Below are 56,129 nucleotides of genomic sequence, written 5' to 3'. Positions count from 1 at the left end.
CGCCGTCGTCCTCACCGGCACCGGCGGCCCCTTCGCCGCCGGCGTCGCCCCGGGCGCGCTGCTGGTCCTGGCCGACGGTCCCGACGGACCGTGCGTGGCACTCGTACGCCTGCCCACCGAGGGCGTCCAGGTCCGCCCGCTGCGCGACCACGGCGGGGGAGCCGTCGCCGGCGCCGTCTTCGACGAGGTACGGCTGCCCGCCGAGGCGGTGCTACTGAGCGGCCTGGCCGCCGAACAGGCCCTCGCCCGCGTGGGCCTGCGCGCGGCCGTCCACCAGGCCTCGCTGCTGGCCGGGATCACGGCGGCCGCCCTGACCGCGGTCGTCTCCCGGATCCGCGGCCGGCAGCAGTTCGGCCAGGCCCTGGTCAAACACCAAGGTCCCCGGCTGCGCGTGGCAGGGCTGTTGGCCCGCCTCGACGCCGTGCGCTGGGCCGTGGGGGACGCGGCCCGGGACCTCGACGAGGATCGGCTCAGCGCGGGGGAGGCCGCCGGGCTGATCGCCCTCACGGCGGAGACCACCCTCGACGTGACCCGTGACGCGGTCCACCTGCACGGCGCCTCGGGCCTGGTCCGGGACGGCCTGGTGGCGGGCTGTTACCGGCGCGCGGCCTGGGAGGCCATGCGCTGCGGGCGTCCCGCCCACCTCTGGGACATCGCGGCGCACACGCCCTGACCGGCGCCCGCACGAGGGAAGGGGCCCCCGCACCGCGGGAGCCCCTTCCCCGTACCGCGAGGACCGTCAGACCAGGTCGCGGCGCATGACCCAGCGGTGCCGCTTGTCGCTCTTGGCCTCGGTGCGGTGGACCCGGCGGAAGCCCGCCCGCTCGAACATGTCCATCGTCCCGACATAGGCGAGGGTCGGATTCACCCGACCGCCCTCCGGGTCCACCGGATACCCCTCGACGGCGGGCGCACCGTGGGCGCGCGCGTGCTCGACGGCCCCCTCCAGCAGGCCCGAGGCGACCCCCTTGCCGCGGAAGTCCTTGCGTACGACGAAGCAGGTCACCGACCACACGGGCAGGTCGTCCACCGGTGTGATCGTCTTCGAGGAGGTCAGCCGGTCGAGCTGCCGGCGCGGCGCCACGTTGCACCAGCCGGCCACCTCGCCGTCCAGGAACCCGAGGACCCCGGGCGGCGGATCGGCCTTCTCCATGAGGCCGCGCAGGTGCTCGCCCCGCTCGTCCGCCGTGAGCCGCCCGTAGTCGCCGGTGGACAGCCGCCACGCCATGCACCAGCACGTGTGCGCGCTCTTCTTCGGCTGGAGCACCTGGCGGATGTCGTCCCACAGATCCGCCGTGGCGGGCCGTACTTCTAAACTCATGCTGCTACTTCGCTCTCTTCCGCTACTTACGAGCGTCCCGCGGCCGCGGTGTCCCGCGTCCCGGTGACGACATCGGTCATCACGGCGGTCAGCACCCCGAGGGCCCGCCGACACGCCTGTCGTCCTGCGTCCAGATGAGTGACCAGCCGGACCGTCTCCGGGCCGGGCGCGGTCACCAGTACTCCTTCCTTGGCGGCCCGTGCGACGACCTCGTCGGCGCCGGGAACCTCGATGAGGACGATGTTGGTCTCCGGCGGGCGCACGGTGAAGCCCGCGTCCCGCAGCCCCGCCGCCAGCAGCGCGGCATTGGCGTGGTCCTCGGCGATCCGCTCCACGTGGTGGTCCAGGGCGTACAGACCCGCAGCCGCCAGGATGCCCGACTGGCGCATGCCGCCGCCCAGACCGTGCCGCAACTTCCGGGCCCGCGGCAGCTGTTCGGCTGCCAGCAGGAGCACCGAGCCGACGGGGGCGCCCAGCCCCTTCGACAGGCACACGGCCAGCGAGTCGGCCGTTCGCCCGTACGCGTGCGCCGAGGTGCCCGTCGCGGCCATCGCGTTCCAGATCCGGGCCCCGTCCATGTGGACCGCCAGGCCCGCGCCGGACGTCAGTTCGCGTACGGCGCGCAGCGTGTCCAGGGGGTGGACCGTACCGCCGGCCCGGGTGTGGGTCTGCTCGACCTCCACCGCCCGGGTGCCGAGCGTGTACGGGTTCCCCCGCCGGACCACCCCGGCCAGCAGGGCCGCGGTGACCACTCCCCGCTCCGCCGTCACCGTACGCGTCTGGATCCCGCCGTAGCGGGCCGGGGAGGCCTCCTCGTGCGCCAGGATGTGCGCCTCCGCGTCGCACACCAGCTCCTCGCCGGGACCGACGAGGAGCTGGAGGGCGATCTGGTTGGCCATCACCCCGGACGGGGTGAACAGCGCCCCGGAGAAGCCGAAGAGCCCGGCGAGCCGGTCCTCCAGCGCGCGGACGGTCGGGTCCTCCCCGAACAGGTCGTCGCCGACCTCGGCCGCGGCCATCGCGGCCCGCATCCCGGCACCCGGCGCCGTCACCGTGTCGCTGCGCAGATCGACGGTCTCGAAACTCCCGATGTTCATGACGGTACGTCAACTCCTCGCTCGCGGGGCTGTGGGGTGAGTTCGCGGGCCGCCACCCAGTCCAACAGCGGGCGCACCAGCTGCCAGGTCTCCCGCACCAGCTCCCCGGCGCGCGCCGTGTGCAGCCCGGCGTCGGGACCGAAACGCCGGCCCGCGTCGATCTTGCGGTGGCGCAGCAGCCCCAGCCGCGGGTGGTCCGCCGGGACCCCCCGCGGCCGGGACTTGAGCCGATCGCCGCCCAGGGTGAACCCCTGGGCCTCCAGCCGGCCCGCGATCGCGGCCAGCTCCGCGCCGCCGTCCTCCTCCTCGACGGCAGCGCGGTACCGGGCGACCTCGGCCCCGGCATAGGGGTACCAGCGCCCGGAGGCGTAGAGGCCGTGCCGGTCCAGGTGCACCCACAGGCCCAGGCAGGGCAGCAGATCCAGATAGGCGCCCTGGTAGGTTTTGTACGGGGACTTGTCGTGGGACATCCGGGTGTCCCGGACCGGGCCGAGCACCGTCACCTCGCCCGCTCCGGTCGACTCCCGGAAGGCCGACTCCGCGAAATACGTGCTCAGTTCAGCGGCCAGCTCGTCCATCGGCGCACGTACGTCACGCTCGTACCGCTCGCGGTGGCGCAGCCGCCACGCCTCCTTGTCGTTGTCGGCCGCGAGGTCCTCGTAGAGGCGCAGTGCCGAGGGCGGGAAGCCGCTGAAGGTCACGGCAGATATCCCGGCAGGGGGTGGGCGGCGCACAGCTCGGAGACCCGGGTACGCACCCGGTCGCGCAGCGCGTCCGGCAGTACGCCGCCCTGCGCGCGCAGCGCCACCAGGACATCGGCGACCAGGTCGGCGCACTCGGCGGCCACCGCGTGGTCCATCCCGCGCGCGGCCAGCGTGTTGGTGCCGAGCCGCAGTCCACCGGTCACCCGGACCGGTGTGGTGTCGCCGGGGACCCGGTTGCGGTTGACGACGATCCCGCAGGACTCCAGGGCCTGCTCGGCGACATCCCCGGTGACCCCGGTGCCGCGCAGGTCCAGCAGCACCATATGGGTGTCCGTACCGCCGGTGACCAGCCGGAACCCCCGGTCCGAGAGGCGCCCGGCGATCGCCTGCGCACCGTCGGCGAGCCGCTTGGCGAGCTCGGCGAAGTCGGGGCTCGCCACGAAGTCCAGGGCGCGCGCCTTGGCCGCCACCGACGCCAGGTCGGGCGTGCCCTGGGTGAAGGGGAACACGGCGCGGCGCAGGGTGGCGGCCAGCGTGCCGCGCTCCGGCCCGGCCTTGCGGGCCTCCCGGCCGAGCAGGATCAGCCCGCCGCGCGGGCCGTACAGCTGCTTGTAGGTGCTGGTGGTGGTCACGTGGGCGTGGTCGACGGGGCTCTGGTGGAGGCCGGCCGCGACCAGTCCCGCGATGTGCGAGATGTCCGCCAGGAGATAGGCGTTGGCCTCGTCCGCGATCTCCCGGAAGCGGGCGAAGTCGATGCTGCGCGGGTAGGCGCTCGCCCCGCACACGATCAGCTTCGGGCGGTGCTCCAGGGCCAGTTCACGGATCTGGTCGTAGTCGAGCAGCCCGTCCGGGGTCACCCGGTAGCCGTGGGCGCGGTAGTAGCGGCCGGTCACCGAGGCGGGGGAGCCGTGGGTGAGGTGCCCGCCGCAGTCCAGGTCCAGTCCGAGCAGGGAGTCACCGGGGTTCAGCAGCGCCGTGATCACGGCGAGGTTGGCGGAGGAGCCGGAGTGCGGCTGCACGATCGCGTCCTGCGCCCCGAACGCCGCGCACGCCCGGTCGATCGCGAGGCGCTCGATCTCGTCGGCGACCCCGCATCCGGCGTGGTAACGGTTCCCCGGGAAGCCCTCGGCGGTCAGATTGCCGAGCGCGCTGCCCTCGCAGGCCAGGACGGAGGGATCCGCGACGCTGGACGCCGCGACCATCATCAGGGTGTCGCGCTGGCGTGCCGACTCCCGGGCGAGCAGCGCGTACAACTCGGCATCGCGCTCTCTGAGCCGCGTCGTGGCGTGCGCGGCGAAATCGACCAGGTCGGGATCGGGCTCGGGGCCGACGCCGGGTGCCGCGGGCAGCTCCGGCTCGGTGACGGGCGCGGGCAGGGTGAGACTCATGACTGTCCCCTCTCGGAATCGTCCGTGATGACCGTGCTGTGCCGAACCGCGTCCTGGTCCGACGCGCCGGGCTCGTCCGCCTCCAGCTCTCCGAAGGCCTCCGCGGCGGCGACCGCCTCCGCGCCGTGCTGCTCGTCCGCGGCGATCTTCTCGGCCAGCTCGCAGATCAGCGGGTTCTGGAACACGGTCTTCACCGGCACCGGCACCCCCAGCAACTCCTTGAGCAGACCGGCCAGGCGGGTACCGCTGAGCGAATCGCCGCCCAGGCTGAAGAAGTTGTCACCGGGCGCCACCCCGTCCAGGCCGAGGATGTCGGCGACCGCCGCGCACAGCACGAGCTCCAGCGCACCGCCCGGCCCGTCCCCGGCGTCCCGTACGGCCGCCTCGTCGGCGGACTGCTGCCGCCCGGCGGAGGAGGCCAGCAGCAGCCGGTCGACCTTGCCGTTGCGGGTCAGCGGCAGCTCCGGCAGCACGGTGAGCGCGGCCGGCACCATGTAGCCGGGGAGCTGCGCGGCGAGGCGTTCCAGCACCGGCCCGGCCGCGTCCTCGGCGGCCACGACGAAGGCGTGCAGCCGCCGCACCCCGTGGGCGCTGGCCGGGGCCACCACCACGGCCGCCTCGACCTCGGCGTCCTGGCGCAGCACGGCCTCGATCTCGCCGAGCTCGATCCGGTGGCCCTGGATCTTCACCTGGAAGTCGTCCCGGCCCAGGATCTCGATGCTGCCGTCCGGCAGGTACCGGCCCAGGTCGCCGGTCAGATAGGCGCGTTCGCCGCTCTCCGGAAGGTGCACGAAGCGGTTCGCGGTGCGTGCGGCGTCGTTCCAGTAGCCGAGCGCGAGCCCGACGTCACTGGCCACGGCCATCTCGCCGACCACCCCGAGCGGGCGCTCGTAGGCGGCCGCGTCGACGATGTAGTAGCGCTGGTTGGTGATCGGCTTGCCGTACGGGATGCTCGTCCAGGACGGGTCGACCTCGCCGATCGGCTGGAACAGCGACCAGCAGATCGTCTCGGTCGGACCGCCCGAACCCACCACCTCGATCCGGGAGCTCTGCGCCCGCAGCCGGTCCGGCAGCGTCAGCGGGATCCAGTCGCCGGAGAGCACGGACAGCCGCAGGGACTCCAACGGCCGGTCGCCGCCGCGCCGCTCGCGCACCTCGGCCTCGCCGACGAGCAGCTCCATCAGGACGGGCACGGAGTTCCACAGGGTGACCCGCTCCGCCCGCACCAGATCGGCCCACACATCGGGCTCGGCGTGCTCGAACGGCGGCGGCAGCACCACGGTCCCGCCCTGCGTCAGCACCCCGAACACGTCGTAGATCGAGGCGTCGAAGTGCAGCCCGGAGATGGCCAGCAGCCGGTCCCGCGCACCGACCTCGAAGCGGTTCGCGACATCGCGGATCAGGTTGACCACTCCGATGTGGTCGACCATCACGCCCTTCGGCTCACCCGTGGAGCCCGAGGTGAAGATGGTGTACGCGAGGTCCGCCGGGGTCTGCGCGGTCTCGGGCCGGGTCGCGTTCCCGGACTCGAAGTCCTTGTCGACCCGGTAGCGGCGGGCCGTGGGCGGCCAGCTGATCCGGGAGTCCAGCCAGGACTGGGTGAGGATCCGGTCGACCTTGGCCTCGGTGAGCAGGCGGCGCAGCCGCTCCGGCGGCACGGACGGGTCCAGCGGCAGATAGGCGGCGCCGGAGGCGAGGATCCCGTACACCGCGGCGTACTGCTCCCAGCCCTTCTCCATCACCACGGCGACCAGCTCGCCCGGAGCCGCCCCGTGGTCCCGCAGCGTGTGCCCGATCCGCCAGGCGTACGCGGCCAGTTCGGCGTAGCTCAGGCGCCGCCCGGAGGCGTCCACCACGGCCTCGGCGTCGGGCGTGAGCTCCGCCTGCCGGGCGAACAGCTCGTGCAAGGTGGTGTACGGGATCTGCCCGGCGGTGTCGTTGACCTGGCGGCGCAGCGTCCGCTCGGCCGCCGGGACCAGATCGAAGCGCCCGGTGTGCAGGGCCTCCGGATCCCGCGTGAGCCGCTCCAGCAGGTCCACGTACACGCCGAAGGCGGCGTCGACGAAGCCGGGCGCGAACGCCCCGTCGACGAAGTCCCAGATGACGCGCAGCTCACCGGCCAGCTCGCGCAGCTGTACGTCGAGCGAGACCTGCGGGGTCTGCGAGATCGAGTACACCTCCCGGCCCAGGTCCGTGACGGGCCTGCGCACCGGGTAGTCGAGCAGACTGGTCACCACCACCGGCATGCCGGCCTGCGCGCCCACCCCGTGCAGCCGGGTCAGCTCGCGCAGCACCCGGACGCCGTTGAAGGAGCCGTGCTCCGCGTCGCGGGCGAGCTGGTCGCGCAGCGCGTGCGCGCGGTCCAGGAAGGTCGCGCCCGAGCCGTCGGCGGCGAGCATCACGGCGTTGGTGAAGTCGCCGAGGACGCCGGTGATGTCCGGGTGCACCGCCGGGCGCTGGAAGATCGGGTAGTTGATGGTGAAGTCCGACTCCTCCGCCCAGCACCGGACCACCTCGGCGAAGGCGGCGGTGAGCAGGACCGACGGTGTCAGTCCCGCCTCGTGCGCCCGCGCCGAGAAGCGCTGCCATTCGGTGGGGGACAGCCGGTGCTCGCGCCGGTCGAAGCGCACCTCGCGCCCGGTGTCGGCGGGGCCGCCCGTGGGCAGCGAGGGGGCCGGCGGCAGGGTGGGGACGCGCTCCACCCAGTAGTCGCGGGCGGCCCGGAAGGCCTCGGTGTGCGGCAGGGCGTCGGCGCGCCAGCGGGCGTACTCGGCGAAGCTGATCCCGGGTTCCGGGAGTTCGGCGTCCGGGTCCTCGTACAGGTCGACGAGCTCGGGGAAGAGCACCTGGAAGGCGCTGGAGGCGTCCAGCACCTGCAGATCGATCCCGAGGTGGACGCGGCTCAGGTTCCCGGGACCGCCCAACCGGATGATCCGCAGGTCGAACAGCGGCCAGCTGCCCACCGGGAAGACCACGTGGCTCATCTCGTCCCGCAGCGCGGCGAGCCGCTCCCGCGAGGCCTCGGCGGACAGCTCGCCGAGGTCCACGACCGGTATGTCGAAGGGCAGCGGGTCGGCCGGCACCCACTGGGTGCCGTCGGTGCGGCCGATCGCGCGGAGCATGTCGTGACGGGCGACCACCTTGCGCCAGGCGGCGGCGAAGCGCTCGGGATCGAGGTCCGCGCGCTCCCACTCGAAGTATCCGTAGCAGCCGATACCGCCCAGCTCGACTGCTTCACCTCGCCCGATCATCAGTGCCTGCTGCGTCTCGGTCATCGGGAAGGACGCGGCACTGTCCGCGCGAGCGGGCAGGAGCTCGGTCATGGTCCAACTCCATTCGGTGTTACGGGCCGTCGGCCGGTGCGTGCCCGGGGTGGGTACGGGCCGGAGCGCCCTGCTGCGGGGCAGGGCGAGGCTAGGGGCGGTGAGTTAGCCGCCGGTTATGTTCCGTGCGGGCGGCGGCCTTACGGTCGGGCGTGGTCCCCTCGCCCAGGGAGAGCGCGAAGAGCCGTACGAGCGGGTGGAACAGGTAGCAGGGCTGGCCCCGCTCGTCCGCGCCGCTGACCTCCAGCAGGGCCGCGTCGGCCAGCGCCTCCAGCAGCCGCTCCGCCTCGACCTCCGGCAGGCTCAGCGACATCGCCGCGTCCGCGGCCGGGAACGGCTGCGGACCCAGCGCGGCCAGCGCCGGGAACACGGAGCGCACCTCCGCGTCCAGCGCCCGCCAGGACGGCAGCAGCGAGCTGTGCACGTCCAGATCGCCCGAGTGCAGCTCCCGTAGCCGGGTCACGGGATCCGCCAGCCGGCGGGCCAGCCGGTCCGGGGTGGAGTGCGGCCGGGCGGCGATCCGGGTCCCGACGATCCGCAGGGCCAGCGGCAGACCGGCGCAGTGCTCGACGATCGAGGACGCCGCACCGGGTGCCGAGGCCACCCGGGCGGGGCCGGCCGCGGCCGAGAGCAGCTCCAGCGAGTCCCGGGGTGCCAGGGGAGCGAGGGCCACGGTGTGTGCCCCGGCCACGGTGGGCAGGGCCGTCCGCCCGGTGACCAGGACCGCGGGCTCCGGGGTGTTGGGCAGCAGCGGACCCAACTGGGCGGCCCCGGACGCGTTGTCCAGCACGATCAGCAGCTGCTTGCCCCGCGTCCGTTCCCGGTAGAGCCGGACCAACTGGTCCTGGTCCTCGGCGGCCGGTACGTCGTCCATCGGGCCCAGCGCGCGCAGCAGCCCGCGCAGCACCCGGGTGGGGTGCCGGGGAGTGCCGTCGGGCGCGCGCAGGTCGGCGTACAACTGCCCGTCGGGGAAGTGCCGCCGGCAGCGGTGGGCCGCGTGGACGGCCAGGGCGGTCTTGCCGAGCCCGGCCATCCCGGTGACCAGGACCCGGCGGGGCCGCCCGGTGCCCTGCGCGTCGGGGGCCAGGGCACGGCACAGCAGCTCCAGTTCGGGCTCCCGGCCGGTGAAGTCGACGGTGTCGGGCGGCAGCATGGCCGGGGCGCCGTCCGGGCGGCCTGCCGCGTCCCGGCGGGGACCGGCCGGCGCGGCCGGGGCGGTGTGCGGCCGGCGGTCCAGCGTGCCCTCCAGCAGCGCCCGGTAGGTGGCCTGGAGCTCCTCGCCCGGATTCACCCCCAGCTCGTCGGCCAGCACCGCGCGACCGTGGTGGTAGAGGTGGATGGCGTCCGCCTGCCGCCCCGACCGGCACAGCGCCGTCATCAGCTGGCACCGGATGCGCTCGCGCAACGGGAACTCGGCGACCAGGCCGGTCAGCTCACCGGTGATCTGCTCGTGCCGGCCCAGCGCGAGATCCGCCGCGATGCGGTGCTCCAGCGTGACGGCCCGGGCCTCGGTGAGCCGCGGAGCCTCGGCGTCGGCCAGGTATTCCGTGGCGTTGGCGAAGGGCAACCCGTTCCACCGGGCCAGGGCGCCGCGCAGCAGCTCACCTGCCTTTTCGAAGTCCTCGGCGAGCAGTGCCTCGCGGCCGCCGAGCGCCAGCTTCTCGAATTCGTTCAGGTCGAGCGTCGCATTACCGATGCTCATGGCATATCCCGGCGGTCGACGATCGATCAGAACATCGTCGCCGAGAATCTTGCGCAAGCGGGAAACATAGGTGTAGAGCTGTGCGCTGACGGTGGCCGGTGGAGCCCAGCCCCACAGCAGCCGGCACAGCCGTTCGTCGGAGATCACCTCTTCACGGGCCACGAGGAGCGCCGCGAGCACGGTATGCAGCTTCGCCCCGGACAACGCGACCCGCCGACCGTCCCGCCGTACCTCGACCGGCCCGAGCACTCGGAATTCCATGTACCGCCCCATCCGTGATTCATGGAGAAGAATCTCTGAACGAAGCTAGTGGAGTGCGTTGTCTCCTCGATATCGTGTCGATTTCGAGGGCGGTCCGGGTCACGAAATCGATGGAACACAGAAGAAAAAGGAGGCGTCCCTACTGTTCCATTCATGCCGCAGCGAGCGGCAGTGATGCTCCACCGAGAGGGGATTCCCAGATGCGCAGCACGCGGACGGCGAAGACGGCGAACATGACGGCGGCGGCCTGCCTGGTCGTTCTTGCGGGGATGTTCGTCGGCACGGGGGCAGCGTCGGCCGTCCTGGCGGACACGCACACCACCACCCAGGCGGACGGCGACATGCCCTGGGGCGTCGTCAAGCCGCTGGACCCCCCGCGTCACGGCTCCGCCGGCAAGCACGGCGACATGCCCTGGGGCTGACCCGCCCCTCCTGATCCGCCGCGCTCCCGACCCGCCCCGCTTCCTCCCTGCACCGCGCCGCCGGCCGCTAGTGCTCCGGATGCGTCAGCAGCTCCGTCAGTTCCGCCGCGGTGAAGGAACGATGCGGCAGTGCGCCGGCGCCCGCACCGCCCGGCTCGCCCGCCGATCGCGACGCGCCCTGGACCGCCGCCAGCAGCCGGTCCGCCTGCGCCCGCCAGGGCTGCGCGCCGACCTCGCCGAAGGCGGCCCGCGCCCGCCGGAAACGCTCCGCCGCCTCCGCCGGGCGGCCGCCGATCGCCTCCACACACCCGAGATCGGTCTCCACCCGGGCGTACAGGAAACGGTCCGCCAGCTCATCGGTGATCTCCAGGGCCTGCTGCAGCGTTCCCCCCGCCGCCGGCAGCAGGCCCTGGCTCCACTGCGTCTGCCCCAGCCCCCGCAGCGCGTGCGCCTCCCCGACCCGGTCGCCCTCGCCCCGGGTCAGCCGCAGTACCGCACCGAAGGCCTCCGCGGCCTCGTCCAGATCTCCCGCGCGCAGCCGCACCTCGGCCAGCCGGTACACGCTCTGCGCCTCCGCCCGTACCGATCCGGTTCGCCGGCTCAGCGCCACCGCCTGCTCCGCGAGCGGGAGCGCGCCGCCCACGTTGCCCCGGTCCAGCTCGATCTGTGCCTGGAAGCCGAGCAGGTGGGCCTCGTTGCCGATGTCACCCGACGCGTGGAAACCGCTGAGGGCCGCCTCGCAGTACTCCAGGGCCCGCTCCCAGTCCCCCTGGAACCGCGCGCACATCGCCAGGTTCCGCTGGGCGAGCGCCGCCCCGCCCATGTCACCCGCGTTGCGCAGCAGCCGTAGCGCGGCCATGTTCCAGCCCTCGGCCTGCTCGTACCGCCGCTGGTAGATCGCCAGCGACCCCAGCAGCCGCAGCATCGTCGCCTCGCCCGGCTCGTCGCCGGTACGCCGGGCCACGGCCAGCGCCTGCTCGGCGCAGCGCTGCCAGTCCTCCAGGTAGTTCTTCGTCTCGAAGTGCGGTACCGCGCTCTCGGTCAGCGTCCACGCGTACCGGGCCCGGCCCGTCTCCGCCGCGTGCGCCACCAGGTCGGCGACGGCCGTGCGCTCCGACTCGAACCAGTCCATCGGCGTGGCCAGCAACTCGTCGGCCAGCTCCGGCAGGAAGCGCGGAGCCGGTGCGGGCGTCCGACCCACCGGGAACTCCCGGCCGTCGATCCGCCGGTGCGCCTCCTCCGCCAGCCAGAGCCAGGACGCGAAGGCCCGCTCCAGCGCGGCGTCGGTCTCCCCCTCCGGCTCGTCGGACTCCGCCCGCTCACGGGCGAACAACCGCAGCAGGTCCTGGAACCGGTAGCGGGCGGCCCGCCCCGGCTCGGCGTCGGCCACCTCCAGCAGTTGCGCGTCGACCAGGTGGTCGATCAGTTCCTCCGCGTGCCACACGTCCGTGTCCAGTACGGCCGCCCCCGCCCAGGCGGCGAAGTCCGCCGTGCGCAGCAGCCCGAGCCTGCGGTACATCCGGGCCGCCTCGGGCGCCAGGTCCCGGTAGGTGAGCCGGAAGCCGGCCCGCACCCCGCCCTCGCCCGGGCTCAGCACGTCGAGCCGGGACCGGTGGTCGCGCAGCCGCGTCACCAGGCTCCGTACGCTCAGACCGGGTTTGGCCGCCAGCCGCGCCCCGGCGATCCGCAGCGCGAGCGGGAGGCAGTCGCACAGCGCGCCGAGCTGCTCCACCGCCACCGGGTCGCTGCCGAACCGGTCGGCTCCGGCCAGTTTGATCAGCAGTGCCGTCGCCTCGGTCGGCTCCAGCATCCGCAGCCGCAGGGTCAGCGCGGTGTAGTCCCCGGTGAGGTCGCCCAGGCTCTCCCGGCTGGTGGCCAGCACCACGCTGCGCCCGCCGCCCGGGAGCAGGGGTCTGAGCTGGTCGAAGGACCGTACGTTGTCCAGGACGATCAGTGTCTTGCGGGTGCTGAGCAGGCTCCGGAACAGCGAGGCCCGCTCGTCGGGATCCGCCGGTATCTGGGGCGCGCCGATCCCGAGGGCCCGCAGGAACCGGTCGAGCACGGCGGCGGGGGACACCGGCGCGTGCTCCTCGTCGTACCCGCGCAGATCGGCGAAGAGCTGGCCGTCCGGGAACTGGTCGGCGACCTGGCTCGCCCAGTGCACCGCGAGGGCGGTCTTGCCCACGCCGCCCACGCCGACGATGGTCGCCAGCGCCGGGGTGTGGGGGTTGTAGGGCTCCTTCAGGAGCCGGTCCAGCGAGGCCATCTCCCGCTGCCGGCCGGTGAACGCCATGACGTCGGCGGGCAGTTGGGCCGGGATGGTGCTCAGGGCCGCCGGCGCGGGCGCCGCCGTGGCGGGGGGCCGGGTCAGTTCGGGGGAGTCGCGCAGGATCAGTTCGTGCAACTGACGCAGTCCGGGACCCGGTTCGATCCCGAGCTGCTCGGTGAGTAACCGGCGGCCGTGCAGGAACACCTCCAGGGCCTCGGCCCGCTGCCCGGACCGGTACAGCGCCAGCATGAGGTGTTCGCGGCACTGCTCGCGCAGGGGGTGCCGGGCCACCAGGTCGGTGAGCTCTCCGGTGAGCGCGCGGTGCCGGCCCAGCTGGAGCATCAGCCCGGCGCGTTCCTCCACCAGCGCGAGCCGCATCTGCTCCAGCCTGGTGGTCTCCGCCTCCAGCCGGGAGCCGGACGGCTCGTCGAGCGCGGAGCCCCGCCAGATGCTGAGCGCCTCCTCGAACTGCGTGCACGCCTCCTCGGTGCGTCCGTGCCGGGCGGCGTCCCGCCCCTGCTCGGCCCGCTCCAGGAACTCCTGGACGTCGATCCGGTGCTCGCCCTTGGCCAGCAGGTAGCCCGGGGGAGAGGTGATCAGCAGATCGGTCACCCCGGCCTGTTTGAAGGTCTTGCGGAGGGTGGCCACGCAGATGGCGATCTGGTTGCGGGCCGTCGCCGGGGGAGAATCCGGCCAGACGGCGTCCACGAGGGTGTCCACCGACACGATCCGGTCGGCGTAGAGGACCAGCATCGCGAGGACCGTGGCCTGGCGCCGGCCATGGATGCGCAGCGGACCGTCATCGGTCTGGACGAGCAGCGGTCCCAGCACTCTGAAGACAAACCGATTCAAAAGGTCCCCCGGCCTTGAAACCCCGCGTCAGGCGCGAACGGTACCGCAAAGAGCGTTCCTCGGTGCAGTCAACTCTTTGGAAAAACACGGGCACTTTCAGGCCGGCTTGTCCGTATAGCGGCGGACACGTGCGCGGGCTTCACGCAGAGTCGTCGGATCCGATCGACGACAACGCGCCGGACAGGCCCCGCAGCACCTCGGCCGTGCGGTGCACCTCGTCCTCGCCTCCGAGGCCCTCGCACAACTGCCGGGCCAGCTCGGCGAGACAGGAGTCGATCTCCCGCTTCGCGGCCACGCCCTGCTCGGTGGCGGTGAGCAGCTTGGCCCGCCGGTGGGCCGGATTGTCCAGGTAGATCGCGAGCCCCTGCCGCACCAGCAGATCCGCTATGCGCTGCACGCTCTGCCGGGTGGTCCCCACCCGCCGGGCCACGGCGGACACGGACAGTGACTCGTCGGTGACCGTGGTGAGTATCTGCCAGCGCGCGGCACTGAGCCCCGAGGCGAGCGCGAGCCGGTCGAGGGCCGCGGTGAACCGTCCGTTCAGCCGGAAGACCGCCACAGCGGCCCGGCTGAACGCCTCGGCCGCCCCGAACTCCGCCGTACGCGTCAACGTCGGTCCCCTTCCGTACGCCCCGCGGGTCGCTGCACGATAACAGCGCGTGGTCACGTGGACGAGAGTCGGCCACGGCGGCGCGACCCGGCCGGTGCGCGGTCACCGCCGACAGTGGTCCAGTGGCAGGCTCATGGCCGACATCCTGGCCCGCTGGCTGTACCAATGGCCCAGCAGCGGAGGGTCCGTTTGAGCCGGTGGGCCCCCGGATGCTTATCTGTGTCGTATCCATGTACTTACGGCGCCGCGCAGCGCCGGACGGCAACGAGGCCGGTTCCGGAGCGCGGCGCCTTCGCCGTGCCCGTCCGCCGCCCACCACCCCCGGGCGGCGCCGGGCCGGCGCGCAGCACTGCAAGGGGGGCGGCACACCGCCGTGAAGAGGATGTTCGTGGCTCCGGATCCGGGGCGTATGAGACTGCGGAACTCGGCCCGCGCCGTGATCGGCGTCGCCGCCGCCGTCGCCCTCGCCGAAGTGTGCGGTCTCTCCCTGACCGCCTCCATCACCGGGGGACTGGCGGCCCTGCTCGCCCTCTTCACCGTGCTCGACGGACACGTCCGCGCCCAGCGCCTCACCACCGCCCTGCTGCCCGTCGCCGGATTCCCCGTCCTGACCCTCGCCACCACCCTGCACGGGGTGCCGCTCGCCCGGGACGCCGCCTTCCTCGCCGTCGTGTTCGCCGGGGTCTACGCCCGCCGCTTCGGCCCGCGCGGACACGCCCTCGGGATCTTCGGCTTCATGATGTTCTTCGTCACGCAGTTCCTGCACGCCCGGCCCGGGCAGCTGCCCGAGCTCTACGCCGCCGTGGGCCTGGCGCTCCTCGCTGCCGGAGCCGTGCGCTTCCTGCTCTGGCCCATCGAGCGGCGCACCCCGCCCCCCGCCGCCCCGCCCGGCCTGCCCGGGACCGGGCTCGCGCGCCCGACCACCCGACAGGCCTTCCAGGCCACCGCCGCCTGCGCCTTCGCGCTCGGCATCGGCCAGGCGCTCTCCGACGACCGCTGGTACTGGGCCGTCGGCACCGCCTGGTGGATCTTCGTGAACACCACCTCCCGGGGCGAGACCCTCGTACGGGGCTTCCGCCGCGTCCTCGGCACCGTCGTCGGCATCGCCGCCGGCCTGCTGATCGCCGTACCCCTGCACGGCGCGCCGGTGCCCACCGCCGCACTGGTCGCCGTGTGCGTCTTCGGGATCTTCTACACGGCCGCGCCCTCGTACTCCTGGATGATGTTCTTCGTCACCGTCATGGCCGGACTGCTCTACGGCCTCCTCGGCGTCCTGCACCCCGGACTGCTGCTCCTGCGCTTCCAGGAGACCGCCATCGGAGCGCTCGGCGCCGCCCTCGCCGTCGTGATCATCCTCCCGGTCACCACCCACGCCGCCAACGACGCCTGGATCCAGCGCGCCCTGCACTGCGTGCGCGCCGCCACCGCGGCCGCCCTGGACCGCCTCGCGGGAGACCCGGACGCCGACCCCGCCCCGCACGCCGCCGAACTGGAGCTGCTGCTGGGCCGGGTCCGGATGGCCCTCGCGCCGCTCGTCCACCCGCTGAGCCCGCTGCGCGCCCGCAAGGCCCGCGCCCGGCAGGTGCTCGCGCTGCTCGACGACTGCGCCCGGGACGTCCGCGGACTGGTCGCCGTCGCCGCCGATCCGCAGGCCTCGCACGACGCCCGGCCGGCCGCCGCCTGCCGGCGCGTCGAGGCCGCGCTGGAAGCCCTGACCGCCCCGCACGGCACGCCCGGGCCCGCCACCGTTCCGCAGCCCCGGCCCGCCGCCGCGGAACCGGCGCTCGCCCACCTCCACGGCCTGGAACACACGCTCGTGGCACTGGCGACCCCGCTGCGCACCGACCCCCGGGCGCCGCTCGTCATCAGCGCCTGAGCAGCCCCTGCGGGGTGTCCGCCAGCCCCGCCGGCAGCCGGCCGGCGGTGTGCACCACCCCGAGGGTCTGGGTGGCCCGCGTCAGCGCCACGTACAGATCGCTCGGCCGCAGCTCGGCCGGCTCCACCACGATCACCGTGTCGAACTCCAGCCCCTTGGCCTGGCGCGGGTCCAGCAGGACCACCTCACCGGTCAGATCCGGCTCGGCGCCCTCCCGCACCCCCGGCAGTACGGCGGCCAGCGCCGCGTGCCGCGCCCGCGGCGCGATCACCGCGAGCCGCCCCTCGGCCGGCAGCTCCCGCGCCACGGCCTCCCGGGTCGCCGCCGCCAGGTCACCCGTCGCGTGCGCCCACGGCCGCACTCCGGTGGCCCGTACGGACCGCGGCGGCTCGAAGCCGGGATCGCGGGTCCGCAGCACGGCCGCCGCCACCTCCATGATCTCGGCCGGCGTGCGGTAGTTGACCCCCAGCCGGACCAGCTCCCAGCGCTCGCCCACGTACGGCGAGAGGATCCGCTCCCACGAGCCGCACCCGGCCTCGTCGGCCGTCTGCGCCGGGTCGCCGACCAGCGTCATCGACCGGGTCGGGCAGCGCCGCATCAGCAGCCGCCACGCCATCGCCGACAGCTCCTGCGCCTCGTCCACGATGACGTGCCCGAAGGCCCAGGTACGGTCGGCCGCGGCCCGCTCGGCGGTGCTGCGGTGGTCGGCCTCCTCGTGACGCTCGGCCATCCGCTCCGCGTCGATGATGTCGTGGGCCGCGAGGAACTCGTTCTCCTCGTCCTCGAACTCGTACGACTGCGAGCCCTCCGACAGGTCCAGCACCCCCTGCGCGTAGGCGATGCGCCGCTGCCGGTCCCGCTCCTCGGCGGCCCGCCGGGCGCTGTCGTCCTCGCCGAGCAGCTCGGCCGCCTCGTCCAGCAGTGGCACGTCCGCCGGGGTCCAGTCGGGCCGGGCCGAGGGCGCGCGCCGGATCAGGTCGGCCTCGTGCGCGGGCAGGTGCGTCGGGTCCGCGAGGAAGTCGGAGATCAGCCGCTGCGGGGTGAGGGAGGGCCACAGCGAGTCGATCGCCGCGTGCACGGTGGCGCTCGTCGCGATCTCCTTGCCGAGCTGGGCGATGTCGTCCGAGCCGAGCAGGTTCGGACCGCCGTACGGATCGGCGCCCAACCGGTCGGCGAGCTGCGCGGTGAGCGCGTCGATGATCGGGAAGGCGAAGGAGGGCCGCGCCTGGTTGTGCGGCAGCCCGGTGGCCCGGGCCCGGTCCCGCGCCTCGTACGCCATGGTGCGGTCCAGCAGCAGTGTCCCGTACTCCTCGTGGTCGATCTCCAGCGCCGGCTCGGGGACGGTGTCGTACTCCTCGCCGGTGTCCGCCGGCACGGTCTCCGGCAGGCACTGCCGGTCGGCCACCACCCGGGCGAGGACCTCCGCCATCGCGGCCCGCCCCTTCACCGCGGCGGCCTCCGGACGGTCGGTACCGGTGGCGTGCACACCGGGGAAGAGCTCGCCCGGGGTGGCCAGCAGCACGCCCGTCTCGCCGAGGGCCGGGAGCACCCCGCCGATGTAGCCGAGGAAGGCCGGGCCCGGTCCGACGATCAGCACACCGCGTTTGGCGAGCAGCTCCCGGTGGGCGTACAGCAGGTAGGCGGCGCGGTGCAGCGCGACCGCGGTCTTGCCGGTGCCGGGGCCGCCCTCGACGACCAGCACCCCGCGGTGCGGGGAGCGGATGATCCGGTCCTGCTCGGCCTGGATGGTGCGCACGATGTCGTGCATCCGGCCGGTCCGGGCGGCGTCGAGCGCGGCGAGGAGCACGGCGTCCGCGTCGGCGCCCTCGTGTCCGGTGCGCTCCGCGTCGGTCAGGTCGAGGATCTCGTCGTGCAGGGCGGTGACCACGCGCCCCCGGCTGCTGATGTGCCGGCGGCGGCGCAGCCCCATGGGGGTGTGACCGGTGGCGAGGTAGAAGGGGCGGGCCACGTCCGCGCGCCAGTCCAGGACCAGCGGGGTGCGTTCCGCGTCGTCGGCCCGGATTCCGAGCCGGCCGATGTGGTGGTCCCGGCCGTCGGAGAACTCCAGACGGCCGAAACAGAGGCCGTTCTCGCCCGCATTCAGGGCGGAAAGCAGACCGGACTGCTCGGCGACCAGGACGTCCCGCTCCAGCCGCGCCTGAAAGCCGGTTCCGACATCGCGCAGCGCCCCTTCGACCGCCTGTTCGGCCTGGTCACGCAGACCGTCGAGGCGCCGATAGAGGTCGGTGACGAATTGCTGCTCTTTCCGGAATTCCTCGGTTGACAATTGCACTCCTGCCGCGATACAGTGTCCTCGTAACCTTCACCACGACTTCGTTCAAGGCCAAGTCGTGAACCATTGAATATACGCTCTTCTTTCCCTCGGTAGCCAATTCGGCCGGGGGATTTTTTGCGTACGGTGGATCTCATGACCACCGCACATGGCTCGGCCGACTCGATCGTGTACCGCCCCGCCCGTCCCGAGGACGCGGGTGCCATCGAGGCCCTGGACAGCTCCTTCACCACCGCCACGGTCTTCGAGGTGAGCGAGCCCGGTCCCGGCGACGGAAACGGCGACGGAAACGGCGACGGCGTCGGCTTCGGCTTCCTGCTCCGCGAGGTCACCGTGAACCCGCCCGTGCGCAAGGCGTTCCCGCCCGAGGAGCACGACGAGCAGGTCTTCGGCGGCGGGAAGGACTCGGACGCCGACGCCCGGACCTTCGTGGCTCTCGACGGCGAGCTGCTGTGCGGGTACGCCGCCGTCGGGTACGCGCCCTGGAACCGGCGGCTGACCATCGAGGACATCGAGGTCGCACCCGGCCACCGGGGCCGCGGCATCGGCCGCGGTCTGATGGAGTGCGCCGAGCGGTTCGCGCGTGAACGGGGCGCGCGGCACCTGTGGTTGGAGGTCAGCTCGGTCAACGCCCCGGCGGTGCACGCCTATCGGCGGATGGGGTTCACCTTCTGCGGTCTCGACACCGTGCTGTACGAGGGCACTCCGGCGGCCGGCGAGCGGGCGCTCTACATGAGCCGCCCCTGCCGCTGACCCGGCGCACGGCCAACTCCCGGAACGCGCCGGATCATACGCCCCCGCGTGCCTCGCCGCAGCCCGATCCACGAGGGATCACCCGGAAGGGTGTTCCCTCACTGCCAATCACCTCACGCTGACCTGCGACATGTACAACGGGTAATTGTTTATTGCACATTCATCCGGCATGTACAGGGTGGATCTGGTCGGACAGGGGGTAACCGCCCGGAATGGAAATTCTTCAACAGCGCTCCACCACCGCCCAGGTGTGGGAAGCGGCCGAGGAGTTCATCCGACTCTTCCACCGGGAGAACGTGGACGCCGGCGATCCGCGCGCCCGGCTCGCCGCCGTGCGGGCCGAACTCGCCGAGACCGGCAGTTACGCGCACACCCCCGAGGAACTGGTCCACGGTGCCCGGGTCGCCTGGCGCAACAGTAACCGCTGCATAGGCCGGCTCTACTGGAACTCGCTGCGGGTCCGCGACCGCCGCGGGCTCACCGACGCCGACGACATCGCCGCCGAGTGCTTCGACCACCTGCGCGAGGCGACCAACCGGGGCCGGGTCAGGCCCACGATCACCGTCTTCGCCCCGGACGCCCCGGACCGCCCCGGCCCGCTGATCTGGAGCGAGCAACTGATCAGATACGCGGGCTACGGCGACCACCCGTCCATAACCGTCGGCGACGCCCGCAACGCACCGCTCACCGAGGCCCTGCTCCAGCTCGGCTGGCCCGGCGGCCCCGGCACCCCCTTCGACCTCCTGCCGCTGGTGGTCCAGGGTGTCGACGACAAGCCCCGCTGGTTCGAGACTCCCGCGGACGCCGTCCTCGAGGTACCGATCGACCATCCCGACGGCGACGGCGACGGCGGCGGCTGGGCGGACTGGGGACTGCGCTGGCACGCCGTACCCGCCATCTCCAACATGTGCCTGGAGATCGGCGGCATCCACTACCCGGCCGCGCCGTTCAACGGCTGGTACATGGGCACCGAGATCGGTGCCCGCAACCTCGCCGACACCGACCGGTACAACCTCCTCCCCGCCGTCGCCCGCCGACTGGGCCTGGACACCTCCAGCGACCGCTCCCTCTGGAAGGACCGCGCGCTCGTCGAGCTCAACCGGGCCGTCCTGCACTCCTTCGACCGCGCCGGGGTCACCATCGCCGACCACCACACCGAGTCCCGGCGCTTCCTGTCCCACATGGAACGGGAGGAACGCAAGGGGCGCGAGGTGGGCGCGGACTGGTCCTGGATCGTGCCGCCGATCTCCGGCTCCGCCACCCCGGTCTTCCACCGCACCTACGAGGACCGCAGCAGCAGTACCGCCTACGTCCACCACCCCGGCGCGCAGGAGCGGGCCCGGGGGCGGGATTTGGTCTAGACCTTCTGTTACCGTCGGCTCCGGACGGATCCGGCGGCGGTGAAAGGGGCTCGACGTGGGCGGCACGGACATCAGGGACCACAGCGGTGAACCCCGGGCCTACATCGGCTCGTTCACCTCGACGGGTGGCCGCGGTGTCACCACCGCCGCCGTGGACCCGAAGACCGGGGCGCTGACCCCGCTCTCGGTCACTCCCGCCGAGGACCCCTCGTACCTCGCCCTCTCCCGCTCCACCGGTGTGCTCTACGCGGTCAACGAGACCGAGCGGGGCGCGGTCGCCGCCTTCCGGGCCACCGTCGCGGGCCTCGCCCCCCTCGGCGCGCCCGTCCGCGTCGGTGGCTCCGGGCCCACCCACCTCAGCCTGGCGGGGCGCAGACTGCTCACCGCCAACTACACCTCCGGCAGCGTCAGCAGTCTCCCGCTCGCCGCCGACGGTCGCCCCGGCGGGCCCTCCCATGTCCTGTCGCACCAGGGCTCCGGCCCCGACGCCGACCGGCAGGAAGGCCCGCACGCCCATCAGGTGCTGCCCGACCCGACCGGCCGCTGGGTGCTCAGCGTGGACCTCGGCACGGACTCGGTACGGGTCTGCGCGCTCGACCCGACCACCGGGGCGCCGCGGCCGCACACCGAGACCGCGCTGCGTGCCGGGACCGGCCCCCGCCACCTCGCCTTCCATCCGGCGGGCGAGGTGGCGTACGTACTGCACGAGCTGGAGCCGCAGGTGACCGTCTGCCGCTGGAACGGGGAGTCCGGACGGCTGGAACCGGTCGGCGAGGTTCCGGTGGCCTCCAGGGGCGCCTCAGGGGCCGTACGGGCCTATCCCTCGGCGATCGTCGCCTCGCCCGACGGTCGGTTCGTCTGGGCGGCCGTCCGCGGGGCCGACACGATCGTCACTCTCTCCCTGGCTGACGGGCCCGGGAGGCCGCGGCTCACCGGTGCCGTGGCCTGCGGCGGGGCGTGGCCGCGCGATCTTGCCGTCGATCCCTCGGGGAGCCGGCTCTACGCGGCCAACGAGCGCTCGGGGGACGTCACCTGGTTCGAGGTGGACCCGCTGACCGGGCAGCCGCGCCGGGCCGGCTCGGTGGCCGTACCCGCGGCCACCTGCGTGGTCCTCGGCTGAGGCGCGTGGGCCCGCGCGGGACACGCGAAAGGGCCCCCGCCGACCACGGGTGACCATGGTCGGCGGGGGCCCTGCGCGTCGTACGGGTGGGTCAGTGTGCGGCGGCGTCCTGGGTGATCCCGAGGGCGGCGGCGTACTGCGCGACGGCCAGCTTGCCGAGCGCACCGTAGGCGCCGAGCACCTCGGCCGTGGCGCAGTCGGCCTCCTTGCAGGCGGTGTCGAGCAGACCGTCGGCGGCCTCCGGGCCGATCAGGTACGGGGCGAGCGCGAGCAGCGTGGAGCCCTCGCGGCGCAGCTGCTCGGCGACCGCGGCCACCGAGCCCTCCTGGTCGAGCGCGGCGGCCTTGACGGGCACGGCGAGCCGGGCGGCCAGCAGCATGCCGGTGATCCCGGCGGCCTGTACGGCCTCTTCGCCACCGGTGGTGGCCAGGACGATGCCGTCGGCGGCGGTGGTCACGGTGAAGAGGCGGGCGCGGTCGGCGCGGGCCAGGCCCGCCTCGGACAGGCGCACGTGCAGGCCCTCGGCGAGCAGCGGGTGCGGGCCGAGCACGTCGGCCAGCTCGGCGGCGGCGGAGGAGTCCATCAGCGCCTGGCGGATCCGGCGGAGCAGACCGTTGTCGGGGCCGGCGAGCAGCGGTACGACCACGGCGTCCGGGCCGATCGGCGCGGGCACCTCGTGGCCGGCGGCGCGGGCGAAGTCCGCGCGCGCGACACGCTCGGTCGCGACGGCGGTCAGCACGCCGGACAGCGACGGGAACTCGGTGTCGTCGTCACCTTCGAGGAAGCCGATGCGGGCGTCGAGGCCCGGCAGCTCGGAGCGGCCGATGCTGATGATCTCTTCCGCGAGCCCTCGCGAGGCGGCCGAGGGGGCACCGGGCACGGCGAGCACCAGCGCGGGCGCGCCCTCGGGCGCCACCGCGGGCTCGGGCCGGCGGTGCCGTCCGGTCTGGCGGGGTCGCGGCATTCGTACGGGCAGGCCATTTGCGGGCCCAGTGGGGGAGCTCATGGCGCCGCATGCTACTGGCTTATCGGAACAAGGTGTTCGGGCAGGGCCTTCCCGCGGGGCATCTGTCCGTATTTATCCGGTGAATATCAGATACGTTCAACTGACTGACGGCAAGCGCCAGTCCACGGGCTGTGAACCCTGGCCCACCAGCAGCTCGTTCGTCCGGCTGAACGGCCGGGAGCCGAAGAACCCGTAGTCGGCGGACTTGGGGGAGGGGTGCGAGGACTCCACGACGGGCAGTTCGCCGAGCAGCGGCCGCAGGTTGCGGGCCGCCCGTCCCCAGAGGATGGAGACCAGCGGCTTGCCGCGCGCGGCCAGGGCTCGGATGGCCTGGTCGGTGACGGCCTCCCAGCCCTTGCCCTGGTGCGCGTTGGAGCGTCGGGGCGCGGTCGTGAGCGATCTGTTGAGCAGCAGGACGCCCTGCCGGGTCCACGGGGTCAGGTCGCCGTTCGCCGGGCGGCCGGTGCCGATGTCCCGGTGCATCTCCAGGAAGATGTTGTCGAGGCTCGGCGGTACCGGCCGTACGTCGGGGGCGACCGAGAAGGACAGGCCCACCGCGTGTCCCGGCGTGGGATAGGGGTCCTGCCCGACGATCAGCACCTTGACCTCGTCGAAGGGCTGTTGGAAGGCGCGCAGCACATTGGCCCCGGCCGGTACGTAGGTCCTCCCCGCCGCGATCTCGGCGCGCAGGAAGTCGCCCATGGCGGCGATCTGCCCCGCCACCGGCTCCAGAGCACGGGCCCAGCCCGGCTCGACGATCTCGTTCAACGGTCGTGCTGCCACGGTGGATCACTCTACTGGCCGAACGTGGCCGCCCGTACACACAGGACGTCGGGCAGGTGCTCGGCGAGGAGTTGCCAGCTCTCGCCGTCGTCGTGGCTGGCGTACACCTCGCCGTTGCGGTTGCCGAAGTAGATGCCCGCCGGGTCCGCGTCGTCCGTGCACAGCGCGTCGCGCAGCACCGTGCCGTAGTGGTCCCCGGCCGGGAGGCCGCGGGCCAGCGGCTCCCATGTGGCGCCCGCGTCCCGGGTGCGGAAGACCCGGCACCGGTGCTCGGCGGGGACCCGGTCGGAGTCGGCGTTGAGCGGGAAGACGTAGGCGGTGTCCGGCCGGTGCGGATGGGCCGCGACCGCGAAGCCGAAGTCGGAGGGCAGGCCGCCGCCGATGTCGGTCCACCGGCTGCCCGCGTCGTCGCTGCGGTAGACGCCCCAGTGGTTCTGCAGGTAGAGCCGGTCCGTGTCCCCGGCGTCCTGGGCGATCTTGTGCACGCACTGGCCGAACTCGGGGTTCGGGTCCGGCAGGAACACCGCCGAGACCCCTTGGTTGGAGGGGTTCCAGCTGGCCCCGCCGTCGGTGGTCCGGAACACCCCGGCGGTGGAGACGGCCACGGTCACCGCGTCCGGGTCGCGGGGGTCGGTGATCACCGTGTGCAGGCCCTCGCCCCCGCCGCCCGGTACCCACTTCCCGCGGCTCGGGTGCTCCCACAGCGGGCGGACCAGCTCGAAGGAGTCGCCCCGGTCGGTCGAGCGGAACAGCGCGGCCGGTTCCGTCCCCGCGTACACCACGTCGGGGGCCTCGGGGCCGGCCGGCTGCAGCTGCCAGACCCGCTCCAGGGAGGCCCCGGTGTCCTTCGGGAACTTCACGGCGGGCGCGGCGGGCTCCCGCCAGGTCGCGCCGAGGTCGTCGGAGCTGAAGACGGACGGGCCCCAGTGGGCGCTGTCCCCGCCGACCAGCAGCCGGGGTACCGGGCCCCGCCGGTCCACGGCGACCGCGTAGACGGCCTGGGCGTTGAAATGGGGTCCGTCGAACTCCCAGGGCGCCTCGCCCCGGCGGCGTGCGATGAAGAGTCCTTTGCGGGTTCCCACGAGCAGCACTGCGTCGGTCATGGCCGGCACCTCCGGGCCTCGTCGCCCTCCGCGGGCGTTCCTCGCGGAGTATGTTTTCGGCCAGTCTGCACCCGCCCGGTGACAGTGACCCGGCGGACGGTGCGGGGATCCTGATGAGCAGATCAATACCGATCGTTTACCGCCCCGAAATGATTGTTGCTTGCATGCAGGTGTCCGTAATGGATTGACTTCGGGTCACTGCCGCCGCACGCGAGAGGACGTAAGTGGTCACCGAGCACCTGTCCCCGCTCGACCTCGCCTTCTGGCGGATCGAATCCGCCGACCATCCCATGCACCTGGGTGCCCTCGCCGTCTTCCGCGCCACCGGACCCGGCGCCGCGGAGCGGGCCGTCCGCCTGCTCACCGCCCGTTGCGTGGCCGTCCCCCGCCTGCGCCGCCGGATCCGCGACGTGCTGCTGCCCGTCGGGGCGGCCGCCTGGTCGCCCGACCCCGGCTTCGACCCGGCCCGGCACGTGTTCCTCGTCCGTACCGACGAGGCCGTCCCGCACGCCGCCGCCGGACCGCTGATGGCCCGGCCGCTGGACCGGACGCTGCCTCCGTGGGAGGCGCACGTACTGGCCGGACCCGATCCGGACTCCTTCGCGGTCCTCTTCAAGTTCCACCACGCCCTCGCCGACGGCCTGGGCGCGCTGGCCCTGGCGGCCACCCTGTTCGACGAGGCGACGGTCCCGCGGCCGCCCGTGCGCCCGGTCCCCGAGCAGCGGGGCGGCTCCGTCCTGCGCCGGCTCCCCGGGGTCCTGGCGGCCCGGGTCCAGGACGTCGGCCAGGCCCTGGAGATCGGGGCCGCCGTGGCCCGAGCCGGACTGCCGCTCGGAGTGCCGGCGGCCCTCACCGCGGACTCCACCGGCTCGGGCGCCCGAGCGGTCGCCGGCCTCGCGCTCGACCTGGACGAGGTCAACCTCGTCCGCAAGGGCGCCGGCGGCACCGTCAACGACGTGCTGATCGCCCTGGTCGCGGGCGCCCTGCGGCGCTGGCTGGCCGGGCGGGGCGATCCCGAGCCCTGGGGCGCGGGCCCGCGTGCCCTGATCCCGGTCTCCCGCCGCCGCGGGCCCGCAGGTTCGGGAAGCGCCGGGAATCGGCTCTCCGGCTATCTGCTCCGGCTGCCGCTCGCCGAAGCGGATCCGCTGCGCCGCCTGAACAGCGTGCGCGTCGCCATGGACCGCAACAAGGACGCCGGACCCGCCCGCGGCGCCGGGGCCGTCGCCCTCCTCGCCGACCACGTCCACCCGCTCGGCCACCGGCTCGGCGGCCCGCTCGTGGCCCAGGCCGCCCGGCTGCTCTTCGACATCCTCGTCACCAGCGTGCCGCTGCCGAGCTTCACCTTCACCCTCGGCGGCAGCCCGGTCCGCGAGGTCTACCCGCTCGCCCCACTGGCCCGAGGGCAGTCGCTGGCCGTCGCGGTCTCCACGTACAAGGGCACGGTCCACTACGGACTGGTCGCCGACGCGGCCGCCGTCCCGGATCTGGCGGCCCTGGCCGGGGCGCTGCGCGCGGAACTCGACGAGCTTGTACGAGAGGTCTCGTAGTACGACGACATTCGTAGTACGGTGACTCTCGTACTTGATCGATCCCCGGCATGTCCGGTCGTATCTGGAGAGCCTGATGAGTGCTGCCCCCGCCGCCTTCGCCGCCCTGTTCGAGCCCTACACGCTCCGTTCCGTCACCATCCCGAACCGGGTGTGGATGGCCCCGATGTGCCAGTACAGCGCCGAGGCGTTCGGGCCGAACGCGGGCGTGGCCGGCGACTGGCACTTCGCGCACTACGCCGCCCGCGCCACCGGCGGCACCGGACTGATCGTCCAGGAGGCCACCGCCGTCTCCCCGGAAGGCCGGATCTCCCCCTACGACCTCGGCATCTGGAACGACACCCAGGTCGAGGCACTGCGCCGGATCACCTCCTTCGTCAAGTCCCAGGGCGCCGTCCCCGGCATCCAGATCGCACACGCCGGCCGCAAGGCGTCCACGGACCGCACCTGGAAGGGCGGGCGACCGGTCGGACCCGAGGCGCACGGCTGGCAGCCGGTCGCCCCGAGCTCCGTGCCCTTCTCCGAGGGCTACCCGGTACCCCATGAGCTGACGGTCGAGGAGATCCGGGAGATCACCGGCCTGTTCGCGGCCGCCGCCGAGCGCTCGCTGGCCGCGGGGTACGAGGTCGTCGAGATCCACGGCGCCCACGGCTACCTCATCGGCGAGTTCCTCTCCCCGTACAGCAACAAGCGCACCGACGCGTACGGCGGCTCCTTCGAGAACCGCACCCGCTTCGCCCTCGAGGTCGTGGACGCCGTGAGGGCGGTGTGGCCCGAGGAGCTCCCCCTCTTCTTCCGGATCTCCGCCACCGACTGGCTGGAGGAGGAGGGCTGGACCGCCGACGAGACGGTCCGGTTGGCCGACCTGCTGCTGGCACACGGCGTGGACCTGCTCGACGTCTCGACCGGCGGCCTCGCCCCGCACGCCACGATCCCCGTGGGCCCCGGCTACCAGGTCCCCTTCGCGGCCCGGGTCAAGGCCGGCACCGCCCTGCCCGTGGCCGCCGTCGGCCTGATCACCGAGCCGGAGCAGGCCGAGAAGGTGCTCGCCAACGGGGAGGCCGACGCCGTCCTGCTCGGCCGGGAGCTCCTGCGCGACCCGTACTGGGCCCGCCGCGCGGCCAAGGAACTGGGCGGGGAGGTCCGTACGCCCGAGCAGTACCACCGCTCCTGGTGACGCGGCTTCGGCTCCGGCGGCCCCGCCCCGGAGCCGTACCGCCGGTTTCCCCGACCCGCCCGCCTTCTTCGACGACTCTCGTACGATGAGGTCCGCGGCATCCGGAACACACCGACCGAGTGAGTGGAGCAGGGACATGACGGAACGGGACACCTCCCGCACCCTCGCCCACCCCGAGGAGGGAGAGATCCGCCTGGAGGGCGTGCTGCACGCGCTCTCCGACCCGGTCCGGCTGTCCATCGTCCTGGACCTGGCCGCCTCGGCCGACGACCTGGCCTGCTCCTCCTTCGACCTGCCGGTCACCAAGTCCACGACCACGCACCACTTCCGCGTCCTGCGCGAGAGCGGCGTCGTACGCCAGGCCTACCGCGGCACCACCAAGCTCAACGCCCTGCGCCGCGAGGAACTCCAGGCACTCTTCCCCGGCCTCCTCGACAGCGTCCTGGCGGCGGCCGCGGCCGAGGCGGCCCGGCTCACCTCCTGAGCCGCGGCGCGTGAGCTGGTGCGGCATCCGCCCCTGACCGGGTCCGTGAGGGGCGGGTCATGCGACCTCACCGGCGGTCACGGGCGTGGGCGTGTTCTCGGCGGTCACCGTCACGCCTTCCGCGATGTTCTCCTCCGTCAGTACCAGGGGGCCGAACACCGGGTCGGCGGGCAGGTCGTAGCCGGGCGGGGCCTGGGTCTCCTGCCAGTAGTAGACGCCGGTCGGCAGGGTGCGCGTGCACGTCCCGTCGGCTCCGGTGGTGCAGGGGTCACCGATCCCGGTGTCCGGGTCACCGCCGGTGGACTGGAGGCCCGGGATGCCGTTGGTCTCCTCCCAGAGCTGGAAGCTGGCGCCTGCCAGGGGGTTGCCGGTCGCCCCGTCCTCCTTGATCACCGTGACGTCACCGAGCGGCACACCGGGGCCCTCGCAGTGGTCCGGGCATCGGGCGGCATCCTCGGCGGCACGGCTCGCGCTGCCCGGCTGGTTCCGGACGGTCGTGACCTCCGCGGCCGCCGCCGCGGCGTACGAGGGCGTCGAAACCAGCAGCGCCGTTGTCGCCACCCCGAGGACCCAGGGCCGCCACCCGTCCCATGACCGGCGGAATCCGTTCGGTGCCATGCCACTCCATCCGCGTGCTGCTCCGGGCCTTCGCTCCAGCGACATGATCGGCCCGCGCACGACGGCCGGGACGGCGACACTCCCGCACGAGGGCATTCCGGCCGCAGGACCACTCGGAAGTACTTGCGCGGGACACGACCTCGGCCGTCTCCCGGATCAGCCCGGGTCCGCCGCGCCCAACAGGCCCGGCCAGTCGGGGATCTTGACGGAGCGTCGGCCCAGGGAGCGCCCCAGGTCGGCCTCGGCCGCCTCGATGGCCAGCCAGCCCGGCCACCGGACCGGGCGCAGACCCGCCGCCCGCAAGGCGTCCAGCGGATCCCCCGGGAGGTCGCGCCGGACCAGTGCCCCCGCGTCCTGGAGCAGCGCGGACACGGTCTCCTTGGCGCAGGGCCGGTTCGTGCCGATCACCCCGGTCGGGCCGCGCTTGATCCAGCCGGCCACGTACTCGCCGACCGAGGCCCGGCCCGCGCGCAGCACCCGGCCCGCCGCGTGCGGGACCGTACCCTTCGCGGGGTCGAAGGGCAGCCCGGCGAGCGGAACGCCCTTGTACCCCACCGAGCGCAGCACCAACTGCGCCGCGACGTCCTCGTGCACGCCCGTCCCGGTCACCCCGCCCCGGCCGTCCGGGGCGGTGCGCTCGAAGCGCATCCCGGTGACCCGGCCGTCCGGCCCGCCCAGGATCTCCACCGGGCGCAGGTAGAACCGCAGCGCGATGCCGCGCGGCAGGCCGCCCGGCTGCGCCTGCGCCCAGCCGCGCAGCACCTCCAGGTTCCGCCGGGCCACCGCCGGCAGGGCGGCGGCCGCCACCGGGTCGGCGTACACGGGGTCGAGGGCCAGTTCGGCCGGATCGGCCCGGACGTCCACCCCCGGCAGCGTGCCCAGTTCGCGCAGCTCCTTGGTGGTGAACCGGCCCTGCGAGGGACCGCGCCGGGCGACCATCGACACCGCGCGCACCCCGCTCTCCGCGAGCGCGTCGAGCGCCGGCTGCGGCATGTCCGTCGGCGCCAGTTCGGTCGTACCCCGGGCCAGGATCCGCGTCACGTCCACCGCGACGTTGCCGGCCCCGACCACCACCGCCGCGTCCACGCCGGGCAGGTCGAAGGCCTCGGCGGCGGCGTCCGGGTGCCCGCTGTACCAGGACACGAAGGACGTGGCGGAGTGCACCCCGGTCAGCTCCTCGCCGGGGATCCCCAGCATCCGGTCCCGGGCCGCGCCGACGCAGTACACCACCGCGTGGTACAGCTCCAGCAGCCGGTCGGTGGGCAGCGCCTCCCCGCCGACCTCGACGTTGCCGAGGAAGCGGATCCGCTCGTCCTCCAGCACGGTGCGTAGGCTGCCCTGGAGCGACTTGATCTTCTCGTGGTCCGGGGCGACCCCGTACCGGACGAGCCCGTAGGGGGCGGGGAGCCGGTCCAGCACGTCCACCCGTACCCCGGGCACCTCGCGCTGCTGCACCAGCGTCTGGGCCGCGTAGACCCCGCTGGGGCCCGATCCGACGACAGCGACACGAAGCACGGCGGAGCTCCTCCCGCAGGTGGTCCCAGCATGACACCGGCCCCTCGCGGAGTCAGCCCATCGCGCGCATCCGGTGGATCTCGGCGCTCTGGGTGGCCACCACCTCGGTGGCCATCTCCTCCACGGCCACGTTGTTCCCGCCCGCCAGGGCCTCGCCGGCCATCGTCACGGCGCCCTCGTGGTGGGCGGTCATCAGCTTCAGGAAGAGCCGGTCGAAGTCGGTCCCCCTGGCCGCGGTGAGCTCCGCCAGCTGCTGCTCGGTCGCCATCCCCGGCATCGCGCCGTGGTCATGGCCCGCCGCCGGTGCCGCGGGCGCGGCGGTGGTCGGGGGAATGGTCGTGGCGGGGTGGCGGGCCAACCACTTCTCCATCGCGCCGATTTCGGGCTTCTGGGCCGCCGTGATCCGCTCCGCCAGCCGTTTGACCCCGTCCGAGGCGGCCCGGTCCGGTGCCAGGGCGCTCATCGTGAGCGCCTGCCGGTGGTGTTCGATCATGCGTGACACGTACGTGTGGTCGGCGGCGTTCGGGCTGTCGTCGGGTTTCGCCTTCGCGGCCTCCTCCGGGGTGAGGTGGCGGGCCTTCTCGCCCGGCCCGCCCGGGGCGACGATCGTGGCCCGGTCCGATCCGTCGTCCCCCTGGCAGCCGGGGAGCGTCAGCAGCAGGCCGGCGGTCACGACCGCGGCCGCGACCGTCCCGGCGAACCGGCCGGGCCGCGCCGATAAGACCGTGCGGAGGACCCCGTGGGCTTTTGCCATGTCCATGAAGGGAAGATACTGCCGGGGTCCTGGTTCCGCTCCCTCACGGGCGGAACCGATCGGGCTCTCAAAGGAGGGCACAGTGACCTCGCTCCACAGCAGGCGGGTACGCAACAGGAGCATGGGGGTGGCCGTCGCCGCGGCCGGTCTCCTCGCCACGCTCCTGGCGGCAGCCGGACCGGCCGCCGCCACCCCCGACCCGGGCGACTTAACGCCCAGCAGTGCGCATCAGCACGACGCGGGCCTCGCCGAGGGCCGGGAACTCGCCCCGGGTGACATCCCCGGCCAGGACGAGATCGTGCACAGCGCCAACGTCAAGCCCCTGGCCAACATCCCCAGCACCGACCCCACGGGGATCAACACCGACCTGGCCTTCCAGGGCAGGTACGCCTACGCGGGCAGCTACAGCGGCTTCACCATCTACGACATAGCCAACCCGAAGGCGCCCAAGACCGTCAGCCAGGTGCTCTGCCCCGGCGGCCAGAACGACATCTCCGTCCACGGAGACCTGCTCTTCCTCTCCACCGACTCCTCGCGCAGCGACGACTCCTGCAACAGCGTCTCGCAGCCCGCCACGGAGAAGTCCTCGTGGGAGGGCATCAAGATCTTCGACATCAAGGACAAGAAGAACCCCAAGTACATCAAATCCGTCGAGACGGCCTGCGGTTCGCACACCCACACCCTGGTGCCGGGCGACCGCGACCTCTACCTCTACGTCGCCTCGTACTCCCCGAACGAGGCCTTCCCCGACTGCAAGCCGCCGCACGACGGCATCTCGGTCGTGAAGGTCCCGAAGAAGACGCCGACGAAGGCCGCGGTCGTCGCCTTCCCGGTCCTCTTCCCCGACGGCGGCAACCCGGGCGCGCCCACCAACCCCGGCGTCTCCAAGACCACCGGCTGCCACGACATCACCGTGCTGCCGTCGAAGAACCTGGCCGCCGGCGCCTGCATGGGTGACGGCATCCTCTTCGACATCAGCAGGCCCGAGCAGCCGCGGGTCATCGACCGGGTCCAGGACAACGTGAACTTCGCGTTCTGGCACTCGGCCACCTTCAACGAGCGGGCGAACAAGGTGGTGTTCACCGACGAACTCGGCGGCGGTGGCGGCGCCACCTGCAACGAGGCCACCGGTCCCGACCGCGGCGCCGACGGGATCTACGACATCACCGGCCGCGGGGACCAGCGCAAACTCGTCTTCCGCGGCTACTTCAAGATCCCGCGCCACCAGGCCGACACCGAGAACTGCGTGGCGCACAACGGTTCGCTGGTCCCGGTCGGCGGCGGCCGCGACATCATGGTGCAGGCCTGGTACCAGGGCGGCGTCTCCGTCTGGGAGTTCACCGACTCGACCCGCCCCCGGGAGATCGCCTACTTCGAGCGCGGGCCGCTGACGACGGACCAGCTCGGACTCGGCGGGTCCTGGTCGGCGTACTACTACAACGGGCACATCTACTCGAACGACATCGTCAAGGGCCTCGACGTGCTGAGGCTCGACGACCGGCGCACCGACAACGCCACGCGGGTGCGCATGGACCGGCTCAACGTACAGACCCAGCCCGAGTACCACTGACCTCGGCAGCGTCCGGGGTGCTACGGGCGCCAGGTCTGTGAGGGGAACGTTCCGCCGGGCGGCCCGCCGTCCGGCGGGACTCCGAGCTCCCAGTCCAGCCCGTAGCGTTGGAACAGCTCCGCCCGCAGCCGCTGCTCCGGCATCGGGGCCCCGGGCAGCAGGATCGCCACGACCGCGCCCATCAACAGGGCCCGCAGCAGCGGATAGTCCGTGTCCGGGTCCGCCGAGCCGTACCGCACGACGGTGTCCCGCAGCAGCTCCGCCAACCGCTGCTGCTCGGGACACTGCACGAAGCCCTCGGCCGTCAGGATGCCCGCCATGTGCGTGCGCATCAGCAGGGGTTCGTCCCGGGCCAGCCCCAGGACGGCGTCGAGGGCACGCGCGAGCCGCTCGCGCCCGCACTCGCTGCGGGGCTCCCGCTCCAGGGCGTCCTGGAGGGTCAGGTGCATCAGCCGGTGCACCGCGGACTGCAGCAACTGCCGTTTGCCCGGGAAGTAGTACGAGACCAGGCCGCGTGCCGCGCCCGCCCGGTCGGCGATGTCGCCGAGCGTCGTGGCCTCGTAGCCGTGCTCGGCCACGAGTTCGACCGTGGACTGCAGCAGCCGCTCCCGGGAACGTCTGCGCAATTCTTCATTGACCGATGCGCTGCGCGGGGACATGCTTACTCCTGCGTTGACTGGCTACCGGCCAATATACTCAGCGCACGGGGTCGCCTGCTCTGGGTGACACGGGGGATCATCCAGGGCAGGCACGCCGTACCCTCACCGCTCCACCGGGTCGCATCCGCCTTCGCGCACCGGCACGCGCGTCGCCAGAGCCACCAGGGCCACTCCCAGGAGCCAGCCCGCCAGCACGTCCGACGGCCAGTGCACCCCGAGGTACACCCGGGTGAAGCCGACCCCGAGCACCGAGACCACGGCCACACTCCAGGCGGCCACCACGCGGGCGCCCGGCGCCCGGCCCGGAGGCGGGCGGGGGAGCAGCCACAGGAGCAGTCCGCACACCACCGTCGCCGTCATGGCGTGGCCGGACGGGTAGGCCGCGTACTGCGCCGAGTCCACCGGATCCGACCACACCGGACGATCCCGCCCCACCAGTAGCTTCAGCCCCTGTTGCAGTACCGACGCCGCCAGCGTCACCAGGGCCACCAGCAGCGCCCGCCTCCGGTCGCCCCGCCACCACAGCAGGACGCAGGCGACCGCCGCCAGCGCCCGCATGGTCCAGGGGTCCCACACCCAGTCGCTGAGCACCCGCATGAACCACGTGACGGACGGGTGGGTCACGGCGTGGGCGTGCAGATCCCGTGCGACCCGCTCGTCGTACGCGAGCAGGGGTCGCCATCCCGCCACCACCAGCGCCGTCAGGACCGCCGCGAGCAGCGCACAGCCGATGCCCGTCCACCACAGGGGATCTTTGCGCATGCCCCGATCCTCGCACCGCCCTGTGCCGACGGGCGGCGGGCAGCGCCGAGGTCCCCGGCCTAAGCCAGAGCGCTCAGCCCCGGTACGAAGGCCACCACCAGCGGGATCGCGGGGACCAGTGTGGCCAGTGCCGTCAGCCGCAGCCGACGGCCGGGGGAGAGCCGGGGCGCCGCCGACAGCAGCCGGCGCACCCGCTGAGGCACGTGCGCGTGCTCGGGCGAGGAGGACCCGAACACCCCGCGGTCCTCGTTGAGTCCGACCAGTGCCAGCGCGATCGTCAGCCGTCCGAACCGCCGGGAGGCCACATCGTCGGCGGCCATCTCCACCAGCCGGTGCATCTCCGCCTCGAACGCCGCGAAGACCGGCACCTGCGGGAAGCCCCGGGCCAGCGCCCGCGAGCAGTTCAGCAGCCAGTCGTGCCGGGCCGCGGCGTGCCCCTGCTCGTGGGCCAGTACGGCGTCCAGCTGGCTGCCCTTCAGCCGGGCCAGCGCCGCCGTCGTGACCACCAGCTGCGGCGCCGCCCCCGGCAACCACCAGGCGTCCGGCCGGGGACCCTCCAGTACGACGAGCCGCGCGCCCGTCGGGTCCTCCCCGGGCAGCAGCGGGGCCCGTACCAGCAGTTCGCTGCCCTGCGCGCGCCGCCGAGCCCGCGCCCGCAGCACCTCACCGGTCAGCATCGTCGCGGTCCACAACCCGCCGCCCGCCAGCACGAGCGCGGTGAGAGCGGCCCAGGGCCCGCCAGCCGCGCCCAGGGCGTAGGCATCGACCACCCCGCGCGGGGCGGAGGCGAACAGGCGGCCCCGGACCTCCTGCCAGGCGGCCGCCGCGCTCAGCAGCATCGACAGTCCGAAGCACAGGAGCACGGCACCGACCACGCACTGCCACACCCACAGGGCGACGACCGGCTCACGCTCGGGCCATCGGGCCCGGGCCAGCAGACGGGGGGCGAGCACCGCGGTCAGGGCGCCGAGCAACAGGAGAACGGCGGGGACCATCATGGCCGCCAGCCTATGAGCGAGGGACTACCTGCAGGTACGTCCTCGGGCCATTGGTGACGCAGGACACGTCCGCCGGCGCCGTCACATGGTGAGCAGCATGGCCAACATCCCCATTCCCATGGCGAGTCGGCAGGCGCGGATGAGTTCGGTGGGTCCGCCCCGGCCGGCGGCCGGCCGGGGGGACACGGCGCCGCCCGCGGTGATCAGCCGGGTCCCGCCGAGCATCACGTACCCGGCGTAGTAGAGGAGCAGCGCCCCCGTCAGCAGGGGCGGGCCGGCCGCCTGGGCGTGCTCCTGCCCGTGTCCGGACCCGGTGCCCGCCATCAGGGCCATGTAGACCATCGTCAGCGAGCCGACCAGGTGGTGCGCGTGGTGCGAGCCGCCCCGCAGCAGCCACAGGGCGTGCAGGGTCGCGCCGCCGAAGACCACGCCCAGCACGGGTGCCCGCCACCCGTCGTCGTGCCCGCCGAGGGGCACGGCCATCAGGGCCATCCCGAATCCCATCACCGCCTCCCCGGCGGCGCCGCCGTCCGAACCCCGCGCCCGCCGCAGGCAGTACGCACCGCTCACCGCGCACAGCAGCACCAGCAGCCAGGAGGAGACGGAGGTGGTGAGGGACGTGGTGGAACCGTGCACGGCGGAACCTCCCGGTTCGTCGGCGTCACGGGGAGAGATGCCCCTCTCACAGCACCCTCACGCGGCTCCGGGTTAGGCTCTCCATGCCTTCCCGGCATGTCATATGCCGCCGCACTGAACGGAGCGCCCGATGACGACCGCCCAGCCCGAAGCCCTCAGTTTCCGCAGCGCCGTGGAGGCGGACATACCGGAACTGGTGGTACTCGTCGAGTCCGCCTACCGAGGGGACGCGAGCCGGGCCGGCTGGACCACCGAGGCCGACTACCTGGACGGGCAGCGCACCGACCCGGACGGGGTCCGCGCCGTCATCGCCGCCCCGGACGGGGTCCTGCTCGTCGTCGAGCGCGCGGGCGAGCTCGTCGCCTGCTGCCAGCTCGAACACCGGGACGACCACGCCTACTTCGGGATGTTCGCCGTCCGCCCCGGTCTCCAGGGCGCGGGCCTCGGCAAGGAGATCCTGGCCGAGGCCGAGCGCCGCGCCCGCGAGACGTGGGGCGCCAAGGAGATGCGGATGACGGTGGTGCACGTACGCGAGGAGCTCATCGCCTACTACGTGCGCCGCGGCTATCGGCGCACCGGCGAGCTGAGCCCCTTCCCCTACGGTGACGAACGCTTCGGTGTCCCGCTCCGCGACGACCTGGCCTTCGAACTGCTGGTCAAGTCGCTCTGAGCCGGAGCCGGAGCCGGAGCCGGGTCGCCGCCGTCAGGCGGTGAAGCGGCCGGTGCTGCGGATCTCCGGGAAGTCCGTGACCGCGCCGTCCAGTCCGAGCGCCCGCGCGAGCCGCAACAGGTCCAGGGTGTCGACCGCCAGGCCGGTCACGCGCAGGCCCGCCGCGTGCGCCGAGTCCACCGTCTCCAGGCTGAGCCGGTGGACGTCCACGGCGACGGTCGCGGCGCCCACGGCCGAAGCCCGGTCCACGACGGACCCGGCTTCGCCGCCGGGGGAGGCCGCGTACAGGACGGTCCGTACGCCCGGCACCAGCCGGGCCGTCTCGGCGAGCACCGCGTCCTGGGCGGAGGCCACCTCGATCCGGGAGGTCAGGTCGTGGCGCAGGATCAGCGCCGCGAGCGCGGTGGCGGTGGCCACGTCGCCGACGAGGGCCTGGACCGGCACCCGGACCGCGTCCAGTACCTCCTCCAGGACCGGCACGCGCTCGCCCTGACCGGCGTCCAGCTCGCGCAGCTCGGCCACGGTCAGATCGGCGACGGCCCCCGAGCCGTCGGTGGTCCGGTCCACCTCGGGGTCGTGCACGGCGACCAAGGCTCCGTCCTTGCTCAGGCGCAGATCCAGAGCGATGACGTCCATGCCGCAACGTTCCGCTCGGAGGTACGACCGCAGGGTGTTCTCCGGTTCGACACCCATGACCCCGCGGTGACCGATGGTGAGGAAAGTCAAGGTTCTCTCGCTTCCGTCGACGGCGGCTCCCCGCGCGGCTTCGGTGTCCCGACCGGCCGCGCGCGATGAGGTCGCATGCTAGTGCGCCGCGGGTGCGAAGGGACCGGGCGTGCAAGGCCCCCCAGGAGCGCTGCGGCCGCTTCCCGCCAGGGTTGTGCGCCCCACCGGGAGCGGCGCCGCGCCTGTCGCGTCACCCGGGCGTGGGCGCGTCCCCGTCGGCTTGACGACCCCGGTCGCGCCGGTCCTCGCGGAGCCCGTCCAGGTCCGTGAGCAGGGCCTCGGCGAGCTCGAGTTCGGCCAGGTGCTGCCGCTCGCTCCAGCGCAGCGCGAGGGTCGGGAACGTCCATTCCGGTACGCCGCTCGCGTGCTCCATCGCCTCCCGTACGGCGGCCAGCTCGCCCCGGGTGCGCTCCAGGTGCTCGCCGACCATCGCGCGCAGCCGCTCCGGCTCGGCCAGGTGACCGAGCCAGATGCGCAGCAGCAGCCCGTGCTTGAGCACCGGGGGCCCGGCCTCCGCGGTGTCGGCGGCCCAGCCGGCCAGCGCGGCGCGCCCGGCGTCGGTGATGGCGTAGCGGCGCTTGGCCCGCGCCTCCTCGGGCCCCGAGCGCACGGAGCCCGCGTAGCCCAGATCCTCCAGACGGCGCAGCTCCGCGTAGATCTGGCTGATGGCCGGTGACCAGTAGAAGAAACGGAGCGAGGAGTCCGCCCACTTCTTCACCTCGTAGCCGGTCCGCTCGCCCGGGAAGGAGAGCAGGCCCAGAACGGCCCACGCGGTCGGCGGCAGCTCTTGCTTCTTCGACTCCTGACTATTAGTCATATTTCGAATTGAAGTGAGGCCGGGTACGCGACGCAACCCTGGAGGCACAGTGGAATTCTCCGTGATCTTCGAAGCTCAGCTTGCCGACCCGACGGTGGAACGGGAGCACCAGCTCATCCGCGACTGCGTCGAGCAGGCCGTGCTCGCCGAACGCATGGGATTCGACCGGATCTGGGCGGTCGAGCACCACTCGCTCAAGTGGTACGCGCACATGTCGGCCCCCGAGATCTTCCTGACCTGGGTCGCGGCCAGGACGAACACCATACGCATCGGCCACGGCGTCGTGTGCATGCCCTTCAACTTCAACCACCCGGTGCGGGTCGCCGAGCGGGCCGCCATGCTCGACCTGCTCTCGGGCGGGCGCCTGGATCTCGGGGCCGGGCGCGGTGGCACCGAGCAGGAGACCTCCTTGTGCGGGGTGGACCGGGACCGCACCACGGCCGAGGTCGAGGAGGCCCTGCGGATCATCGGGAGCGCCTGGCAGGAGGAGGAGCTGGAGTACCACGGCGAGCTGATCGACATCGACCCGCACCCGATCCTGCCGAGGCCGCGGCAGACCCCGCATCCGCCGCTGTTCCTGGCGTGCAGCCGGGGCGAGACCCTGGTCCGGGCGGCCGAGCTGGGGATCGGGGCGCTGGTGATGGGCTTCGCCGGTCCCGAGTCCATCGCGGGGATGCGCTCCGTCTACGACGCGGCGATCGCCGGGCGCGACGGCAGCCGCTTCGTGTCCACGGTGGTCAACGACCACTTCTCCGTGCTGTGCCCGACCATCGTGCTCGACGACCGGGAGGAGGCGCGCCGGATCGGCACCCGCGGGCAGCGGTTCTTCGCCCAGTCCATCGGCCACTGGTACGGCGGGGCCGGCGTCCCGGACGAGGCCGTGGTCGCGGGAGCCGACGAGGCCGCGGAGATGCGCAGGGCCGCGGAGCAGGTGGTGGCCCGGCTGCACGAGCTGGACATCCCCGTCCGGCCGAACTCGACGGCCACCTTCGACGCCGACCACGCCTACGGCACCGCCGACGACGCGATCGCGTACGTGGAGCGGCTGAGGGAGGCCGGCGCCGACGAGATCATGTGCCTGATCCAGATGGGCACAGTGGGGCAGGAAGCCTGCCTGGAGACCTTGAGGCAATGGGGCGAAAAGGTCATTCCGCACTTCCGTGGCGTGTGATGTGCGCCTCTGTCGCCCGCCGAGCCCCAGCCGCCCCGGACCGGCCGACCGACGGTCTTCGGCCGGGGAAGCCTTGGCGCAACTGGGCGGAGTCCTCGATTCCGCAGCAACGAACGGGAAGACTTCCGGTGAAATGGGGGGTGACGCAGGATAATTTCCCGAGTTCCCTCTTGAGGGGGAGAGCCTCGCGCGCATACTCTGCCCATACGTGAGGTTCTCCTGTGGAGGAAGTGACATGACGGAAACTCTTGTGCCCGGTACCGGCGGCGCCGTGATAACCGCCGAAACGCGGGTGGTCGACCACCCCGCGTGGCCCGAGCTCAAGGCCGCCGTGGAGGAGATCCGGCCCTGGCAGGCCACGGACGGCTCCATCGACTTCGAGGTCGAGGGCGCGCACGGCCGTGCCACCGTCCTGGCCGCGGTGGAACGCGTGATCACGGCGGTCGAGACGCTCTCGCCGCTGCTCCCGCACGGTGCCGCGTACCACCAGGCCCTCGTCGCCGACCTGCGCAAGTGGGCCGCGGACGACTTCAAGGTGCCGGACTTCCTCGACTCCCTGCTGGCCTTCCACCCGGCGGCCGAGCGCGCCGACGGGCTCCAGCACCTGGTCGTCTTCCCCATGTACACCCAGAACGGCAACCTGGACCGCAACCTGGAAGCCGTCGTGCTCAAGATGGTGTGGCCCGAGTGGCTCGCCGAGCTGGAGCGCACCCGGTACGACAACCCGCTCTTCCTCGGCATCACCTTCGAGGACTTCACCCCGGGCTACGACACCCACTCGGCCGTCCTCTTCCCGGAGACCATCGCCGTGCGCGAGGCCCCCGAGCGCTTCACCTGGGGCGGCATCTTCTGCGACCGCGAGGCCGCCCGCTACCGCAAGGTGACCGAGGCCGCCGTCGACATCCTGGGCATCGACCTGCCCGAGGACATCGCCCGCATGGTCGAGGACCAGGAGCGCTGCGAGAAGGCCTTCGTCCTGTGGGACATGGTCCACGACCGCACCCACAGCCACGGCGACCTGCCGTTCGACCCCTTCATGATCAAGCAGCGCCAGCCCTTCTGGATGTACGGCCTGGAGGAGCTGCGCTGCGACCTCACCGCCTTCAAGGAGGCCGTGAAGCTGGAGTCCGAGGGCAACGAGCACGGCCGTGACGTGCAGTACGCCGTCCTCTTCGACCGGATGTTCCGCTTCCCGGTCTCCGGTGACCGCAACCGCAACTACGACGGCCTCGGTGGCCAGCTGCTCTTCGCCTACCTCCACAAGCACGACGTCGTGCGCTGGACGGACAACAAGCTGAAGATCGACTGGATGCGCGCCCCGCAGGTCACCAACCAGCTGTGCGCCGAGATCGAGGACCTGTACCGGGCCGGCATCGACCGCCCCAAGCTGGTGCACTGGTTCAAGGCGTACGAGCTGGTCTCCACCTACCTCGCCCCGCACCCGGGTTCCAAGTGGGCCAAGGGCGCCGACGCCCTGGACCTGACGCAGCCGCCGCGCAAGCTCGTGGACGACGTGCTTCCGGACGAGTTTCCGCTCAGCATGTTCTTTGAGGCGCTCGCCAAGAAGCTCAAGGGCACCATCGCAGCGACCAAGGGCATCACCGCCCTGAACGCGGAGCAGGCCGAGCGAGTCGCCGCGTGAGCACTCGCCCACAGGAGGCTGCACAGATGAACGGCTCCGGGAACGGCAACGGAAAGCTGCACGGAGCGGTGGTGGCGGTGGCCGGGGCCGGCGGGCCCGCCGGCCGCGCCACCCTGCTCCGCCTCGCCGAGGCGGGTGCGGTGGTCATCGCGTCCGACGCCGATGCGGGACGGCTCGCGGAGGCCGTGGACGCGGCACGCTACGCCCACGGTGGCGCCACCATCACCGGTGACACCGTGGACCTGCTCGACCTGGACGCCACCAAGGCCTGGGCCGAGCAGACCGAGAAGGAGTTCGGTCGGATCGACGGCCTGGTCCACCTCGTCGGCGGCTGGCGCGGCAGCAAGACCTTCACCGACACCGACCTCGCGGACTGGACCTTCCTGGAGAAGCTCCTCATCCGCACGGTCCAGCACACCTCGCTGGCCTTCCACGACGGCCTGCTGCGCAGTGACCGCGGCCGCTACGTGCTGATCAGCCAGTCCGGGGCGCACAAGCCGGTCGCCAACAACGCCGCGTACAACGCGGGCAAGGCGGCGGCCGAGGCCTGGACCCTGGCCATGGCGGACTCCTTCCGCAAGGCGGGGGGTGACGAGGGCCCCGGCGCGGCAGCTGCGATCCTGGTCATCAAGGCACTGGTGCACGAGGCGATGCGCGCCGAGCGTCCCACTGCGAAGTTCGCGGGCTTCACCGACGTGACGGAGCTGGCCGAGGCCATCGCCGGCGTCTGGGAGCGGCCCGCCATCGATGTGAACGGACAGCGTCTGTGGCTCACTCCGCAACCGTGAGAACCGAGGCAGGGAAGACCGACGCCAGGCGCCACCACGACCCGGCGGTGCGCGGCTTCGCGAGCGACAACTACGCGGGAGTGCATCCGGAGGTCCTGGCCGCCGTCGCGCTCGCCAACGGCGGCCACCAGGTCGCCTACGGCGAGGACGACTACACCGAACACCTGCAGAAGGTCATCCGCAGCCACTTCGGGCCGTACGCGGAAGCCTTCCCGGTCTTCAACGGCACCGGCGCGAACGTCACCGCCCTCCAGGCGATGACGGACCGCTGGGGCGCCGTGATCTGCGCCAAGAGCGCCCACATCAACGTGGACGAGGGCGGCGCGCCGGAGCGGATGGCGGGCCTCAAGCTGCTCGCCGTACCGACCCCGGACGGCAAGCTCACCCCCGAGCTGATCGACCAGGAGGCCTGGGGCTTCGAGGACGAGCACCGGGCGATGCCGCAGGTCGTGTCGATCACCCAGAACACCGAGCTGGGTACGGTCTACACCCCGGACGAGATCCGGGCGATCTGTGAGCACGCCCACGGGCTCGGCATGAAGGTCCACCTCGACGGTGCCCGGATAGCCAACGCCGCGGCCTCCCTCGACGTGCCGATGCGCGCCTTCACGAACGCGGTCGGCGTGGACGTGCTGTCGTACGGCGGCACCAAGAACGGCATGATGTTCGGCGAGGCCGTGGTGGTGCTCAACCCGGACGCGGTCCGGCAGATGAAGCACATCCGCAAGATGTCGATGCAGCTCGCGTCCAAGATGCGCTTCGTGTCGGTGCAGCTGGAGGCCCTGCTCGCGAAGGACCTGTGGCTGCGCAACGCCCGACACGCCAACGCGATGGCGCAGCGGCTCGCCGCCGGCGTGCGCGAGACGGACGGCGTGGAGATCCTCTACCCGGTGCAGGCGAACGCGGTGTTCGCGCGGCTGCCCCACGAGGTCTCGCGGCGACTGCAGAAGCGTTACCGCTTCTACTTCTGGGACGAGGCCGCTGGCGACGTCCGCTGGATGTGCGGTTTCGACACCCAGGAAGAGGACGTGGACGGCTTCCTCCAGGCGCTGAAGGAAGAGCTGGCACGCTAGTCGGCGCACCACGCAGAACCGCATAGCTATACCCTCGACCGTAAATCTATTGATCTACGGTCGGGGGTTTGCCTATGCTCCGGCCATGCGGCTCATCCAACAGAACCCAGATATCCACGCCTATTTGGCGTCAAGCGAGGCGATCGACCACTGGCATCCGGTCGTACAGGAAGCCTCCGACGCGCTCTGGTCATCCAACGCCGACGCATATTCATACGCGGAGGCTGCCTTCGAGTTCGTCCGCGACACCATCCCGCACTCGGCCGATTCCGGCGACCCGCGCGTCGCCTGGCGCGCCTCCGACGTCCTCGCCACGCGCAACGGCATCTGCTACGCCAAGGCCCACGCCCTCGTCGCCCTGCTGCGCGCCCAGGGCATCCCGGGGGCCCTGTGCTACCAGCGCCTGGCGGACGACGACGGCACGAACCCCGTCGTGCACGGCCTGGTCGCCCTGCGGCTGCCCGGCAGTACGCGCTGGTCCCGCCTCGACCCGCGCGGCAACAAGCCCGGAGTGGACGCCCGGTTCGACCTCGACCAGGAACGACTGGCCTTCCCCGTGCGCCCCGAACTCGGCGAGATCGACCACCCCGAGCTCCACGCCGCCCCGCACCCGACCGTGCTCAAGGCCCTTCAGGAGTCCGCAGACCGGTCGCGGTTGTGGCGGAGCCTGCCGACGGCCCTGTAGGCCCTGCGGTTGCGGTGCGGGCGGGGCCGACGGGCTCCCGCGGCACCGTCAGGGCGTGCAGCAGCGCCGCCGCGAGCAGCAGCCCGGCGATCCCGGTCAGCAGCGCCGCCGCGGGCGCGTCGGCCGCGATCCCGACCAGGGCCGCCCCGGCCGACGCGGCCGTCAGTTTCAGCCCCGCGCCCAGGGTGAACACCTGGGTCCGCACCCCGTCCGGTGCGTACCGCGCGCGGATCCGCAGCGTGGCCGTGAGCAGCGGCCCGTCGCACACCCCGGCGAGGGCGAACACCGCCGCCGTCACGGCCACCGACGGGGCGAACGCGGCCGCCGCGAGGGCCGCCCCGGTGCAGGCCAGCGCCCACCGCACCAGCCGGCCGGGCTCCACGGACGTGTTCCGGCCCAGCGTGAGCGAGCCGCCCAGCGCGCCCACCGCGAAGGCCGTCATCAGCACACCCCCGCCACCCGGGCTGCCGAGCTCCGTGGCCAGCAGCACCGAGACGGTGGTGAGCGAGCCGATGCCCACGAAGCCCAGGGTCGTGGCCGAGGTGACCGCCCGTAGCTCCCGGACCCGCCACAGCGCCGCGAGCCCCGCCCCCAGCCCGGCCCGGGGTGCGCCCGGGACCGGGCCCGCGCCCTGGTCCTCGTACGGGAGGGTGGCCGCCAGCGCCGCCGCCAGGGCTCCGGACGCCGCCAGGACGGCCATGGCGGGCCCGGCCGAGCCCAGCGCCGCGACCAGGCCGACCGCCGCCGGCGCGGTCACCGCCGCCGCGTTGTAGGTCGCGGCGTCCCAGCCGTACGCCCGGTCCCGCCCGGGTCCCGCCGGGACCAGGGCGGTGATCAGGCTGGACAGCCCGCCCGTCACCATCGGCCCGCAGGAGCCGCCGAGCACCGCCACGGCCAGCACCAGCGGTACGGGGGCCCGGCCGAGCAGGACGGTCAGCGCGGCGACGGCCGTCGCGAACCCGGCCAGGGCGCCGGCGTGGAAAAGGCGCGGCCGGCGGGTCCGGGCCGCCGCGGCGCCCGCGAGCGGGGCCGCCAGGACGTGCGGGGCCAGCCAGGCCGTCAGGACGAACGCGCCGTGCGCCGCGCTCCCGGTGCGCTCCAGGGCGAGCAGCACCACGGCCATGCCCATGCCCTCCGAGGCGATGCGCGCGGCCAGCGCCGCCGCCAGGTACCGGCCGAAACCGCCCATGGGACCCCTCCCCGGTATGCTGTAACGCGATAGACGCACAAGACGTTACGTCATGCGCGTGTAGGGCGAAAGGACTTGGGATGGGTGACCCGCGGGAGGGCTTCTCGGCGGCCCGGCGACTGATCGACCTCGCCGAAGCGGTCCGGGTGACCCCCGAACTGCCGCGCGCCGAGCTCGCGGAACTGCTGGCCGGGCACGGGGAGCGCCCCGCTGACCTCGCGGAGGAGGCGTTCTCCGAGGCGGGCGCGGCGGAACTGCGCGCCGCGGCCCGGCGGATGGCGACGGTGCTGGGCGAGGCCGACGAGGACCGCGCCGCCGAGGCCGTCAACGCGCTCTTCGCCGAGTACGGCACCCGCCCCCGCCTCACCCGCCACGACGGACATCCCTGGCACCTGCACGTCGACCGGGGCGAGGAGGCCGGCTGGGGCGAGTGGTTCCTCGCCTCGGGCGCCCTCGCGCTCGCCCAACTGCTCACGGAGTACGGACGGATCGCCTGGGGCGCCTGCGCCGCCGCGGGCTGCGGGCGGTTCTTCCTCGCCACCGGTCCGGGGAGTGCGCGCCGCTACTGCTCCGGCAGTTGTGCCACGCGGGCGCGGGTCGCGGCCCACCGCCGTCGGAGGCGGGAGGGGGTGGGCTGAGGGGGCGGCGGTTCAAGGACCGGTTCCGGCACGCGCCGGGCTTCCACGCGGCCTACGAACTCGGCGCGGCCGTGCCCTCGTGGCTGTGCGGCGGGAAGCCGACCACGGGCATCGGCCCGGCCACCGAGGTCGGCTACAACGCCCTGCACACCCGGCTCGGCGTCACGCTGGAGAACACCCGCAGGCTCACCGAGGGCCGCCGCCCGGCGGGCACCGAGAACCACTTCGAGGCCTGGGAGACCCTGACCCACGCCGACAACCCGAACCGAGGTCAGAGGCTCTTCGATCCGTCAAGCCACGAGATGCAGCGACATGACGGGAGATCCGGGGCGAGGCGTACTGGAGGGGAAGACCGATCCGGCTTCCCTGAAAGAGGAGAACGGCTATGACCCAGCTTCTTCGAACCCGACGTCTCGCCCTGCTCGTGGCCTCGACCGCTGTCGCGGCGGGAGGGGTGCTCGTGCCCACGACCGCCTTCGCCGCCACCCCGACGGCGGCGCCCCACGCCGTCGACGGGGGGCAGCAGTGGCAGTGCTTCGCGGCCCCCTGCGAAGCCCCCGGAAGGGACCATCACGACAAGTGGGACCATCACGACAAGCGGGACCACCATGACAAGTGGAAGCACCATGACGGGAAGGGCCACCACCACGACAAGTGGAACCGTCATGACAAGTGGGACCACCATGACAAAAAGGGTCATCATGGCAAGAAGGGCCACCACACCAAGTGGAACGTGCGTATCGACGTGAAACTCTGAGGGCCCGGGTTGTCGACGCCGGCCTCCGGGACCCGTTGCGGTCCCGGAGGCCGACGTCATGGTCGGGGTCGGTCAGCCGGCCTCGCGGACCTCGGCCGCCGTCGGCGCGGTGCCACCCAGGTGGGCCGGGAGCCACCATGAGTCGTCGGCGCCCTTCGGCTTGTCCGGGTAGGCGCGCTGCGCGGCGTCCAGCAGCTCCTGCACGCGCTCGCGCAGCCGCCGGGTGATGGCGCCGGCGTACTGGTCGGCCGGAGCCTCCACGGGCTCGCCCACGCGCATCGTCACCGGGATGTGGCTGCGCTTGAGGTTCTTCGGGCGGCCCTTGGTCCACAGCCGCTGGGTGCCCCACAGCGCCACCGGGATCAGCGGGACCCCGGCCTCCTGCGCCATGCGCGCGGCGCCCGACTTGAAGCTCTTGAGCGTGAAGGACTGGGAGATCGTCGCCTCGGGGAAGACGCCGATGATCTCTCCGGCCCGCAGCGAGTCCAGGGCGTGCTGGTAGGCGGCCTCACCCTGCGTGCGGTCGACGGGGATGTGCTTCATCGCGCGCATCAGCGGACCGGACACCTTGTGCCGGAACACCGACTCCTTGGCCATGAAACGGACCAGGCGCTTCTGCGGTCGCGCCGTCAGGCCGGCGAAGATGAAGTCGAGGTATCCGATGTGGTTCGACACCAGGACCGCACCGCCCTTGCGGGGGATGTTCTCGGTGCCCTTCATGTCGATACGGATGTCCAGCGCGCGGAAGAGTCCGTGCGCGGCGCCGATCACGGGAGGGTAGACGAGCTCAGCCATGGTGGGGAGACCCCGCTTTCTGCCTGGGGAGGTGCTCCCGGCCGGAAGTTACGGAAGCGTAGGTACGCGACCATGGGGATCGTGCCCCATACGCGGCCCGCTGGCCAGTCCAGAGGCCCCTGCCCGGGGAGATTCTCATCACGCCGGGAATGTCGCGGGCCCGCCGGGTGCTCGGATGCACGGACGAGCGTACGAGGATGACGTACGCGGACGAATACGGCGACGGGAGCGCGAGTGCTGGGGCAGGAAGACGCGCGGACCCGACTGGGCGCCGCCGAACTGGGCGCGGAGCCGGGGGAGCGGGCCACCCTGGTGCAGTTCTCCAGCGCCTTCTGCCAGCCCTGCCGGGCCACCCGGCGGATCCTCGCCGAGGTCGCCGCGATGGTGCACGGGGTGGCGCACATCGAGATCGACGCCGAGGAGCGGCTCGACCTGGTGCGGGCCCTCGGGATCGAGAAGACCCCGACCGTACTGGTCCTGGACTCGGCGGGCCGGATCGTGCGGCGGGCGGCCGGGATGCCGCGCAAGGTGGACGTGATCGCCGCCCTGGGGGCCGCCGTATGACGCGGGGCCCCGCCGCCGGGCGTCCGGACGTCGCCGTCGGGCGATCCGCCGTCCAGGGGCCGGGGGCGCCGGTGCGCGCGCCCGCACACAGCGTGACGCGCCTGACATCTGCCCGATCTCGCTTGACTGCGTCCACGGGAGATCGCCAGGCTGGCGGTATGCCGTATGAACTCCTGCTCTACGGACGGGTCCATGTGGACCTCGTCCGCCACGCGAGCGCGCGCTGTCGGGCCCACTGAGCACCCCGGCCCCCGATCCCCGACAGCGCCCGCGTGTCCCGCGGCAGAAGGCAGAACCCTGATGACTGCTCCGACAGTCCCGACGGTCCCCACGGCTCCGTCCCCCCGTTCCCCCCGTCCCGGCTCCGCACCGGCCCCCGGCGCGTCCCGCCCCGGCTCGCCCGACCTGCTGCGCTCGGTCTTCCGGCAGCACGCCGCCGGCGTCGCCGTGATCACCGCCCAGGACGGCGGCCGCCCGGTGGGGTTCACCGCCACCTCGCTCAACTCCGTCTCCGCCGATCCGCCGCTGCTGTCCTTCACGATCGGCACCGGGGCCTCCAGCTGGCCCGCGGTCCGCGACAGCGAGTACCTCGGAGTCCACATACTCGCCGAGCACCAACGGGAGCTGGCGGGGCTGTTCGCCCGCAGCGGAGCGGATCGTTTCGGTCCGCCGACCGGCTGGGCCGCGGGCCCGCACGGGGTGCCGGTGCTGGACGGCGTACTGGCGTGGCTGGTCTGCCGGGTGGTGGCTCGTGTGCCCGCCGGCGAGCATCGTGTGATCATCGCTGAGGCGGTCGTCGGGGATCCGGCCGGAGAAGGCCGCCCCCTGCTGTACCACCAGGGGCGCTTCAACGCGTTGCGCGACTGAATCGTCCCTGCTTGGGAGGGCCGGACGGCGTTGGGCAGATCACAGCTCGGCAGCCTTGCGACTTGGCGGGACCCACGATGTACTGACGAGTAACATTCCCTTCGGAGCGCGGGCCGCCCCGACCGGGATCCGCCCGACAAGGCGCCTATGCTGCCTGCATAAGGCGGTACCAGAAAAGACGATGCGGTAGGAGAGCCGGCGTGAGCCTGAGGATCGTTGTCTGTGTGAAGTACGTGCCCGACGCCACGGGCGACCGGCAGTTCACCGAGGACTTGACCGTCAACCGTGACGACGTCGACGGCCTGCTGTCGGAGCTCGACGAGTACGCCGTCGAGCAGGCGCTGCAGATCGCCGACGAGGCCGACGATGCCGAGATCACCGTCCTGACGGTGGGCCCCGAGGACGCCAAGGACGCGCTGCGCAAGGCGCTCTCGATGGGCGCCGACAAGGCCATCCACGTCGAGGACGACGACCTGCACGGCACCGACGTCATGGGCACCTCGCTGGTGCTCGCCAAGGCGATCGAGAAGGCCGGCTACGACCTGGTCATCACCGGCATGGCGTCGACCGACGGCACCATGGGTGTGCTGCCGGCGATCCTGGCCGAGCGCCTGGGCGTCCCGCAGGTCACCCTGCTCTCCGAGGTCAAGATCGAGGACGGCACCGTGACCGGCCGCCGTGACGGCGACACCGCGAGCGAGCAGCTGGAGGCCTCCCTCCCCGCGCTCGTCTCGGTGACGGACCAGTCGGGCGAGGCCCGCTACCCGTCCTTCAAGGGCATCATGGCCGCCAAGAAGAAGCCGGTCGAGTCCTGGGACCTGTCCGACCTGGACCTGGAGTCCGACGAGGTCGGCCTCGAGGGTTCCTGGACCGCGGTCGACTCCGCGGCGCAGCGCCCGGCCCGCACCGCCGGCACGATCGTCAAGGACGAGGGCGAGGGCGGCAAGCAGCTGGCCGAGTTCCTGGCCGGCCAGAAGTTCATCTGAGAACCTCGGCCACCCCTCTTAGCCCCCAGACACTTCGCAATCGCAGGAGAGCAGTCCCATGGCTGAAGTTCTCGTCTACGTCGACCACGTGGACGGTGCCGTCCGCAAGCCCACCCTCGAGCTGCTGACGCTGGCCCGTCGCATCGGCGAGCCCGTCGCCGTCGCCCTGGGCGCCGGTGCCGATGCCACCGCCGCGGTGCTCGCCGAGCACGGCGCGGTCAAGGTCCTCACCGCCGACGCCCCCGAGTTCACCGAGTACCTCGTGGTACCGAAGGTGGACGCGCTCCAGGCCGCGTACGAGGCCGTCTCCCCGGCCGCCGTGCTCGTCCCGTCCTCCGCCGAGGGCAAGGAGATCGCCGCACGCCTGGCCGTCCGTATCGGCTCGGGCATCATCACCGACGCCATCGACCTGGAGGCGGGTGACGAGGGCCCGGTCGCGACGCAGTCCGCCTTCGCCGCGTCGTTCACCACCAAGTCCCGCGTCTCCAAGGGCACTCCGGTCATCACCGTGAAGCCGAACTCGGCCCCGGTCGAGGCCGCTCCGGCCGCCGGCGCCGTCGAGGCGCTCGCCGTCACCTTCGGCGCCCTGGCCACCGGCACCAAGGTCACCGCTCGCACCCCGCGCGAGTCGACCGGCCGCCCCGAGCTGACCGAGGCCGCGATCGTCGTCTCCGGTGGCCGTGGCGTCAACGGTGCCGAGAACTTCGGCATCATCGAGGCCCTCGCGGACTCCCTCGGTGCGGCCGTCGGCGCCTCGCGTGCCGCCGTAGACGCCGGCTGGTACCCGCACACCAACCAGGTCGGCCAGACCGGCAAGTCGGTCTCCCCGCAGCTGTACATCGCCTCCGGTATCTCGGGCGCGATCCAGCACAGGGCCGGCATGCAGACCTCGAAGACCATCGTGGCCATCAACAAGGACGCCGAGGCCCCGATCTTCGACCTCGTCGACTACGGCGTCGTCGGTGACCTCTTCGCCGTCGTCCCGCAGCTGACGGACGAGATCAAGGCGCGCAAGGGCTAGATCGCCCCGATCCCGGGACGACGACGCGTCGCCCACCGGGTGCACGAACGAGTGAGGGCCTTCCGGGGCCGGTGCGGACGCAGACGTCCCCACCGGACCGGGAGGCCCTCGTCGTACGTTCGCACCGGGTCCGGCCACCCGATCCCGGCCTCGTCCGTACCCGGCACCCGGCCACGCCTCCTGTGGGGCTCGCTGCTCGGCGCCGCCGGGGTGTACGCCCAGCTCGTCGGAGTGGGCGATTGGGGCTCGTCGGCCCTCACGACGCTCGGCACCGCGCTGCTCGCCTACCTGGTGGCGTTCTTCGTCTCCAGGAGTTCCGCCGACGTGACCGACGAGGACGGCCGGGGGGTCGCGGCGGCCGTCACGGCCGGCGTCCTCATCGGTGTGGTGCTGCTGTTCTGGCCGCCGGCCCCGTGGTGGGTGGGGGTGCTGGTCCTGTGCGTGTCGTGGATGGCGCTGCTGTTCCTGTCCCATCTCGTCCAAGGGCTGGTGGGCTCGCCGGCCCGGCGGGACCCGTGGGTGGCCTGGCTCGCCACCGAGGCCGGGCTGCTCAACGCGGCGGTGTTCGCCGGCGTCCTGGCGGCGGACGGGAAGGCCCTCTACACGGCGGTGGCCCTGGGGCTGGGGATCTGGCCGGCCGCGGCCCTCGTCACGGCCGTCTGTGTTCCCCGTATGCCGGCGGCGCACGCTCCGGCCTGATCCCGGTCCGCAGCCGCTGACCTGCGTACTCTCCGACCACGGGGCTGTGTGGTGTTTGTCACCGCGCGGCCCCGGGTCGTTTGTCCAGGACGGCGGAGGGACCATTGACGGAGCGGAACCTCGTGACTAAATTCTGCTATGCGGATCTATGCTTCCGTGAAGCGGAAAAGAGGAGAGTGCACGATGGGTCAGCAGGAGAAGGTGGCGACGAGCCTCGCAGGCGCGGTCAGCGAGGGCATCAGCGCCTCCCTCGCGCCGGTGGACGCGGAACTCGCGCGCCACTACCCGGGCGACCCCGGCACCCGGCAGCCCATCCACACCGTCTACGTACCCGGTGACGTCTTTGCCGCGGACACCATCCGCTCCTGGGGCGACCAGGCCCTCGCCGCCCTCGACGAGCACGCTCCCGACGCCGCCACCTTCGCCAAGGTGCTCGGCATCTCCGACGAGCTGGCCGTACCCGTCTACGACCGCGTCCGCGCCAAGCTCCGGAGCGAGCCCATCGAGGACCTCCGCGTCGACTTCGAGGACGGCTTCGGCGTCCGCTCCGACGAGGAGGAGGACCAGGCCGCGGCCCGCGCCGCCCGCCTCGTCTCGGAGGCCTTCTCCAACGGCACCAACGCGCCGTACATGGGCATCCGCATGAAGTGCATGGAGTCCAACGTCCGCGACCGCGGCATCCGCACCACGGACATCTTCCTCTCCGGCCTGCTGGAGCACGGCGGCCTGCCCGAGGGCCTCGTCCTGACCCTGCCGAAGGTCACCTACGCCGAGCAGGTCAGCGCGTTCGTCAAGCTGCTGGAGGCCTTCGAGAGCACCCGCGGCCTGCGCCCGGGCCGGATCGGCTTCGAGATCCAGATCGAGACCAGCCAGTCCATCGTCGCCTCCGACGGCACCGCCACGGTCGCCCGGATGATCGAGGCCTCGAAGGGCCGTGCCACCGGCCTGCACTACGGCACCTTCGACTACAGCGCCTGCGTCGGCGTCTCCGCCGCGTACCAGTCGAGCGACCACCCCGCCGCCGACCACGCGAAGGCGATCATGCAGGTCGCGGCCGCCGGCACCGGCGTACGCGTCTCCGACGGCTCGACCAACGTGTTGCCGATCGGCACCACCGAGCACGTCCACGAGGCCTGGAAGCTGCACTACGGCCTGACCCGCCGCGCCCTGGCCCGCGCCTATTACCAGGGCTGGGACATGCACCCGGCGCACCTGCCGACCCGCTACGCAGCCGTCTTCACCTTCTACCGCGAGGGCCTGGAGGCCGCCGCGGCGCGCCTGAAGGCGTACGTGGCCAAGATCGAGGGCGACGTGATGGACGAGCCCGCCACCGCCAAGGCCCTGGCCGGCTACCTGGTCCGCGGCCTCGACTGCGGCGCGGTCGGCACCGAGGAGGTCACCGCCCTCACCGGCCTGACCCGCGCGGAACTGGACGCCTTCGCCATCCCGCGCCGCTCGGCCACCCTGACGGCCACCAACTGATCGTCTTCACCCTTCACAGGCCGAAGCTTTCGGCCTGTGAAGGGGATGTCGGCGGATCCGCTGAACCGGCGTCCAGGAATTCGCGGTGCCGCTCGGCCTGATCGGCGCGACCGAGTCGTACACAAGCCTGAACAGCCAGGATGCGGCTCACTGCCCGCACGGAGGGGGAGAGGCTCTTCCCTTCCTCGCGCAGCGACCGTTCCGCGTGCGCCAGACTGTCCTCCCAGAGCCCTTGCTCGCCGTACTCGCGAGCCAGGATCTGATGGGCCCCGGCTGCCCTCCTCTCGTCGCCGAACCGGGTCAGGACATCGACGGCCCATTCCGCCTTGGCAGCGACTTCGTCGATGCGGCCGTCCCTGAACAGAATGGCGATGTGGGAGACCACTGCCTCAGCGAGCCGCTGCTCGTCCCCGAGCTCGGCGAACCGGGACCGGGCGAGTTCGGCGCGGTCGGACGCCTCACGGACGCGTCCGAGGAGCAGCAGGACGTCCGCCGCGTTCCCGTGGGCCACGGCCTCACCGGACCTGTTCCCCACCGTGCGGCAGAGTTCCACATCTTCGCCGTGCAGCAACAGGGCTTCTTCGAGGCGGTCCTGGCGGCGCAAGGTGAGGGCGAGATCGTTGAGAACCATGCTCACCTTGTGCGGGTTCCCGATCTTGGAGAACCTGGCCAGGGATTCCCGCTGGAGCTTTTCCGCCTTGTCCGGTCGACCCAGCTCCGCGTAGGTCAGGGCCAGAGTGTTCAGAGTCTCCGCCGCGCCCGGCTCGTCGGACGTCTGGACGCATACGGTCAGATCCCGCTCGAAGTACTCGATCGCCTTCTCCAGTTCTCCGGAGGCCCGGTGAACCGTCCCGAGGTTGTACAGGACCTTTCCGATCTCGTGCTTGACCTCATGGCGTTCGAATATCTCGAGGCTCCGCAGCAGCAGGGGGAGGCCTTCTTCCTGGTTGCCCGTATCTCTGAGAACACAGCCCAGCAGATTGGCCGCATCCGCGATGAGCAGGGGTTCCTGAGACGTGTGCGCCGCGTCGTACGCCTGGGTCGCGTACGTGAGCGCCGCGGCGAACTCGCGGCGGTAGCGAGCGATGTTCGCCTGGCTCCCCAGGAAAACCGCGCGGAGGCCGTCCGACGCGTCGCCTGTCGATGCCGCAAGTCCCGCCTCGCTCACGGTCGCCCAATCCTCCCATCGGCCCACGGCCTCACACACGGCGCAGAGCGCGAGTGCCAGCGTCGTGATGTGGCCCGAACGGTCGGCGGCCTCGTATCGGGACAGAGCGGCAACTGCATTGTCCAGTTCCTGCTCGACCCACGTGATGGCCGCCTCCATCGATGGAATGTCGGCGCCTCTGTTCTCGAGGAGTTCGACTTCGAAGATGCCCGCGATCCGGAACTGGGCACGTAGGGCGGAGTGCTGGAGCCAGACCATCATGCGTTCCGAATCGGCGGCGAGCTCCGCCCTGATGTTCCCTTGCTGTTCGACTCCGTTGACCCGGCTGTCGAGCGTCGCACAGGGCACTGACAATCGTGCGACCTCCGCCTCGGGACACCGATCGAGCGACAGGGCTCACATCGAGGGCGGGAGTTCGCCCGAGCCGCGGGGGATCAGGCGGGTCGGGAGTTCGATGCGGGACGGGGTCAGGTCCGCGCCCGCGAGGCGTTGGAAGAGGCGGTCCGTGGCCACCCGGCCCAGGGCCGCCGGGTCCTGGGCGACCACCGTCACGCCCGGACGGAGCAGATCGGCCAGCTCGAAGTCGTCGAAGCCGACCAGCGCCACCGGGCGGCCGTGCGCCGCCAGAACCCGTACCACGGTCACCGTCACCCGGTTGTTGCCGGCGAAGACGGCGGTCACCGGGTCCGGGCCCGTTAGCATCGCCCCGGCCGCCGCCGCGACCCGTCCCGGGGCCGTTGACCCGAGCGAGATCCAGGATTCCGCCACCGGCAGGCCCGCGTCCGCCATCGCCGAGCGGTAGCCGCGCAGACGTTCCGCCACCGTGTGGATGCGGGGGTGGTCGCCGATGAAACCGATCCGGCGGTGGCCGCCCGCGATCAGGTGGGCCACCCCGCCCCGGGCGCCGCCGTAGTTGTCCGAGAGGACGACATCGGCCTCGATCCGGCCCGCCGGGCGGTCCACGAACACCGTGGACACACCGGCCCGCATCTCCGGCTCCAGATAGCGGTGGTCGTCCCCGGCCGGGATCACGATCAGCCCGTCCACCCGGCGGGCGCACAGCGCGAGCGCCAACTCCCTTTCCCGGTCCGGGTCCTCGGCGCTGGAGCCGTTGATGAGCAGCGCCCCGTGCGCACGGGCCACCTCCTCCACCGCCCGGTTCAGCGGACCGTAGAAGGGATCGGCGAGATCCTCCAGGACCAGGCCCACGGTGGCGGTACGGCCCTTGCGCAGCACGCGGGCACTGTCGTTGCGGCGGAAGCCGAGGGCCTCGATCGCCTCCTGGACCCGTCTCTCGGTCTCAGGGGTCACTCCCGGCTCACCGTTGACCACGCGCGACACCGTCTTCAGGCCGACGCCCGCCTGGGACGCCACGTCCTTCATGGTCGGCCGGTTGCCGTAGCGGGGCTCGGACGGGTGGCGGTTGTGGGGCACGGTGGCGAATCCTCCGGGGCTCACGAGCAGGGCTGTGACCTTGAGGATAAGCACTGGGTCGATCGCGAGGTTTTCGTGGCAGGCTGATGCGGGCAAGCCACTGGGGGCTCCGGACGAGCCATGGGGAAAGGGGTAGACGTGATTGTCTGGATCAACGGCACGTTCAGCGCCGGAAAGACCAGCACGGCCCGCGAACTGACCGGAATCCTGCCGGACAGCACCCTGTTCGACCCGGAGTTCATCGGCGACGCGCTGCGCGTGCTGCTACCGGCCAAGCGACTGGCCGAGGTCACCGACTACCAGGACCTCCCGAGCTGGCGGCGGTTGGTGGTGGACACGGCCGCGGCGATGCTGGCCGAACTGGGCGGGGTGCTCGTCGTACCGATGACCCTGCTGCGCCAGGAGTACCGGGACGAGATCTTCGGTGGGCTGGCGGCTCGGCGGATCCCGGTGCGGCATGTGTTGCTGGCTCCTGCGGAAACGATCCTGCGGGAGCGGATCGCGACCCGGGAGGAACTCGGGGAGCCCGAGCAGGTCGATCTGCAGGTCCGGCAGTGGGCCTACGACCACATCCCGGTCTACCAGCAGGCCCTCGGCTGGCTGACCGGCGACGCGCACGTCATCGACAACGGGGTGCTGACCCTGCGGGAGACCGCGGAGCGCATCGCCGAGGCCGTCCGCTCCGACACCGCGAAGGTCTGCGACATCGTGCAGACGCCGGAGCCCACCCGGGAGACGGTGGCCGCCGGTGTCCTGCTCTTCGACGAACAGGACCGGGTGCTGCTGGTCGATCCGACGTACAAGGCGGGCTGGGAGTTCCCGGGCGGGGTCGTCGAGGCGGGCGAGGCACCCGCCGGCGCGGGCGTACGGGAGGTCGCCGAGGAACTGGGCGTCGTACTGGAGAAGCCGCCCGGGCTGCTGGTGGTCGACTGGGAGGCGCCCCAGCCGCCCGGCTACGGCGGGCTGCGCCTGCTCTTCGACGGCGGCCGACTCTCGGCGGAGGCGACGGCCCGGCTCCGGCTGCCCGGCCCGGAACTGCGGGCCTGGCGCTTCGTCACGGAGGCCGAGGCCGCCGACATGCTCCCGCAGCACCGCTACGAACGCCTGCGCCGGGCCCTGCGCGCCCGCGAACGTGGCCGGCCCGTGTACCTGGAGGCGGGCACGCCGGTCGGCTGAGCGACCACGCGCCGGTACGCCCCTCAGACGGGCGTTCCCGCCGCGGCCTCGGCCAGGGCCGCGGCCGTGTCCACCGTCAGCGGATCTCCGTGGCCGAAGCAGGCGATCGAGGGGGCGAGCGCGGCCAGGCGGTGGAAGGTCTCGATCGCCCGACCGCGGTCCACGTTGAAGACGCCCAGCATCAGCGGGCCGACGGCGGCGACGCAGTCGCCCGTGAACAGCACGCCGTGGCGCGGAAGGTGGATCCCGATGCTGCCGTCCGTGTGGCCCGGGGCGTGGACGACGTACGCCCCGTCCCCGAAGCCCAGCGCCTCCCCGTCCTCCACCTCGTGGTCGACCGGGGTGGGCGGGGCCTCGGGGACGGTCAGGCCGTGCGCGTACAGCGGTATCTCCCAGTCCAGCAGCACCGGTTCGGGCATCGGCCGCTCGCCCCGGATCACCGGCGCGTCCGAGCCGTGCGCCAGCACCCGCGCGCCCCAGCGGGCGGCGAGCTCACCCGCCGCGCCGACATGGTCGCGGTGGCAGTGCGTGAGGACGATCCGCTCCAGCCGTTCGGGCAGCAGCCCGAGGGAGCGGATCGCCTCCTCGATCCCGTCGGCGGACCCGGCATGGCCCGCGTCGATCAGGGTGAGGGATTCGCCGTCCTGCCAGAGATAGGCCTGGCCGATGGGGAAGCGGAGCATGTGCAGCCGGTTCGGCAGTACTTCGACAAGATCCATACGACGAACGTACGGCCGGCGGGCAGCCGCACGTTCGCGAATTCACCCGGAGCGAAGTACGCCCAGGGCGCACTGCGCGGCGGCGGTGCGTCCTGGTC

The 56,129-nt window shown here is 72.6% G+C and carries 51 protein-coding genes and 1 pseudogene (1 of these 52 running past the window's edge); 26 read left to right on the top strand and 26 right to left on the bottom strand.

Annotated elements, in window-relative coordinates; genetic code table 11:
- Window positions 1–673 carry the 3' portion of an acyl-CoA dehydrogenase family protein gene (locus AB8A24_RS22340; protein ID WP_328964506.1) on the top strand. The gene continues 473 nt to the left of window position 1, outside the view, so only the last 673 of its 1,146 coding nucleotides appear in the window; its start codon lies off the left edge, out of view; its stop codon occupies window positions 671–673.
- A 66-nt stretch (window positions 674–739) separates the two neighbouring features.
- Here the strand turns inward: AB8A24_RS22340 and AB8A24_RS22335 are convergent, their stop codons facing one another.
- The 6 genes from AB8A24_RS22335 to AB8A24_RS22310 form a co-directional block, all read right to left on the bottom strand.
- Window positions 740–1,321, bottom strand: a complete 582-nt coding sequence (locus AB8A24_RS22335) for a GNAT family N-acetyltransferase (RefSeq protein WP_030713495.1) — start codon at window positions 1,319–1,321, stop codon at window positions 740–742.
- 26 nt (window positions 1,322–1,347) lie between these two features.
- The gene (locus AB8A24_RS22330) at window positions 1,348–2,418 is read right to left on the bottom strand and encodes a low specificity L-threonine aldolase (RefSeq protein ID WP_369477294.1); all 1,071 of its coding nucleotides are present in this window, start codon (window positions 2,416–2,418) and stop codon (window positions 1,348–1,350) included.
- On the bottom strand, window positions 2,415–3,119 hold the full coding sequence (locus AB8A24_RS22325; protein WP_369477292.1) for a DUF2461 domain-containing protein: 705 nt from the start codon (window positions 3,117–3,119) through the stop codon (window positions 2,415–2,417). Before AB8A24_RS22325 ends, AB8A24_RS22330 begins: the two co-directional genes overlap by 4 nt.
- Entirely contained in the window at window positions 3,116–4,510 is a 1,395-nt protein-coding gene (gene glyA, locus AB8A24_RS22320; protein ID WP_328964508.1) for a serine hydroxymethyltransferase, read from the bottom strand. Before glyA ends, AB8A24_RS22325 begins: the two co-directional genes overlap by 4 nt.
- Window positions 4,507–7,833 carry an amino acid adenylation domain-containing protein gene (locus AB8A24_RS22315; RefSeq protein WP_369477290.1) on the bottom strand — a complete coding sequence of 1,109 codons (3,327 nt, stop codon included), beginning with the start codon at window positions 7,831–7,833 and terminating at the stop codon, window positions 4,507–4,509. Before AB8A24_RS22315 ends, glyA begins: the two co-directional genes overlap by 4 nt.
- Window positions 7,834–7,924: 91 nt before the next feature.
- Window positions 7,925–9,796 (bottom strand): BTAD domain-containing putative transcriptional regulator, encoded by a 1,872-nt coding sequence (locus AB8A24_RS22310; RefSeq protein WP_328964510.1) that lies wholly within the window; start codon window positions 9,794–9,796, stop codon window positions 7,925–7,927.
- Window positions 9,797–9,996: 200 nt separating this feature from the next.
- Between AB8A24_RS22310 and AB8A24_RS22305 the strand changes: the two genes are divergently transcribed.
- Window positions 9,997–10,218 (top strand): hypothetical protein, encoded by a 222-nt coding sequence (locus AB8A24_RS22305; protein WP_328964511.1) that lies wholly within the window; start codon window positions 9,997–9,999, stop codon window positions 10,216–10,218.
- Window positions 10,219–10,285: 67 nt separating this feature from the next.
- On the opposite strand, the gene AB8A24_RS22300 is transcribed toward AB8A24_RS22305, so the two are convergent.
- Window positions 10,286–13,318 (bottom strand): BTAD domain-containing putative transcriptional regulator, encoded by a 3,033-nt coding sequence (locus AB8A24_RS22300; RefSeq protein WP_328964512.1) that lies wholly within the window; start codon window positions 13,316–13,318, stop codon window positions 10,286–10,288.
- A 160-nt stretch (window positions 13,319–13,478) separates the two neighbouring features.
- On the bottom strand, window positions 13,479–13,949 hold the full coding sequence (locus AB8A24_RS22295) for a MarR family winged helix-turn-helix transcriptional regulator (protein WP_266388101.1): 471 nt from the start codon (window positions 13,947–13,949) through the stop codon (window positions 13,479–13,481).
- Between the two features lie 382 nt (window positions 13,950–14,331).
- Between AB8A24_RS22295 and AB8A24_RS22290 the strand changes: the two genes are divergently transcribed.
- Complete coding sequence (locus tag AB8A24_RS22290) at window positions 14,332–15,825, top strand: FUSC family protein (protein WP_369477305.1); 1,494 nt, start codon at window positions 14,332–14,334, stop codon at window positions 15,823–15,825.
- Here the strand turns inward: AB8A24_RS22290 and AB8A24_RS22285 are convergent.
- Window positions 15,815–18,112 carry an ATP-binding domain-containing protein gene (locus tag AB8A24_RS22285; protein ID WP_369477286.1) on the bottom strand — a complete coding sequence of 766 codons (2,298 nt, stop codon included), beginning with the start codon at window positions 18,110–18,112 and terminating at the stop codon, window positions 15,815–15,817. The genes AB8A24_RS22290 and AB8A24_RS22285 overlap by 11 nt on opposite strands.
- Window positions 18,113–18,253: 141 nt before the next feature.
- Between AB8A24_RS22285 and AB8A24_RS22280 the strand changes: the two genes are divergently transcribed.
- The 3 genes from AB8A24_RS22280 (at window position 18,254) to AB8A24_RS22270 (ending at window position 21,352) form a co-directional block, all read left to right on the top strand.
- Complete coding sequence (locus tag AB8A24_RS22280; protein ID WP_328964514.1) at window positions 18,254–18,871, top strand: GNAT family N-acetyltransferase; 618 nt, start codon at window positions 18,254–18,256, stop codon at window positions 18,869–18,871.
- A 212-nt stretch (window positions 18,872–19,083) separates the two neighbouring features.
- On the top strand, window positions 19,084–20,232 hold the full coding sequence (locus tag AB8A24_RS22275) for a nitric oxide synthase oxygenase (protein WP_369477285.1): 1,149 nt from the start codon (window positions 19,084–19,086) through the stop codon (window positions 20,230–20,232).
- A gap of 55 nt (window positions 20,233–20,287) precedes the next feature.
- Window positions 20,288–21,352 carry a lactonase family protein gene (locus AB8A24_RS22270; RefSeq protein WP_328964516.1) on the top strand — a complete coding sequence of 355 codons (1,065 nt, stop codon included), beginning with the start codon at window positions 20,288–20,290 and terminating at the stop codon, window positions 21,350–21,352.
- Between the two features lie 91 nt (window positions 21,353–21,443).
- Here AB8A24_RS22270 and AB8A24_RS22265 read toward each other — a convergent pair whose 3' ends face one another.
- From AB8A24_RS22265 to AB8A24_RS22255, 3 genes are all read right to left on the bottom strand, one after another.
- Window positions 21,444–22,358, bottom strand: a complete 915-nt coding sequence (locus AB8A24_RS22265; protein WP_328964517.1) for a hypothetical protein — start codon at window positions 22,356–22,358, stop codon at window positions 21,444–21,446.
- Between the two features lie 96 nt (window positions 22,359–22,454).
- Window positions 22,455–23,141, bottom strand: coding sequence for a uracil-DNA glycosylase (locus AB8A24_RS22260; protein WP_030012774.1), 687 nt, complete (start codon window positions 23,139–23,141; stop codon window positions 22,455–22,457).
- Between the two features lie 11 nt (window positions 23,142–23,152).
- Window positions 23,153–24,244: an exo-alpha-sialidase gene (locus tag AB8A24_RS22255; protein ID WP_328964519.1), complete on the bottom strand. Its 1,092-nt coding sequence runs from the start codon at window positions 24,242–24,244 to the stop codon at window positions 23,153–23,155.
- 224 nt (window positions 24,245–24,468) lie between these two features.
- Here AB8A24_RS22255 and AB8A24_RS22250 point away from each other — a divergent pair, with 224 nt between their 5' ends.
- From AB8A24_RS22250 to AB8A24_RS22240, 3 genes are all read left to right on the top strand, one after another.
- Window positions 24,469–25,791: a wax ester/triacylglycerol synthase family O-acyltransferase gene (locus tag AB8A24_RS22250; protein ID WP_369477281.1), complete on the top strand. Its 1,323-nt coding sequence runs from the start codon at window positions 24,469–24,471 to the stop codon at window positions 25,789–25,791.
- 76 nt (window positions 25,792–25,867) lie between these two features.
- On the top strand, window positions 25,868–26,968 hold the full coding sequence (locus tag AB8A24_RS22245; protein WP_369477279.1) for an NADH:flavin oxidoreductase/NADH oxidase: 1,101 nt from the start codon (window positions 25,868–25,870) through the stop codon (window positions 26,966–26,968).
- Window positions 26,969–27,104: 136 nt separating this feature from the next.
- Window positions 27,105–27,452, top strand: a complete 348-nt coding sequence (locus AB8A24_RS22240; RefSeq protein WP_328964522.1) for a transcriptional regulator — start codon at window positions 27,105–27,107, stop codon at window positions 27,450–27,452.
- 57 nt (window positions 27,453–27,509) lie between these two features.
- Here the strand turns inward: AB8A24_RS22240 and AB8A24_RS22235 are convergent, their stop codons facing one another.
- From AB8A24_RS22235 to AB8A24_RS22225, 3 genes are all read right to left on the bottom strand, one after another.
- Window positions 27,510–28,070: a prealbumin-like fold domain-containing protein gene (locus tag AB8A24_RS22235; protein WP_369477277.1), complete on the bottom strand. Its 561-nt coding sequence runs from the start codon at window positions 28,068–28,070 to the stop codon at window positions 27,510–27,512.
- Between the two features lie 156 nt (window positions 28,071–28,226).
- The gene (locus tag AB8A24_RS22230) at window positions 28,227–29,585 is read right to left on the bottom strand and encodes an FAD-dependent oxidoreductase (RefSeq protein ID WP_328964524.1); all 1,359 of its coding nucleotides are present in this window, start codon (window positions 29,583–29,585) and stop codon (window positions 28,227–28,229) included.
- A gap of 52 nt (window positions 29,586–29,637) precedes the next feature.
- The gene (locus tag AB8A24_RS22225) at window positions 29,638–30,339 is read right to left on the bottom strand and encodes a DUF305 domain-containing protein (RefSeq protein ID WP_328966076.1); all 702 of its coding nucleotides are present in this window, start codon (window positions 30,337–30,339) and stop codon (window positions 29,638–29,640) included.
- A gap of 82 nt (window positions 30,340–30,421) precedes the next feature.
- On the opposite strand from AB8A24_RS22225, the gene AB8A24_RS22220 reads away from it, so the two are divergent.
- Complete coding sequence (locus tag AB8A24_RS22220; protein ID WP_369477275.1) at window positions 30,422–31,909, top strand: LVIVD repeat-containing protein; 1,488 nt, start codon at window positions 30,422–30,424, stop codon at window positions 31,907–31,909.
- A gap of 20 nt (window positions 31,910–31,929) precedes the next feature.
- Here AB8A24_RS22220 and AB8A24_RS22215 read toward each other — a convergent pair whose 3' ends face one another.
- From AB8A24_RS22215 to AB8A24_RS22200, 4 genes are all read right to left on the bottom strand, one after another.
- Window positions 31,930–32,568 (bottom strand): TetR/AcrR family transcriptional regulator, encoded by a 639-nt coding sequence (locus AB8A24_RS22215; protein WP_369477273.1) that lies wholly within the window; start codon window positions 32,566–32,568, stop codon window positions 31,930–31,932.
- A gap of 102 nt (window positions 32,569–32,670) precedes the next feature.
- On the bottom strand, window positions 32,671–33,330 hold the full coding sequence (locus tag AB8A24_RS22210) for a phosphatase PAP2 family protein (protein WP_369477271.1): 660 nt from the start codon (window positions 33,328–33,330) through the stop codon (window positions 32,671–32,673).
- 59 nt (window positions 33,331–33,389) lie between these two features.
- Complete coding sequence (locus AB8A24_RS22205; protein ID WP_328964528.1) at window positions 33,390–34,328, bottom strand: M48 family metalloprotease; 939 nt, start codon at window positions 34,326–34,328, stop codon at window positions 33,390–33,392.
- An 81-nt stretch (window positions 34,329–34,409) separates the two neighbouring features.
- Window positions 34,410–34,964 carry a DUF5134 domain-containing protein gene (locus AB8A24_RS22200; protein WP_328964529.1) on the bottom strand — a complete coding sequence of 185 codons (555 nt, stop codon included), beginning with the start codon at window positions 34,962–34,964 and terminating at the stop codon, window positions 34,410–34,412.
- Window positions 34,965–35,094: 130 nt separating this feature from the next.
- Between AB8A24_RS22200 and AB8A24_RS22195 the strand changes: the two genes are divergently transcribed.
- Window positions 35,095–35,634, top strand: a complete 540-nt coding sequence (locus AB8A24_RS22195) for a GNAT family N-acetyltransferase (protein WP_369477269.1) — start codon at window positions 35,095–35,097, stop codon at window positions 35,632–35,634.
- 33 nt (window positions 35,635–35,667) lie between these two features.
- On the opposite strand, the gene AB8A24_RS22190 is transcribed toward AB8A24_RS22195, so the two are convergent.
- Window positions 35,668–36,360 (bottom strand): glycerophosphodiester phosphodiesterase family protein, encoded by a 693-nt coding sequence (locus AB8A24_RS22190; protein ID WP_328964531.1) that lies wholly within the window; start codon window positions 36,358–36,360, stop codon window positions 35,668–35,670.
- A gap of 190 nt (window positions 36,361–36,550) precedes the next feature.
- A complete protein-coding gene (locus AB8A24_RS22185; RefSeq protein WP_369477267.1) occupies window positions 36,551–37,177 on the bottom strand; it encodes a PadR family transcriptional regulator in 627 nt (208 codons plus the stop codon).
- 49 nt (window positions 37,178–37,226) lie between these two features.
- Here AB8A24_RS22185 and AB8A24_RS22180 point away from each other — a divergent pair, with 49 nt between their 5' ends.
- The 5 genes from AB8A24_RS22180 to AB8A24_RS22160 all read left to right on the top strand — a co-directional run bounded on the left by AB8A24_RS22180 (window position 37,227) and on the right by AB8A24_RS22160 (window position 42,536).
- Window positions 37,227–38,348 carry an LLM class flavin-dependent oxidoreductase gene (locus AB8A24_RS22180; RefSeq protein WP_328964533.1) on the top strand — a complete coding sequence of 374 codons (1,122 nt, stop codon included), beginning with the start codon at window positions 37,227–37,229 and terminating at the stop codon, window positions 38,346–38,348.
- Window positions 38,349–38,583: 235 nt separating this feature from the next.
- Window positions 38,584–39,990, top strand: a complete 1,407-nt coding sequence (locus AB8A24_RS22175) for a DUF6421 family protein (RefSeq protein WP_266388043.1) — start codon at window positions 38,584–38,586, stop codon at window positions 39,988–39,990.
- A gap of 26 nt (window positions 39,991–40,016) precedes the next feature.
- Window positions 40,017–40,778 (top strand): SDR family NAD(P)-dependent oxidoreductase, encoded by a 762-nt coding sequence (locus AB8A24_RS22170; RefSeq protein WP_266388040.1) that lies wholly within the window; start codon window positions 40,017–40,019, stop codon window positions 40,776–40,778.
- A complete protein-coding gene (locus AB8A24_RS22165; RefSeq protein WP_030713589.1) occupies window positions 40,775–41,851 on the top strand; it encodes a low specificity L-threonine aldolase in 1,077 nt (358 codons plus the stop codon). The genes AB8A24_RS22170 and AB8A24_RS22165 overlap by 4 nt, the downstream gene beginning before the upstream one ends.
- A gap of 85 nt (window positions 41,852–41,936) precedes the next feature.
- A complete protein-coding gene (locus AB8A24_RS22160) occupies window positions 41,937–42,536 on the top strand; it encodes a transglutaminase family protein (protein ID WP_369477264.1) in 600 nt (199 codons plus the stop codon).
- Here AB8A24_RS22160 and AB8A24_RS22155 read toward each other — a convergent pair.
- Window positions 42,472–43,725: an MFS transporter gene (locus AB8A24_RS22155; protein ID WP_328964535.1), complete on the bottom strand. Its 1,254-nt coding sequence runs from the start codon at window positions 43,723–43,725 to the stop codon at window positions 42,472–42,474. The two genes, AB8A24_RS22160 and AB8A24_RS22155, sit on opposite strands and share 65 nt — an antisense overlap.
- Before the next feature lie 80 nt (window positions 43,726–43,805).
- Here AB8A24_RS22155 and AB8A24_RS22150 point away from each other — a divergent pair, with 80 nt between their 5' ends.
- From AB8A24_RS22150 to AB8A24_RS22140, 3 genes and pseudogenes are all read left to right on the top strand, one after another.
- Complete coding sequence (locus tag AB8A24_RS22150) at window positions 43,806–44,363, top strand: CGNR zinc finger domain-containing protein (protein WP_369477262.1); 558 nt, start codon at window positions 43,806–43,808, stop codon at window positions 44,361–44,363.
- A gap of 17 nt (window positions 44,364–44,380) precedes the next feature.
- Window positions 44,381–44,629: pseudogene (locus AB8A24_RS22145) on the top strand (hypothetical protein); the annotation flags it as partial.
- Between the two features lie 119 nt (window positions 44,630–44,748).
- A complete protein-coding gene (locus tag AB8A24_RS22140; protein ID WP_369477260.1) occupies window positions 44,749–45,120 on the top strand; it encodes a hypothetical protein in 372 nt (123 codons plus the stop codon).
- Between the two features lie 72 nt (window positions 45,121–45,192).
- Here the strand turns inward: AB8A24_RS22140 and AB8A24_RS22135 are convergent, their stop codons facing one another.
- Complete coding sequence (locus tag AB8A24_RS22135; RefSeq protein ID WP_202202859.1) at window positions 45,193–45,915, bottom strand: 1-acyl-sn-glycerol-3-phosphate acyltransferase; 723 nt, start codon at window positions 45,913–45,915, stop codon at window positions 45,193–45,195.
- Between the two features lie 234 nt (window positions 45,916–46,149).
- Between AB8A24_RS22135 and AB8A24_RS22130 the strand changes: the two genes are divergently transcribed.
- The 6 genes from AB8A24_RS22130 (at window position 46,150) to AB8A24_RS22105 (ending at window position 51,534) form a co-directional block, all read left to right on the top strand.
- A complete protein-coding gene (locus AB8A24_RS22130; protein ID WP_328964538.1) occupies window positions 46,150–46,479 on the top strand; it encodes a thioredoxin family protein in 330 nt (109 codons plus the stop codon).
- A gap of 300 nt (window positions 46,480–46,779) precedes the next feature.
- Complete coding sequence (locus AB8A24_RS22125) at window positions 46,780–47,346, top strand: flavin reductase family protein (RefSeq protein WP_369477258.1); 567 nt, start codon at window positions 46,780–46,782, stop codon at window positions 47,344–47,346.
- 200 nt (window positions 47,347–47,546) lie between these two features.
- Window positions 47,547–48,332 (top strand): electron transfer flavoprotein subunit beta/FixA family protein, encoded by a 786-nt coding sequence (locus tag AB8A24_RS22120; RefSeq protein ID WP_328964540.1) that lies wholly within the window; start codon window positions 47,547–47,549, stop codon window positions 48,330–48,332.
- 58 nt (window positions 48,333–48,390) lie between these two features.
- A complete protein-coding gene (locus tag AB8A24_RS22115) occupies window positions 48,391–49,353 on the top strand; it encodes an electron transfer flavoprotein subunit alpha/FixB family protein (protein WP_033214124.1) in 963 nt (320 codons plus the stop codon).
- Window positions 49,354–49,563: 210 nt separating this feature from the next.
- Window positions 49,564–50,052 (top strand): hypothetical protein, encoded by a 489-nt coding sequence (locus tag AB8A24_RS22110; protein WP_369477256.1) that lies wholly within the window; start codon window positions 49,564–49,566, stop codon window positions 50,050–50,052.
- Between the two features lie 183 nt (window positions 50,053–50,235).
- Window positions 50,236–51,534: an aldolase gene (locus AB8A24_RS22105; RefSeq protein WP_328964543.1), complete on the top strand. Its 1,299-nt coding sequence runs from the start codon at window positions 50,236–50,238 to the stop codon at window positions 51,532–51,534.
- Between the two features lie 13 nt (window positions 51,535–51,547).
- On the opposite strand, the gene AB8A24_RS22100 is transcribed toward AB8A24_RS22105, so the two are convergent.
- Together AB8A24_RS22100 and AB8A24_RS22095 are read right to left on the bottom strand one after the other, a co-directional pair.
- Entirely contained in the window at window positions 51,548–53,050 is a 1,503-nt protein-coding gene (locus tag AB8A24_RS22100; RefSeq protein ID WP_369477254.1) for a tetratricopeptide repeat protein, read from the bottom strand.
- 48 nt (window positions 53,051–53,098) lie between these two features.
- Window positions 53,099–54,085, bottom strand: a complete 987-nt coding sequence (locus tag AB8A24_RS22095; protein WP_328966077.1) for a LacI family DNA-binding transcriptional regulator — start codon at window positions 54,083–54,085, stop codon at window positions 53,099–53,101.
- Between the two features lie 189 nt (window positions 54,086–54,274).
- On the opposite strand from AB8A24_RS22095, the gene AB8A24_RS22090 reads away from it, so the two are divergent.
- Window positions 54,275–55,312, top strand: coding sequence for an NUDIX domain-containing protein (locus tag AB8A24_RS22090; RefSeq protein WP_328964545.1), 1,038 nt, complete (start codon window positions 54,275–54,277; stop codon window positions 55,310–55,312).
- Between the two features lie 23 nt (window positions 55,313–55,335).
- Here AB8A24_RS22090 and AB8A24_RS22085 read toward each other — a convergent pair whose 3' ends face one another.
- Window positions 55,336–56,031, bottom strand: a complete 696-nt coding sequence (locus tag AB8A24_RS22085) for an MBL fold metallo-hydrolase (protein ID WP_328964546.1) — start codon at window positions 56,029–56,031, stop codon at window positions 55,336–55,338.
- Window positions 56,032–56,129: the final 98 nt, after the last annotated feature.

The sequence above is a fragment of the Streptomyces sp. BF23-19 genome (assembly GCF_041106355.1).
In the GTDB taxonomy this organism is placed as follows: domain Bacteria; phylum Actinomycetota; class Actinomycetes; order Streptomycetales; family Streptomycetaceae; genus Streptomyces; species Streptomyces virginiae_A.
The sequence above is the reverse complement of the archived record's forward strand: the minus strand, read 5'-3'. Positions and strand labels throughout refer to the sequence as shown.

What these genes read in the sequence shown, in the direction of transcription:
- AB8A24_RS22335 (WP_030713495.1), bottom strand. Translation starts at nt 1,321, where the DNA reads ATGAGTTTAGAAGTACGGCCCGCCACGGCGGATCTGTGGGACGACATC.
- AB8A24_RS22330 (WP_369477294.1), bottom strand. Translation starts at nt 2,418, where the DNA reads ATGAACATCGGGAGTTTCGAGACCGTCGATCTGCGCAGCGACACGGTG.
- glyA (WP_328964508.1), bottom strand. Translation starts at nt 4,510, where the DNA reads ATGAGTCTCACCCTGCCCGCGCCCGTCACCGAGCCGGAGCTGCCCGCG.
- AB8A24_RS22315 (WP_369477290.1), bottom strand. Translation starts at nt 7,833, where the DNA reads ATGACCGAGCTCCTGCCCGCTCGCGCGGACAGTGCCGCGTCCTTCCCG.
- AB8A24_RS22310 (WP_328964510.1), bottom strand. Translation starts at nt 9,796, where the DNA reads ATGGAATTCCGAGTGCTCGGGCCGGTCGAGGTACGGCGGGACGGTCGG.
- AB8A24_RS22305 (WP_328964511.1), top strand. Translation starts at nt 9,997, where the DNA reads ATGCGCAGCACGCGGACGGCGAAGACGGCGAACATGACGGCGGCGGCC.
- AB8A24_RS22290 (WP_369477305.1), top strand. Translation starts at nt 14,332, where the DNA reads ATGTTCGTGGCTCCGGATCCGGGGCGTATGAGACTGCGGAACTCGGCC.
- AB8A24_RS22280 (WP_328964514.1), top strand. Translation starts at nt 18,254, where the DNA reads ATGACCACCGCACATGGCTCGGCCGACTCGATCGTGTACCGCCCCGCC.
- AB8A24_RS22275 (WP_369477285.1), top strand. Translation starts at nt 19,084, where the DNA reads ATGGAAATTCTTCAACAGCGCTCCACCACCGCCCAGGTGTGGGAAGCG.
- AB8A24_RS22265 (WP_328964517.1), bottom strand. Translation starts at nt 22,358, where the DNA reads ATGAGCTCCCCCACTGGGCCCGCAAATGGCCTGCCCGTACGAATGCCG.
- AB8A24_RS22255 (WP_328964519.1), bottom strand. Translation starts at nt 24,244, where the DNA reads ATGACCGACGCAGTGCTGCTCGTGGGAACCCGCAAAGGACTCTTCATC.
- AB8A24_RS22245 (WP_369477279.1), top strand. Translation starts at nt 25,868, where the DNA reads ATGAGTGCTGCCCCCGCCGCCTTCGCCGCCCTGTTCGAGCCCTACACG.
- AB8A24_RS22240 (WP_328964522.1), top strand. Translation starts at nt 27,105, where the DNA reads ATGACGGAACGGGACACCTCCCGCACCCTCGCCCACCCCGAGGAGGGA.
- AB8A24_RS22235 (WP_369477277.1), bottom strand. Translation starts at nt 28,070, where the DNA reads ATGGCACCGAACGGATTCCGCCGGTCATGGGACGGGTGGCGGCCCTGG.
- AB8A24_RS22225 (WP_328966076.1), bottom strand. Translation starts at nt 30,339, where the DNA reads ATGGCAAAAGCCCACGGGGTCCTCCGCACGGTCTTATCGGCGCGGCCC.
- AB8A24_RS22215 (WP_369477273.1), bottom strand. Translation starts at nt 32,568, where the DNA reads ATGTCCCCGCGCAGCGCATCGGTCAATGAAGAATTGCGCAGACGTTCC.
- AB8A24_RS22210 (WP_369477271.1), bottom strand. Translation starts at nt 33,330, where the DNA reads ATGCGCAAAGATCCCCTGTGGTGGACGGGCATCGGCTGTGCGCTGCTC.
- AB8A24_RS22205 (WP_328964528.1), bottom strand. Translation starts at nt 34,328, where the DNA reads ATGATGGTCCCCGCCGTTCTCCTGTTGCTCGGCGCCCTGACCGCGGTG.
- AB8A24_RS22195 (WP_369477269.1), top strand. Translation starts at nt 35,095, where the DNA reads ATGACGACCGCCCAGCCCGAAGCCCTCAGTTTCCGCAGCGCCGTGGAG.
- AB8A24_RS22185 (WP_369477267.1), bottom strand. Translation starts at nt 37,177, where the DNA reads ATGACTAATAGTCAGGAGTCGAAGAAGCAAGAGCTGCCGCCGACCGCG.
- AB8A24_RS22175 (WP_266388043.1), top strand. Translation starts at nt 38,584, where the DNA reads ATGACGGAAACTCTTGTGCCCGGTACCGGCGGCGCCGTGATAACCGCC.
- AB8A24_RS22170 (WP_266388040.1), top strand. Translation starts at nt 40,017, where the DNA reads ATGAACGGCTCCGGGAACGGCAACGGAAAGCTGCACGGAGCGGTGGTG.
- AB8A24_RS22160 (WP_369477264.1), top strand. Translation starts at nt 41,937, where the DNA reads ATGCGGCTCATCCAACAGAACCCAGATATCCACGCCTATTTGGCGTCA.
- AB8A24_RS22155 (WP_328964535.1), bottom strand. Translation starts at nt 43,725, where the DNA reads ATGGGCGGTTTCGGCCGGTACCTGGCGGCGGCGCTGGCCGCGCGCATC.
- AB8A24_RS22150 (WP_369477262.1), top strand. Translation starts at nt 43,806, where the DNA reads ATGGGTGACCCGCGGGAGGGCTTCTCGGCGGCCCGGCGACTGATCGAC.
- AB8A24_RS22140 (WP_369477260.1), top strand. Translation starts at nt 44,749, where the DNA reads ATGACCCAGCTTCTTCGAACCCGACGTCTCGCCCTGCTCGTGGCCTCG.
- AB8A24_RS22135 (WP_202202859.1), bottom strand. Translation starts at nt 45,915, where the DNA reads ATGGCTGAGCTCGTCTACCCTCCCGTGATCGGCGCCGCGCACGGACTC.
- AB8A24_RS22125 (WP_369477258.1), top strand. Translation starts at nt 46,780, where the DNA reads ATGACTGCTCCGACAGTCCCGACGGTCCCCACGGCTCCGTCCCCCCGT.
- AB8A24_RS22115 (WP_033214124.1), top strand. Translation starts at nt 48,391, where the DNA reads ATGGCTGAAGTTCTCGTCTACGTCGACCACGTGGACGGTGCCGTCCGC.
- AB8A24_RS22105 (WP_328964543.1), top strand. Translation starts at nt 50,236, where the DNA reads ATGGGTCAGCAGGAGAAGGTGGCGACGAGCCTCGCAGGCGCGGTCAGC.
- AB8A24_RS22095 (WP_328966077.1), bottom strand. Translation starts at nt 54,085, where the DNA reads ATGAAGGACGTGGCGTCCCAGGCGGGCGTCGGCCTGAAGACGGTGTCG.
- AB8A24_RS22085 (WP_328964546.1), bottom strand. Translation starts at nt 56,031, where the DNA reads ATGGATCTTGTCGAAGTACTGCCGAACCGGCTGCACATGCTCCGCTTC.